The sequence below is a fragment of the Streptomyces sp. NPDC048643 genome, from assembly GCF_040650615.1.
Classification (GTDB): Bacteria; Actinomycetota; Actinomycetes; order Streptomycetales; family Streptomycetaceae; genus Streptomyces.
Genome location: NZ_JBEZHO010000065.1, coordinates 1 through 47,739 on the forward strand (window position 1 = coordinate 1; position 47,739 = coordinate 47,739).

Annotated in this window: 35 protein-coding genes, 1 tRNA gene and 1 pseudogene; 18 read left to right on the top strand and 19 right to left on the bottom strand. The window is 71.2% G+C overall.

Annotated features, from left to right (window positions below; all coding sequences use genetic code 11):
- Positions 1 to 72 precede the first annotated feature (72 nt).
- The gene (rpsA, locus tag AB0C62_RS37860; protein WP_362981194.1) at positions 73 to 1,581 is read right to left on the bottom strand and encodes a 30S ribosomal protein S1; all 1,509 of its coding nucleotides are present in this window, start codon (positions 1,579 to 1,581) and stop codon (positions 73 to 75) included.
- 321 nt (positions 1,582 to 1,902) lie between these two features.
- On the opposite strand from rpsA, the gene AB0C62_RS37865 reads away from it, so the two are divergent.
- Both AB0C62_RS37865 and hrpB read left to right on the top strand, forming a co-directional pair.
- The gene (locus tag AB0C62_RS37865; RefSeq protein WP_362981196.1) at positions 1,903 to 2,763 is read left to right on the top strand and encodes a class I SAM-dependent methyltransferase; all 861 of its coding nucleotides are present in this window, start codon (positions 1,903 to 1,905) and stop codon (positions 2,761 to 2,763) included.
- Between the two features lie 143 nt (positions 2,764 to 2,906).
- Entirely contained in the window at positions 2,907 to 5,498 is a 2,592-nt protein-coding gene (gene hrpB, locus AB0C62_RS37870) for an ATP-dependent helicase HrpB (protein ID WP_362981198.1), read from the top strand.
- Here the strand turns inward: hrpB and AB0C62_RS37875 are convergent.
- The 3 genes from AB0C62_RS37875 to AB0C62_RS37885 all read right to left on the bottom strand — a co-directional run bounded on the left by AB0C62_RS37875 (position 5,488) and on the right by AB0C62_RS37885 (position 8,535).
- Positions 5,488 to 6,480, bottom strand: coding sequence for a DUF3068 domain-containing protein (locus tag AB0C62_RS37875; RefSeq protein ID WP_362981200.1), 993 nt, complete (start codon positions 6,478 to 6,480; stop codon positions 5,488 to 5,490). The two genes, hrpB and AB0C62_RS37875, sit on opposite strands and share 11 nt — an antisense overlap.
- 25 nt (positions 6,481 to 6,505) lie before the next feature.
- Positions 6,506 to 6,640 (bottom strand): SPW_0924 family protein, encoded by a 135-nt coding sequence (locus AB0C62_RS37880; protein WP_355869885.1) that lies wholly within the window; start codon positions 6,638 to 6,640, stop codon positions 6,506 to 6,508.
- A 170-nt stretch (positions 6,641 to 6,810) separates the two neighbouring features.
- A complete protein-coding gene (locus AB0C62_RS37885) occupies positions 6,811 to 8,535 on the bottom strand; it encodes a lytic transglycosylase (RefSeq protein ID WP_362981202.1) in 1,725 nt (574 codons plus the stop codon).
- A gap of 280 nt (positions 8,536 to 8,815) precedes the next feature.
- On the opposite strand from AB0C62_RS37885, the gene AB0C62_RS37890 reads away from it, so the two are divergent.
- Positions 8,816 to 9,670, top strand: a complete 855-nt coding sequence (locus tag AB0C62_RS37890) for a DUF4184 family protein (RefSeq protein WP_362981204.1) — start codon at positions 8,816 to 8,818, stop codon at positions 9,668 to 9,670.
- Here AB0C62_RS37890 and AB0C62_RS37895 read toward each other — a convergent pair.
- Positions 9,591 to 10,586 (bottom strand): serine hydrolase, encoded by a 996-nt coding sequence (locus AB0C62_RS37895; RefSeq protein ID WP_362981206.1) that lies wholly within the window; start codon positions 10,584 to 10,586, stop codon positions 9,591 to 9,593. The two genes, AB0C62_RS37890 and AB0C62_RS37895, sit on opposite strands and share 80 nt — an antisense overlap.
- A 390-nt stretch (positions 10,587 to 10,976) precedes the next feature.
- Complete coding sequence (polA, locus tag AB0C62_RS37900; protein WP_362981208.1) at positions 10,977 to 13,703, bottom strand: DNA polymerase I; 2,727 nt, start codon at positions 13,701 to 13,703, stop codon at positions 10,977 to 10,979.
- Positions 13,704 to 13,871: 168 nt separating this feature from the next.
- Between polA and AB0C62_RS37905 the strand changes: the two genes are divergently transcribed.
- From AB0C62_RS37905 to AB0C62_RS37940, 8 genes are all read left to right on the top strand, one after another.
- Positions 13,872 to 16,151, top strand: a complete 2,280-nt coding sequence (locus AB0C62_RS37905) for an FdhF/YdeP family oxidoreductase (RefSeq protein WP_362981210.1) — start codon at positions 13,872 to 13,874, stop codon at positions 16,149 to 16,151.
- A gap of 60 nt (positions 16,152 to 16,211) precedes the next feature.
- The gene (locus AB0C62_RS37910) at positions 16,212 to 16,673 is read left to right on the top strand and encodes a hotdog fold thioesterase (RefSeq protein WP_266612847.1); all 462 of its coding nucleotides are present in this window, start codon (positions 16,212 to 16,214) and stop codon (positions 16,671 to 16,673) included.
- 564 nt (positions 16,674 to 17,237) lie between these two features.
- Positions 17,238 to 17,534, top strand: coding sequence for a hypothetical protein (locus tag AB0C62_RS37915; protein ID WP_362981212.1), 297 nt, complete (start codon positions 17,238 to 17,240; stop codon positions 17,532 to 17,534).
- Positions 17,535 to 17,947: 413 nt separating this feature from the next.
- Complete coding sequence (locus AB0C62_RS37920; protein ID WP_362981250.1) at positions 17,948 to 19,156, top strand: branched-chain amino acid ABC transporter substrate-binding protein; 1,209 nt, start codon at positions 17,948 to 17,950, stop codon at positions 19,154 to 19,156.
- 189 nt (positions 19,157 to 19,345) lie between these two features.
- Positions 19,346 to 20,278: a branched-chain amino acid ABC transporter permease gene (locus tag AB0C62_RS37925; protein ID WP_362981214.1), complete on the top strand. Its 933-nt coding sequence runs from the start codon at positions 19,346 to 19,348 to the stop codon at positions 20,276 to 20,278.
- Between the two features lie 5 nt (positions 20,279 to 20,283).
- Complete coding sequence (locus AB0C62_RS37930) at positions 20,284 to 22,056, top strand: branched-chain amino acid ABC transporter permease (protein WP_362981216.1); 1,773 nt, start codon at positions 20,284 to 20,286, stop codon at positions 22,054 to 22,056.
- A gap of 5 nt (positions 22,057 to 22,061) precedes the next feature.
- Entirely contained in the window at positions 22,062 to 23,168 is a 1,107-nt protein-coding gene (locus AB0C62_RS37935) for an ABC transporter ATP-binding protein (RefSeq protein WP_362981217.1), read from the top strand.
- Positions 23,165 to 23,881, top strand: coding sequence for an ABC transporter ATP-binding protein (locus tag AB0C62_RS37940; RefSeq protein ID WP_164371610.1), 717 nt, complete (start codon positions 23,165 to 23,167; stop codon positions 23,879 to 23,881). Before AB0C62_RS37935 ends, AB0C62_RS37940 begins: the two co-directional genes overlap by 4 nt.
- Positions 23,882 to 23,974: 93 nt before the next feature.
- Here the strand turns inward: AB0C62_RS37940 and AB0C62_RS37945 are convergent, their stop codons facing one another.
- Positions 23,975 to 24,631: a response regulator gene (locus tag AB0C62_RS37945; RefSeq protein ID WP_351424782.1), complete on the bottom strand. Its 657-nt coding sequence runs from the start codon at positions 24,629 to 24,631 to the stop codon at positions 23,975 to 23,977.
- 106 nt (positions 24,632 to 24,737) lie between these two features.
- Here AB0C62_RS37945 and AB0C62_RS37950 point away from each other — a divergent pair.
- Positions 24,738 to 24,821: transfer RNA gene (locus AB0C62_RS37950), tRNA-Leu, on the top strand.
- 86 nt (positions 24,822 to 24,907) lie between these two features.
- Positions 24,908 to 25,482 (top strand): annotated as a pseudogene (locus tag AB0C62_RS37955) (helix-turn-helix domain-containing protein); the annotation flags it as partial.
- An 80-nt stretch (positions 25,483 to 25,562) separates the two neighbouring features.
- Here AB0C62_RS37955 and pyk read toward each other — a convergent pair.
- Together pyk and AB0C62_RS37965 are read right to left on the bottom strand one after the other, a co-directional pair.
- Positions 25,563 to 26,999, bottom strand: a complete 1,437-nt coding sequence (gene pyk / locus AB0C62_RS37960) for a pyruvate kinase (RefSeq protein WP_362981219.1) — start codon at positions 26,997 to 26,999, stop codon at positions 25,563 to 25,565.
- Between the two features lie 265 nt (positions 27,000 to 27,264).
- On the bottom strand, positions 27,265 to 27,969 hold the full coding sequence (locus AB0C62_RS37965) for an SIMPL domain-containing protein (protein WP_362981221.1): 705 nt from the start codon (positions 27,967 to 27,969) through the stop codon (positions 27,265 to 27,267).
- A gap of 139 nt (positions 27,970 to 28,108) precedes the next feature.
- On the opposite strand from AB0C62_RS37965, the gene AB0C62_RS37970 reads away from it, so the two are divergent.
- Positions 28,109 to 29,914 carry a 5'-nucleotidase C-terminal domain-containing protein gene (locus tag AB0C62_RS37970; RefSeq protein WP_362981223.1) on the top strand — a complete coding sequence of 602 codons (1,806 nt, stop codon included), beginning with the start codon at positions 28,109 to 28,111 and terminating at the stop codon, positions 29,912 to 29,914.
- Between the two features lie 101 nt (positions 29,915 to 30,015).
- Here AB0C62_RS37970 and AB0C62_RS37975 read toward each other — a convergent pair whose 3' ends face one another.
- The 6 genes from AB0C62_RS37975 to AB0C62_RS38000 all read right to left on the bottom strand — a co-directional run bounded on the left by AB0C62_RS37975 (position 30,016) and on the right by AB0C62_RS38000 (position 37,641).
- Complete coding sequence (locus AB0C62_RS37975; RefSeq protein WP_362981225.1) at positions 30,016 to 31,437, bottom strand: SidA/IucD/PvdA family monooxygenase; 1,422 nt, start codon at positions 31,435 to 31,437, stop codon at positions 30,016 to 30,018.
- Positions 31,434 to 32,798 carry an aminotransferase class V-fold PLP-dependent enzyme gene (locus AB0C62_RS37980; RefSeq protein ID WP_362981227.1) on the bottom strand — a complete coding sequence of 455 codons (1,365 nt, stop codon included), beginning with the start codon at positions 32,796 to 32,798 and terminating at the stop codon, positions 31,434 to 31,436. The genes AB0C62_RS37975 and AB0C62_RS37980 overlap by 4 nt, the downstream gene beginning before the upstream one ends.
- Positions 32,799 to 33,067: 269 nt before the next feature.
- A complete protein-coding gene (gene pepN / locus AB0C62_RS37985; RefSeq protein ID WP_362981229.1) occupies positions 33,068 to 35,560 on the bottom strand; it encodes an aminopeptidase N in 2,493 nt (830 codons plus the stop codon).
- A gap of 84 nt (positions 35,561 to 35,644) precedes the next feature.
- Entirely contained in the window at positions 35,645 to 36,187 is a 543-nt protein-coding gene (locus AB0C62_RS37990; RefSeq protein WP_362981231.1) for a response regulator, read from the bottom strand.
- A 213-nt stretch (positions 36,188 to 36,400) separates the two neighbouring features.
- A complete protein-coding gene (locus AB0C62_RS37995) occupies positions 36,401 to 36,745 on the bottom strand; it encodes a chorismate mutase (protein ID WP_362981233.1) in 345 nt (114 codons plus the stop codon).
- 11 nt (positions 36,746 to 36,756) lie between these two features.
- On the bottom strand, positions 36,757 to 37,641 hold the full coding sequence (locus tag AB0C62_RS38000) for an AraC family transcriptional regulator (protein WP_362981235.1): 885 nt from the start codon (positions 37,639 to 37,641) through the stop codon (positions 36,757 to 36,759).
- 98 nt (positions 37,642 to 37,739) lie between these two features.
- Here AB0C62_RS38000 and AB0C62_RS38005 point away from each other — a divergent pair, with 98 nt between their 5' ends.
- Positions 37,740 to 39,560: a beta-galactosidase family protein gene (locus tag AB0C62_RS38005; RefSeq protein WP_362981237.1), complete on the top strand. Its 1,821-nt coding sequence runs from the start codon at positions 37,740 to 37,742 to the stop codon at positions 39,558 to 39,560.
- Here AB0C62_RS38005 and AB0C62_RS38010 read toward each other — a convergent pair.
- On the bottom strand, positions 39,446 to 42,577 hold the full coding sequence (locus tag AB0C62_RS38010) for an endo-alpha-N-acetylgalactosaminidase family protein (protein WP_362981239.1): 3,132 nt from the start codon (positions 42,575 to 42,577) through the stop codon (positions 39,446 to 39,448). The genes AB0C62_RS38005 and AB0C62_RS38010 overlap by 115 nt on opposite strands.
- Positions 42,578 to 42,676: 99 nt before the next feature.
- Between AB0C62_RS38010 and AB0C62_RS38015 the strand changes: the two genes are divergently transcribed.
- Positions 42,677 to 43,123 carry a GNAT family N-acetyltransferase gene (locus AB0C62_RS38015; protein ID WP_362981241.1) on the top strand — a complete coding sequence of 149 codons (447 nt, stop codon included), beginning with the start codon at positions 42,677 to 42,679 and terminating at the stop codon, positions 43,121 to 43,123.
- Between the two features lie 133 nt (positions 43,124 to 43,256).
- On the opposite strand, the gene AB0C62_RS38020 is transcribed toward AB0C62_RS38015, so the two are convergent.
- A complete protein-coding gene (locus tag AB0C62_RS38020; RefSeq protein WP_362981242.1) occupies positions 43,257 to 44,039 on the bottom strand; it encodes a serine protease in 783 nt (260 codons plus the stop codon).
- Between the two features lie 218 nt (positions 44,040 to 44,257).
- Here AB0C62_RS38020 and AB0C62_RS38025 point away from each other — a divergent pair, with 218 nt between their 5' ends.
- Both AB0C62_RS38025 and AB0C62_RS38030 read left to right on the top strand, forming a co-directional pair.
- On the top strand, positions 44,258 to 45,151 hold the full coding sequence (locus AB0C62_RS38025) for a hypothetical protein (protein WP_362981244.1): 894 nt from the start codon (positions 44,258 to 44,260) through the stop codon (positions 45,149 to 45,151).
- A gap of 105 nt (positions 45,152 to 45,256) precedes the next feature.
- A complete protein-coding gene (locus AB0C62_RS38030) occupies positions 45,257 to 46,003 on the top strand; it encodes an ankyrin repeat domain-containing protein (protein ID WP_362981246.1) in 747 nt (248 codons plus the stop codon).
- A gap of 93 nt (positions 46,004 to 46,096) precedes the next feature.
- On the opposite strand, the gene AB0C62_RS38035 is transcribed toward AB0C62_RS38030, so the two are convergent.
- Positions 46,097 to 47,011 carry an SDR family oxidoreductase gene (locus AB0C62_RS38035; RefSeq protein WP_362981248.1) on the bottom strand — a complete coding sequence of 305 codons (915 nt, stop codon included), beginning with the start codon at positions 47,009 to 47,011 and terminating at the stop codon, positions 46,097 to 46,099.
- Positions 47,008 to 47,724 (bottom strand): SDR family oxidoreductase, encoded by a 717-nt coding sequence (locus AB0C62_RS38040; RefSeq protein ID WP_362981252.1) that lies wholly within the window; start codon positions 47,722 to 47,724, stop codon positions 47,008 to 47,010. The genes AB0C62_RS38035 and AB0C62_RS38040 overlap by 4 nt, the downstream gene beginning before the upstream one ends.
- Positions 47,725 to 47,739: the final 15 nt, after the last annotated feature.

Sequence of the window (47,739 nt, forward strand, 5' to 3'; positions counted from 1 at the left end):
CCCCTCGCCCGGGGCCCCGAGCGTGCCGGCGCCCCCCCCACTTCTTTCAGCTACTGCCTAGCGGGGAGCCTTTCAGCTCTGGCCGCCGGCGAGCTTCTCGCGCAGAGCCGCCAGGGCCTCGTCCGACGCCAGGGCGCCGGAGTTGTCGTCCGACTCCGAGGAGTACGAACCGCCGCCGCTGCCACCGGACGCGGCCGGAGCCGCGGTGGAGGTGCTGGCGCCCTCGGCCTCGGCCTGAGCGTCGGCCTCGCGGGACTTGATGACCTGGGCCTGGTGCTGCTCGAAGCGCGTCTGCGCCTCGGCGTACTGCGTCTCCCACACCTCACGCTGGGACTCGAAGCCCTCGAGCCAGTCGTTGGTCTCCGGGTCGAAGCCCTCGGGGTAGATGTAGTTGCCCTGGTCGTCGTACGACGCGGCCATGCCGTACAGGGTCGGGTCGAAGTCGACCGACGCCGGGTCGGCACCGAAGGCCTCGTTGGCCTGCTTCAGCGAGAGGCTGATGCGGCGGCGCTCGAGGTCGATGTCGATGACCTTGACGAAGATCTCGTCGTTGACCTGGACGACCTGCTCCGGGATCTCCACGTGGCGCTCGGCCAGCTCGGAGATGTGGACCAGACCCTCGATGCCCTCGTCCACGCGGACGAACGCACCGAACGGAACGAGCTTCGTGACCTTACCCGGGACGACCTGACCGATCTGGTGCGTCCGGGCGAACTGCTGCCACGGGTCTTCCTGCGTCGCCTTGAGCGACAGGGAGACACGCTCGCGGTCCATGTCGACGTCGAGGACCTCGACGGTGACTTCCTGGCCGACCTCGACAACCTCGGAGGGGTGGTCGATGTGCTTCCAGGAGAGCTCGGAGACGTGCACCAGACCGTCGACGCCACCCAGGTCCACGAAGGCACCGAAGTTGACGATCGAGGAGACGACGCCGGAGCGGACCTGACCCTTCTGCAGGGTCGTGAGGAACGTCTGGCGAACCTCGGACTGGGTCTGCTCCAGCCAGGCACGGCGGGACAGGACCACGTTGTTGCGGTTCTTGTCCAGCTCGATGATCTTGGCCTCGAGCTCCTTGCCCACGTAGGGCTGGAGGTCGCGGACACGGCGCATCTCGACGAGGGAAGCCGGCAGGAAGCCACGGAGGCCGATGTCAAGGATGAGTCCACCCTTGACGACCTCGATGACGGTGCCGGTGACGATGCCGTCCTCTTCCTTGATCTTCTCGATGGTGCCCCAGGCGCGTTCGTACTGGGCGCGCTTCTTCGAGAGGATCAGGCGGCCTTCCTTGTCCTCCTTCTGGAGAACAAGGGCTTCGATCTCGTCGCCGACCTTGACGACCTCGTTCGGGTCGACGTCGTGCTTGATCGAGAGCTCGCGGCTCGGGATGACACCTTCGGTCTTGTAACCGATGTCGAGCAGGACCTCGTCCCGGTCGACCTTCACGATGACGCCGTCGACGATGTCGCCGTCGTTGAAGTACTTGATCGTCTCGTCGATCGCGGCGAGGAAAGCTTCCTCGTTACCGATGTCGTTGACCGCTACCTGCGGCGTGGTAGAGGTGGTCTCGGTGCTGCTCGTCATGTGGGAAAGGGCTCCGGTACGGACAGTGAGTCGTAGGTACTGCTTACGCCGGGAGCCCGTTTCGCCCTGTAGAAGCCGGACAGCCAAAGAAACGCCGAACCCGGAAAAACACCGGTGGCGCCTCGAGAACCGAGGGGACATACATACAGATGCGAGCGTTACCTGCTACGTCTGAGGAGCGCAGGCCCGCAGCGCAACTTGTAGCATACGGGGGCAGCCGGGCAGGGTCAATGCGCGAAGGCGCACACCCGGGGCGGATCGCCGCAATCCCGGCACAAGACCTGTCTCACGAGGCCACGCGGGCAGCCGAACACCTCTGCCGTGACACGCCCGAGACGGGTTGGACGGAAGAGTACGACGAGGGAGCCGATCATCCAAGAGCCCGAACCGTTCGAACCGGAAGCCACCCGACGCGCCGCCGATCTCACCGAGAGTTCGCGGGCGAACCGGGGCTGGTGGGACCGGAACGCGGACGAGTACCAGATCGAACACGGCACGTTCCTCGGTGACGACCGGTTCGTGTGGAGCCCCGAGGGCCTCGACGAGGTGGAGGCCGAGCTGCTCGGCCCACCGGAGGATCTCAAGGACAAGGACATCCTGGAGATCGGCGCCGGTGCGGCGCAGTGCTCCCGCTGGCTGGCCGGCCAGGGCGCGCGCCCGGTCGCCCTGGACCTCTCGCACCGCCAGCTCCAGCACGCGCTGCGGATCGGCGGCGGGGTACCGCTCGTGCAGGCGGACGCCTGCGCGCTGCCCTTCGCGGACGCCTCCTTCGACCTCGCGTGCTCGGCGTACGGAGCGCTGCCGTTCATCGCCGACCAGGTGCTGGTGCTGAGCGAGGTGCGCCGGGTGCTGCGCCCGGGCGGCCGTTTCGTCTTCTCCGTCACCCACCCGATCCGCTGGGCGTTCCCCGACGAGCCCGGTCCCGAGGGTCTGTCGGTGTCCGCGTCCTACTTCGACCGCACCCCGTATGTGGAGCAGGACGACGAGGGCCGCGCGGTCTACGTCGAACACCACAGGACGGTGGGCGACAGGGTACGGGACGTGGTGGCGGGCGGTTTCCGTCTGGTCGACCTCGTCGAGCCGGAGTGGCCCGCCTGGAACACCCAGGAGTGGGGCGGCTGGTCCCCGCTGCGCGGCAACCTCATCCCGGGCACGGCGATCTTCGTGTGCGAACGGGACTGAGCCGGGCGGGACGAGGACAGCGGCGTACGGAGACAGCGGCGATAGAGGGGCGATAGAGGAGAGAACGCGCACGCGCGCGTGGGTGCTCACGCGCCGCACGCGCGCGTGAGCACCCGGTTTGACGCGCGTACGAGACTGGGGGCGTGATCCGTTACGACGCCCTGGACGTCCTGCCCGTACGCGGTGCCCTGCCCGGTCTCGACGACGCCCTGGAGGGGCACGGCGGGGCGGTGCTGGTGGCGCCGCCCGGCACCGGCAAGACGACGCTGGTGCCGCTGGCGCTGGCCGGGCTGCTGGACGACGGGCGCCCGCCGCGCCGGGTGGTGGTGGCCGAGCCGCGGCGGATCGCGGCCCGGGCGGCGGCGCGGCGGATGGCGTGGCTGCTGGGCGAGCAGGTCGGTGAGAGCGTCGGCTTCACCGTGCGCGGGGAGCGGGTGGTCGGTCGCCACGCGCGCGTGGAGGTCGTCACGACGGGTGTCCTGCTCCAGCGGCTCCAGCGGGACCAGGAGCTGTCGGACGTCGACGTCGTCGTGCTGGACGAGTGTCACGAGCGCCATCTGGACGCCGACACGGTGGCCGCGTTCCTTCTCGACGTGCGGGCGGCGCTCCGTCCCGAGCTGCGGCTGGTCGCCGCGTCCGCGACGACGGACGCGGGAGGCTGGGCCCGGCTGCTCGGGGACGCCCCGGTCGTCGAGGCGCAGGGTGTCTCCTATCCGGTCGAGGTGGTGTGGGCCCCGACCGCTCGTCCGGTCCGGCCGCCGCACGGGATGCGGGTGGACCCGGCGCTCCTGACGCATGTGGCGTCGACGGTGCGGCGGGCGCTGGCCGAACGGACGGGTGACGTCCTGTGCTTCCTTCCCGGCGTCGGGGAGATCGCGCGGGTCGCGGGACAGTTGGGCGGCCTCGGCGACGTCGACGTCCTCCAGGTCCACGGGCGCGCGCCGGCCGCCGTGCAGGACGCGGTGCTCACGGCGGCCGCGCGGCGCCGGGTGGTCCTCGCGACGTCGGTGGCCGAGTCGTCGCTGACGGTTCCCGGGGTGCGCGTGGTGGTGGACTCCGGGCTGGCGCGCGAGCCACGGGTGGATCACGCGCGCGGCCTGAGCGCGCTGACGACCGTACGGGCCTCGCAGGCCGCCGGACGGCAGCGGGCGGGGCGGGCCGGGCGGGAGGCGCCGGGCGCGGTGTACCGGTGCTGGGCGGAGGCGGAGGACGGCCGGCTGGCGCGCTTCCCCGCGCCCGAGATCAAGGTGGCCGATCTGACGGCGTTCGCGCTCCAGGCGGCCTGCTGGGGCGACCCGGAGGCGACGGGGCTGGCCCTGCTGGATCCGCCGCCGGGCGGGGCGATGGCGGCGGCCCGGTCCGTCCTGTCCGCGGTGGGTGCGGTCGACGCCTCCGGGCGGGCCACCGAGCGCGGTGTCCGCATGTCCCGGCTGGGCCTGCATCCCCGGCTCGCGCGGGCGCTGCTGGACGCGGCACCGGAGGTGGGCGCGGCGCGGGCCGCCGACGTGGTCGCGCTGCTGAGCGAGGAGCCGCCGCGCGAGTACGGCGACGACCTGGCCGCGGCCTGGCGCGCCGCTCGGCGCGGCGGTGACGCCTACGCGTCCCGCTGGCGCACCGAGTCCCGCAGGCTGAGGTCGGCCGCGGCCGACGCGGGCTCCGGGGCGAGCCGCGGGCTGTCGTCCGCCGCCGCGCCCTCCCGGAAGGCCGCCGACACCGGCGACGGAGAGCGTGGCGACGGGACGGGGCACGGGTCGGCGCCCGGGGACGACCGCGTGGTCGGGCTCGTCGCGGCGCTGGCGTTCCCCGAGCGCCTCGCGCGCGTGCAGGGCGCCTCGCATCTCATGGTCAACGGCACCCGTGCCGACGTCGGGGAGGGTTCGGCGCTGCGGGGTGCTCCCTGGCTGGCGGTGGCCGTCGCCGACCGTCCCGTCGGGAGCGGACACGCGCGCGTGCGGCTCGCCGCGGTCACCGACGAGGGCACGGCACGGCGGGCCGCCGCCGGACTGCGCTCCGAGGGCGACGAGGTCCACTGGGCGCAGGGTGATGTCGTCGCGCGGCGGGTGGAGCGGCTGGACGCGGTGGAGCTGGCGGTGCGGCCGTTGCGCAACGCCGACTCCGGGCTCGTACGGGAGGCCTTGCTGGAGGGGCTGCGGGAGGAGGGGTTCGGGCTGCTCCGGTGGTCGGCGGACGCCGAAGTGCTGCGGCAGCGGCTGGCGTTCGTGCACCGACGGCTCGGCGCCCCGTGGCCGGACGTCTCCGACGAGGCGCTGCACGCGCGCGTGGAGGAGTGGCTGGAGCCGGAGCTGAGCCGGGCCCGGCGGCGGGCGGACCTGGCGCGGATCGACGCCGGGCAGGCGCTGAACCGGCTGCTGCCGTGGTCCACGGGAGAGGCGGGCCGGCTCGACGAGCTGGCGCCCGAGCGGATCGGGGTGCCGAGCGGTTCACGGATCCGCGTCGACTACGGCGATCCCGAACAGCCGGTGCTCGCCGTGAAGTTGCAGGAGATGTTCGGTCTGCAGGCGTCGCCCGCCGTCGCCGGGGTCCCGGTGCTGGTGCACCTGCTCTCCCCCGCCGGGCGGCCCGCCGCGGTGACGGCCGACCTGGCCTCCTTCTGGAAGGACGGCTACAAGGGCGTGCGGGCGGAACTGCGGGGCCGGTATCCGAAGCATCCGTGGCCCGAGGACCCGGCGACCGCGGAGCCGACGCGGTACACGAACGCGCGGCTCAGGCGCTGACGGGTTCGGGGTCGGTGGCCGGGGCCGGTGCGGTGTCGTCGGGCCTGCGGCCGCGGGCCTCCAGGTAGAGGGACAGGGCCAGCAGGGCGACGCCGAGGGCGAGGAAGCCCCAGGGGAGGTACGAGGTCAGCAGCAGGATGAGGGTGCGGTTGGACTTGACCAGGTCGACGGTGTGCTCGATGTAGTCCTCGCGCATCTTCACGTGCCCGGAGAAGGCGGTCACCTTGTCCCGGCCGCCGAGAAGGGTGCCGCCGCGCAGCTCCTCCTTGTGGATCTCCTCGCCGTAGACGGGTGCTCCGGTGAGCGGTTCGACCCAGAACCTGCGGACGGTGGTGTACCAGCGGGTGGTGCCGGTCTTGGCGACGGACTCCGGGGTGATGCCCTGGACGGGCATGATCTTGGGGAACGTCACCTTCGTCCAGGGGATGGTCTGCTCGAAGTAGTAGACCTTGACGCCCCGGAAGGTCCGGGTGTTCTCGTAGTGGATCGGCGCCGAGGTGCGGGTCTGCGCGTCGAAGTACTCGTAGTCCCGTTTCTCCGTCCGGAAGGGCCACTTGAACTCGATGCCCTCGCGGGTGACGGGGTCGCCGTCGACGGACTCGCCGGTGGCGTGGACGGGGTCCTGGCTGTGGGCGTCGAAGATGTAGCGCTCGGGGAGCTTGGAGACCATCTTCCCGTCGGGGCCCTGGACGTAGGAGAGGGAGTCCCAGACGACGACGTCGCGGCCCGCGGTGCGTTCGATCCGTTCGGAGGCGTCGACGTTGCCCTTGAGGGTCTGCACGATGGTGACCTTGGGGACCTTCTTCGCCTGCATGGTGCCGTAGTCGAGGAGGGTCGCGTCCTTCGCCTCCAGGACCATGTCCTGGTACTGGTCGGCGGGGACCTTGGCCAGCCGCGGGAACGCGTACCAGCGCAGCAGCGGGGACAGCGCCGTGAAGAACACGGCGAGCGCGAGCAGGATCAGGCTTGCCTTGCGGCGCATCTCGACGGCCCTCCCGGTGCGTGGGTCAGGGGTGCTTGGGGACGGTGGTGAGCATCGGCTTCGGCGAGGTCTGGCCGGCCGGCGAGCCCATGGCCGTGATGGTCAGGACCAGCGCGAGCGCCACGGCGAAGCCGGTCGCGGCGGCGATGAGGGCACGCATGCGGGCCTCCCGAGGGCCAGGAGCTGATACATCGTCAGGTCCGGCACCGTAGCAACGGGCGCGTGAGATGAGAACACGTCGCACAGCACCTCACGCGCACAACGCGGCAGGGCGCCCCTCCGCCGGTGACGGAGGGGCGCCCTGAACGCGTGAGCGGGCCGTGCTCGCCGTCAGGCGGCGGGCGTCTGCGACGCCTCGGGTGCGGCGGCGACGGTGAGTTCGACGGTCAGTGTCGCGCCGCCCGTCGTGGTGATGCGGAGCAGGAAGGTGCCGGTGGTGTCGTCGGCGTACAGCTTCGGCAGCTTGAGGAGGCCGTCGGCGTCCGTGGTGAGGTCCTTCAGGGTGCGGACGGTCTTGCCGTCGGCGTCCTTGAAGGAGGGGCCCTTGTCGTTCTCGGTGGCGTCGTCGGCGGACTTCACGAGGGTCGCGGTGGCGGCGACCTTGCCGGCGACGGCGCCCTTGTAGGTGGCCTTCACCTCGACCTGGTCGGCGAACTCGCCGCCGGGCACGCAGGTCAGCGCGGTGTCACCGGTGCGGGCCAGGGTGTCTGCCTGACGTGCGGTGACGGTCGCCTTGTGGTCGAGGCCGGCCAGGGTGCGGCCCACGACGGTGGCGCGGACGGTGAAGTCGCCGGTCTTCTCGCCCGCGACGAGCCCGGGGGCGGTGGCCGTGCCCAGCCCGTTCGTCATCACCACGGCGACGTTCTCGCCGCCGGTGAAGGTGGCGTCCGTGTCGCCGACGATGGTGAAGCGGACCCGGACCCGCGCCACGGCCTTGTCGGACTTGTCCTCGGTCCGCACCACGATCTTCTGCGCGAAGGCGCCCCCCGCCGTCGCGGTGAGCTTCCCGCTGCCCCCGTCCGCCAGGTGGTCCACCGTCTCGGTGGGCGTCGGCGGGGTGGTGGGAGGCGGCGTGGTGGGGGGCGTGGTCGGCGGGTTGGTGGGCGGCGTCGTCGGGGGCGGCGTGGGCTTGGACGGCTTCGACGGGTGGCCGGGGTGCGAGGACGCGGGCGGCGTGGTGCCGGGGCCGGCCCCAGGGCTCGGCGTGGTCGCGTCGTCGCTGTGGTGCGAGGGCAGCGTGCCGGTGCCGTCCGGCACCTCGTGCGTGCCCCTGCGGTAGAACTCCAGCCACGACAGGACGGTGTTGAGGTACGCCGTCGAGTTGTTGTAGCTGAGGATCGACTGGTTCATCTGCGCCTGGACCGACATGTCGTGGTCGAAGCGGCACAGGTAGTGCCCGGCGGCGAGGGCCGCGTCGTAGATGTTGTTGGGGTCCTTCTTGCCGTCGTCGTTGCCGTCGCGGCCCGCCCAGTCCCAGGTGGAGGGGATGAACTGCATGGGGCCCACCGCGCGGTCGTACGTGCTGTCCCCGTCGTACGCGCCATGGTCGGTGTCGCTGATGCTGGCGAAGCCGTTGCCGTTCAGGACGGGCCCGAGGATCGGCGACAGGGTCGTGCCGCTCGCGTCGACGCGGCCGCCGCGGGCCTGCCCGGACTCGACCTTGCCGATGGCGGCGAGCAGCTGCCAGGGCAGGTTGCAGCCGGGCTTGGACGCGCGCAGCGACTCCTCGGCCCTCTTGTAGGCGTCGAGGACGCTCGCGGGAATGCCCGCCTCCGCGGCGCCCGTGGCGGCCGGCGTCCCGCTACCGGCGGTCGGCGAGGGCTTCGGGCTGTCGAGCGGCGGCAGGTCCGTGTAGTACCGCGAGTTGCCGGTCGCGCTGCCGTCGTCACCCGTGGCGCTCGCGTCCTGGCCGACGTCGGCTCCGGTGGTCTGTCTTCCGTGGTCGTCGGCGGTCACTCCGGGCGCCTGCGACGCGGACAGAGCAGCGACCGCGACCGCGGCCACAGCGGTGGTAGCCGCGCCTGTGCGCAGCCTCCTGCCGAATTGCGCCGCCATTGAGTGAACCCCTCCCACCGACGGCCGGGCGAGCCTGCCGTCTCTCCGATGTCAGTGCGCTCCCGGTCCCGGTGCGCGTCCCGCCGCTCTCGTGTTCTCCCGCTGTTCGACCGTGCTCCCCGGCACGGTGACCCAGGCGACCCTACGACAACTTCCGTCGCGCGGGGACCCGTTCGCGCCCGATATTCACCACTTGGCCATGTCCCGCCGTCCTCCATAATGGCCGTCAGTGATCAACCGGCCGGACATACCGGGCCAACAGTCGCCACAGGGGGACGACTTGCCTTTCACGCTCAGTCACGCGGCGGCGGTCCTCCCTGCGCTGCGCGGGGACGGGAGCGGGCGCGGCCGGCTGGTTCCCGCCGTCCTCGTGGCCGGCTCCTTCTCCCCCGACCTGACCTACTACGCGGCGAGTGTGCTGCCCGGTGCGATGGAGTTCGGCTCCTTCACCCACGCGTTCACCGGGGTGTTCACCGTCGACGTACTCATCGCGTGGGCCCTGGTCGGCGCGTGGCTGGGCGTGCGGGAGCCGCTCGTCGCGCTGCTTCCGGCGGCCCTGCAGGGGCGGCCTGCCCGGCTGGTGCGCTGCGGGGCACCGCGGAGCCGGCCGCGTCCGGAGCCGGCCCTGTGGTGGTACGTCTCGGCCACGCTCGGCGCGCTGACGCATGTGGTGTGGGACGCGTTCACGCATCACGACCGGTGGGGCGTGCGGCTCTTCCCCGTCCTCGGCCGGGACCTGGCGGGCGCGCCGCTCTACTGGTACCTCCAGTACGGCAGTTCGGCGGTGGCGGCCGTCGTGATCGTGGGCTTCACGGTGGCCGCGCTGCGCCGCACCCCGGCCGGCCCGGCCCTCGGGGTGCCCGTGCTGTCCACCGCCGACCGGTGGCCGGCCTGCGCGGTCGTCGGGGGCTGTGCGCTGGCGGGCGCGGTGCAGCGGGCGGTGCGCTGGTGGGCGTACCGGGGGCCCGGTGCGAAGCCGTGGGAGCTGATCCCGACCCTGTGCTTCGGCGGCGGCGCGGGACTGGTCCTCGGTCTCGGCCTGTACGCCGTGGGGGTCAGGGTGTGGCGCCCTGCTCCGGCTCGTCCCAGCCCGGCAGCGGCCCGTACGGAGCCGAGCCGTCCGACCGCTCGCTGACCGCCGCCTCGGGGGCGGGAGTCGGGGGCAGGCCGCGTCCGCGGGCGAGGCCGCGGTGCACGGCCTGCGCGATGCGTTCGATGGTGCGGACCCCGTACGCCATCGTCGGGTTGTCGTGTGTCAGGACGACGATGCGGTAGGTGCGGGCGGGGCCCGTGAAGGCGCCGACGCTGTGGACGCGCCAGCCGTGGGTGGCGCGGGGCAGCCAGCCGTTCTTGAGGTGGGCGGTCAGACCGCGCGGCATCCCGGAGGGCACCCCCCAGCGCTGGTCGCCGCGGACCTCGGTGAGCAGCCGCAGGCCGTAGCCGCGGGTCTTCAGGAACGAGCGGGCGTCGGTGAGCACGTCCAGCAGGCGCATCTGGTCATCGGCCGTGGTGCGGGTCAGACCGAAGTAGCCCTTCGGACCCAGGACCGTCCGGCTCGTCCCGGCCCGGCTCAGGAAGCGCGACAGACAACCGCGGCCGAGGTCGGTCCACAGACGCACGGCGGACGCGTTGTCGGACCGGGTGATCATCGGGCGGACGTTGGCCACCTCCCAGCGGGTGAGCCGGCGCCGCAGACTCTCGGCCCGCCGCAGCGCACCCTCCATGATCATCACCTTGGCGATGCTCGCCGCGTCGTACTGCCGGTCACTGGCGACCGCGCAGCTGAGCCCGGAGCTGTCGTCGTGCACCGCGACGGACACCGCGCCCCGGCGGGCCGACAGCGCCGCCTGGAGGTCGCGGGACATCCGGGCCGCGAGGTCGGGGTCCCGCGGGGCACGGCAGACGGCCGGCACCTGGGCGGTACCGGCGTTCGCGGCGACCGCGGGCACCGGCGCGAGCAGCACCGGGACGACGGCCGCGGTCACCGTCACGGTCGCGACCACGACGGTCGCGGACATGGCCGTACGGCGGTGGAGCGTGCGTATACCCATGCCCGCATCCTTACGGGCCCCCCGCACGGTGGGCCCGCTGCGAGAGCCACGCGAGTGACACCACAGCCGACGACTGTGGGCAACGCGGGTGACGGGCGGCACGGGGCGGCCAGCTCGCCGGGGGCCTGTGGGGTGCCGGGCGACGTGGGCACCCCGCGCCGGGCGTCAGTCGGAGCAGGGAGAGACGTGGACGGGCGGGCGCCCGGAACGTGGATCGCCCGCACCCCGCCTGTCGGGGCGCGGAGATCCTGTCCGGCTGCTCGTCCCCCGCGCGTCCTGTCCCTGACGGACGGGCGCGGGGGCGCGCCCTCCCGGCAGGCGGAGACGACCGACGGGAGCGGCCCCGGCACCCGAGAGGTGTCGGGCCCGCGGCCGTCGGTCGCGAGGCGGTCAGTGTGCCGCGGACTCCCAGTCGGGGCCCGAGCCGACCGAGACGTCGAGCGGAGCACGGAGCCGGACCGCGGACGCCATCTCGCGGCGCAGCAGCTCCTCCGTCCGCTCGCGCTCCCCGGGGGCGATCTCCAGGACGATTTCGTCGTGCACCTGAAGGAGCATCCGGGACTTGAGGTCCGCCTCGCGCAGCGCCCGGTCCACGTTCAGCATCGCGATCTTGACGATGTCGGCGGCCGTGCCCTGGATGGGGGCGTTGAGCGCCATGCGCTCGGCGGCCTCACGGCGCTGCCGGTTGTCGCTGTTGAGGTCGGGCAGATAGCGGCGGCGCCCGAAGAGCGTCGCCGTGTAACCCGTGGCACGGGCCTCGTCGACCGCCCGGCGCAGATAGTCCCGCACTCCGCCGAACCGCTCGAAGTACGTGTCCATCAGCGCACGGGCCTCGCCCGCCTCGATGTTCAGCTGCTGGGAGAGACCGAACGCCGACAGCCCGTACGCCAGGCCGTACGACATCGCCTTGATCTTGCGGCGCATCTCCGCGTCGACACCGGACCGCTCCACCGAGAACACCTGCGAGGCCACCGTGGTGTGCAGGTCCTCGCCGGAGGTGAACGCCTCCAACAGGCCCTCGTCCTCGGACAGATGGGCCATCACCCGCAGCTCGATCTGGCTGTAGTCCGCGGTCATCAGGGACTCGAAGCCCTCGCCCACCACGAACCCCCGGCGGATCGCGCGGCCCTCGTCGGTGCGCACCGGGATGTTCTGCAGGTTCGGATCGGTCGACGACAGGCGGCCGGTCGCCGCCACCGTCTGGTTGTACGTCGTGTGGATCCGGCCGTCCGCGGCGATCGACTTGATCAGGCCCTCGACCGTGACGCGCAGCTTCGCCTGCTCACGGTGCCGGAGCATGATCACGGGCAGTTCGTTGTCGGTCTGCGCGGCCAGCCAGGCCAGCGCGTCCGCGTCCGTCGTGTAGCCCGTCTTCGTCTTCTTCGTCTTCGGCAGGGCCAGCTCGCCGAAGAGGACCTCCTGGAGCTGCTTGGGCGAGCCGAGGTTGAACTCGTGCCCGGCCGCCGCGTGCGCCTCCTTCACCGCCTGCTGCACGGCGCCCGCGAACATCTGCTCCATGGCCTCCAGATGGGCCCTGTCCGCCGCGATGCCGTGCCGCTCCAGACGGGCGAGCAGGCTGGAGGTGGGCAGCTCCACGTCCCGCAGCAGGTCGGCCGAGCCGACCTCCTGGAGCTTCCCCTCGAACGCCTCGCCCAGGTCGAGGATCGTGCGGGCCTGCGCCATCAGCGCGTCGGCCTCGGCCCGCTCGTCCGTGCCGAAGGCGAGCTGTCCGTCGACCGCCGCGGCCGGTCCCAGCTCACGCCCCAGGTACTCCAGGGACAGCGCGTCCAGCGCGAAGGAACGACGGCCCGGCTTGACCAGGTAGGCGGCGAGCGCGGTGTCCATCGTCACGCCCTCGATGGTCCAGCCGTGCTCGGCGAAGACCCGCATCGCGCCCTTGGCGTTGTGCAGGACCTTGTGGTGCGCCGGGTCGGCGAGCCATCCCGCGAACGCGTTCTCGTCGGCCGCGTCGAGCTGCGCGGGGTCGAACCAGACGGCCGGCCCCGCGCCCGCGGCCAGCGCCACCTCGGCGACGGAGCCCGTACCCAGCCCCCAGGTGTCGACCGTGGACATGCCGAGGACGGCCGAGCCGTGCTCGGCGAGCCACGGCTTCAGCTCGCCGGCGCCCAGCACCGCGCCGTCGACCTCGACGCCCGGGGCGGCCGGCTGCTTCTCCTCGGCCTCCTCGGCGCCCGGATCGACCGCGAGGAGCCGCTCACGCAGCGACGGGTTCCGGATCTCCAGGGTGTCCAGGACCATCGCGAGGGCCGTGCGGTCGTACGCGACGCGCTCCAGGTCGGTGACCGTCCGGGGCAGCTCGACGTCCTTGACCATCTCGGTGAGCCGGCGGTTGAGCTTCACCGCCTCCAGGTGGTCGCGCAGGTTCTGGCCGGCCTTGCCCTTGACCTCGTCCACCCGCTCGACGAGGTCCGCGAACGAACCGAACTGGTTGATCCACTTCGCGGCCGTCTTCTCACCGACACCGGGGATGCCCGGCAGGTTGTCCGACGGGTCACCGCGCAGCGCCGCGAAGTCCGGGTACTGCGCGGGCGTCAGCCCGTACTTCTCGAAGACCTTCTCCGGAGTGAACCGGGTCAGCTCCGAGACCCCCTTCGTCGGGTACAGCACCGTCGTGTGCTCGGACACCAGCTGGAAGGAGTCACGGTCGCCGGTGACGATCAGCACCTCGAAGCCCTCGGCCTCGGCCTGCGTCGCCAGCGTCGCGATGATGTCGTCGGCCTCGAAGCCGTCGACCGCGAACCGCTGCGCGTGCATCGCGTCCAGCACCTCACCGATCAGCTCGACCTGCCCCTTGAACTCGTCCGGGGTCTTCGACCTGTTCGCCTTGTACTCGGTGAACTCCTCGGAGCGCCACGTCTTGCGCGACACGTCGAACGCCACCGCGAAGTGCGTGGGCGCCTCGTCGCGCAGCGTGTTCGCCAGCATCGACGCGAAACCATAGATGGCGTTCGTCGGCTGGCCGGTCGCGGTCGTGAAGTTCTCCGCGGGCAGCGCGAAGAACGCGCGGTAGGCCAGCGAGTGCCCGTCCATGAGCATCAGGCGCGGGCGGCCCGTACCTGCGGTCTTCTCGGTCTTCTTCGATGCTGTCTCTGCCACACCCCGATCCTGCCACGGTCCACTGACATCGAGAGCCGCCCCGGCCCGCCCCGCTCTCCCGGGCCGGAAATCCCGCGGCCCGCCACCGGCGCTTCCGGCCACGCGTGCGAGGATCGAAGAGCTACCAGGAGACGCACACCGATGTGCGCACGCGAAGGGGGTCCAGCGATGGCCAGCAAGCCGCCGGCCGGCGATCCGGTCCAGGACGCGCCGCAGGTCGCAGCGCCGAAGCACGCCGCGGCCGGGCTGCCCGCCATCGGACACACCCTGCGTATCGCCCAGCAGCAGATGGGCGTCCGCCGCACCGCGCTCACCCTGCTCCGCGTCAACCAGAAGGACGGCTTCGACTGCCCCGGCTGCGCCTGGCCCGAGCCGGAGCACCGGCACACGGCGGAGTTCTGCGAGAACGGCGCGAAGGCGGTCGCCGAGGAGGCCACGCTGCGCCGGGTCACCCCGGACTTCTTCGCCGCGCACCCCGTCTCCGACCTCGCCGGCCGCAGCGGCTACTGGCTCGGCCAGCAGGGCCGCCTCACCCATCCCATGTACCTGCCCGAGGGCGGCGACCACTACGAGCCGGTCGACTGGCAGCGCGCCTTCGACATCGTCGCCGGGGAGCTGAAGGACCTGGCCTCCCCCGACGAGGCCGTCTTCTACACCTCGGGGCGCACCAGCAACGAGGCCGCGTTCCTCTACCAGCTCTTCGCCCGCGAGCTCGGCACCAACAACCTGCCCGACTGCTCGAACATGTGCCACGAGTCGTCGGGCTCCGCCCTCTCCGAGACGATAGGCATCGGCAAGGGCAGCGTCCTCCTCGACGACCTCTACCAGGCGGACCTGATCATCGTCGCCGGGCAGAACCCCGGGACGAACCACCCGCGCATGCTCTCCGCCCTGGAGAAGGCCAAGGGCAACGGCGCGAAGATCATCACCGTCAACCCGCTGCCCGAAGCGGGCATGGAACGCTTCAAGAACCCGCAGACCCCCCAGGGCATGCTCAAGGGCGCCGCGCTCACCGACCTCTTCCTGCAGATCCGCCTCGGCGGCGACCAGGCCCTCTTCCGCCTGCTCAACAAGCTGATCCTCGCCACCGAGGGCGCCGTCGACGAGACGTTCGTCGCCGAACACACCCACGGATTCGAGGAGTTCGCCGAGGCTGCGCGGGCCGCCGACTGGGACGAGACGCTCACCGCGACCGGCCTCACCCGCGACAGCATCGACGAGGCCCTGAAGATGGTCCTCGCCTCGAAGCGCACCATCGTCTGCTGGGCGATGGGCCTCACCCAGCACAAGCACTCCGTTCCGACCATCCGCGAGGTCGTCAACTTCCTCCTGCTCCGCGGCAACATCGGGCGCCCCGGCGCCGGCGTCTGCCCGGTGCGCGGCCACTCGAACGTGCAGGGCGACCGCACGATGGGCATCTTCGAACGCCCCGCGCCCGCCTTCCTCGACGCCCTGGAGAAGGAGTTCGGCTTCGCGCCGCCCCGCGAACACGGCTACGACGTCGTCCGCGCCATCCGGGCCCTGCGCGACGGCGAGGCCAAGGTCTTCTTCGCCATGGGCGGCAACTTCGTCTCCGCCTCCCCCGACACCGACGTCACCGAGGCGGCCATGCGGCGCGCCCGGCTGACCGTCCACGTCTCCACCAAGCTGAACCGCTCGCACGTCGTCACCGGCGCGCGCGCCCTCATCCTGCCGACCCTCGGGCGCACCGAACGCGACCTCCAGGGCAGCGGCGAGCAGTTCGTGACCGTCGAGGACTCGATGGGCATGGTGCACGCCTCCCGGGGCCGTCTGGAGCCCGCCAGTGCGCACCTGCTGTCCGAGCCGGCCATCGTGGCCCGCCTCGCCCGCCAGGTCCTCGGCGAGGCCAGCGCCACCCCCTGGGAGGAGTTCGAGAAGGACTACGCGAGCATCCGCGACCGCATCGCGCGCGTGATCCCCGGCTTCGAGGACTTCAACGCGCGCGTGGCCGACCCCGCGGGCTTCGCGCTCCCCCACGCCCCGCGCGACGAGCGCCGCTTCACCACGGCCACCGGCAAGGCGAACTTCACGGCCGCGCCCGTCGAGTACCCCGCGCTTCCCGCGGGCCGCCTGCTGCTGCAGACCCTGCGCTCGCACGACCAGTACAACACCACCATCTACGGCCTCGACGACCGATACCGGGGCATAAAGAACGGCCGCCGTGTCGTCCTCGTCAACCCCGACGACGCCCGCGAACTGAAGATCGCCGACGGCTCGTACGTCGACCTCGTCGGCGAGTGGAAGGACGGCGTGGAACGGCGCGCGCCCGGCTTCCGCGTCGTGCACTACCCGACCGCCCGGGGCTGCGCGGCCGCCTACTACCCGGAGACCAACGTGCTGGTCCCCCTGGACGCCACCGCCGACACCAGCAACACCCCTGCCAGCAAGTCCGTGGTCGTCCGTCTGGAACAATCGACAGCCGACTGAGCGTTCGCTCAGTGAGGGCGGCCACGACGCGGTGGTCCACGACGAACGGAGCAGGACCCGATGGGCGAACAGCACACCCCGACGTTCCCGCAAGAGGTCATCGACGAGTACGCGGCACTCGGCGTCGACCTGCCCGCCCTCTTCTCCGCGGGCCACCTCGGCAACCGCATGGGCGTCCAGATCGTCGAGGCCTCCGCGGACCGTGTCGTCGGCACCATGCCCGTCGAAGGCAACACCCAGCCCTACGGCCTGCTCCACGGCGGCGCCTCCGCGGTCCTCGCCGAGACCATCGGCTCCGTCGGCGCCATGCTCCACGGCGGCATCACCAAGATCGCCGTCGGCGTCGACCTGAACTGCACCCACCACCGCGGCGTCCGCTCCGGCCTCGTCACCGGCGTCGCCACCCCCGTCCACCGCGGACGCACCTCGGCGACGTACGAGATCGTCATCACCGACGAGGACGGCAAGCGCGTGTGCAGCGCCCGCCTGACCTGCATCCTCAAGGACGCACCCCAGAGCTGACACCCCCGACCCCGCCGGGTCCCGGACCAGGGCTCGGCGGGCGGGCACCGACACGGAACGGCCGCGGCGCGAAGCCGCGGCTCCCCACGGTCAGGCACGTCCGCGGACCCGCCTGACCGTGAGCCCCTGAGCCTCCTCCAACTGCGGCCTTCCCGCGGCCCATTGGCGGAGCCCCCCGCCCCGGCCCCGACGTGAGACGTGACCGGCATCGGGCCCGTCGAGCGGTCCCCCTCGGACGCGGCCGACAGCCCCCACCAGGACACGTCCGACGACCCGCCGACGTCGAACCCCACACGTCTCGGCGCACGTTGGGCCGAACTCCCGCGCGCACACCGGCGGCCTCGCCCGTGCCCCGGCCGTCGTCGCGACCGCAACCATCGGCTGCCTCACCCCGTGGCCCTCCCCGGCCCCGCCCGCGCCGAACCCCTCCCCGTGGTCCGCCGACGTCACCGCCCCGTACTGCAAGGGCCGCGGCCCCCGGCCCACTTCCTACCGATTCGAAGTCGACGCCGCCCGCGCGGCACCCCTGTCGCCATCCGCCAAATCGGTTCCGGACACCCCGAGTTGGCCGCCGCCACCCCACCCCGGCTGCCACTGACAGTAAGGGCCGGAGCGCCCCGAACGATCACCGTCCGTCTCTCCGTATACGAGCGCGCCGCCCTCCCGCCGGCCCTCGACCTCCCCCACCTCGACCGGCTCCCCAGCAACAGGACCGCACAGCAGCAGCAAAGTTTTCTCTTCGGCGGCGCCTACCCCCGCGCCCCGTGGAGCGACCTGCACGCCCTCCACCACCCCAACCCGCCCTCGCTCGCCTCCACTTCACCCGGACGAGGAGCCCCGAACGAACTCACACGGCAGTAACACTCGGTTACCTCTGCCGTAACGAAGCAATGCGCGCGCCGGGAGCCGCCGCACCGCGCACCCCCGACAGGACTCCGCCCCGACACCTCCCCCACACCCGCCGCACCCCGCCACGAACCCGGATCAGGGCGTTCTCACCATGCGAACACGCAGTCACCACCGACCCGCACACCGAAATGCTCCGATCGTCCGCCCCACACCCGCGAGAGCAGCCCCCGCATAACAAGAGCGTCACAGCCTTCCCCACGCTCCTGCCCACTCCCCCTACCTGCGCTTATAGTCACGGCCAGTCACCGCGCCGCCGGGCGCGTCTACTGCACGGCCCTGCTACATCCAGTACGGCCCGGCGAGACACACGGCCCCCACCCTGGGGTGCCGCGCCAGGGAGAGGATTCAACGTGCGACAGCGTTCCATGGTCATACTCACCGCCGTGCTCACTACGGGAGCACTCACGCTGACCGCCTGCGGCTCGCGCGACGACGACGGCGACAGCAAGGGCAGCGACAAGAAGACCGAGATCATCATCGGCGTCGACGCGCCGCTGACCGGCCAGAACTCGGCCACCGGCCTCGGCATCCAGGGTGGCGTCCAGATCGCCGTCAACGATGCCAACAAGAACAACACCGTGCCCGGCGTGACCTTCAAGGTCCAGGCCCTCGACGACAAGGCCATCCCGGCCCAGGGTCAGTCGAACGCCACCCAGCTCGTCCAGAACGACAAGGTTCTCGGCGTCGTCGGCCCGCTCAACTCCGGTGTCGCGACCCAGATGCAGCAGGTCTTCGCCACCGCCAACCTGGTCGAGATCTCGCCGTCCAACACGGCCCCCGAGCTGACCCAGGGCAAGAACTGGCAGACCGCCAAGTCCCGCCCGTTCAAGACCTACTTCCGCACCGCCACCACCGACGCCCTCCAGGGCGGCTTCGCGGCCGACTACGCGTACAACACCCTGAAGAAGCGCAAGGTGTTCGTGGTCGACGACAAGCAGACCTACGGTGCCGGCCTGGCCAAGCTCTTCAAGGCCGGCTTCACCAAGTCCGGCGGCAAGGTCGCGGGCGAGGACCACGTCAACACCGGCGACACGGACTTCTCGGCCCTCGTCACCAAGATCAAGAACTCCAAGGCCGACCTCGTCTACTACGGCGGCCAGTACGACGAGTCCGAGAAGCTCACCAAGCAGCTCAAGGACGGCGGCGCCAAGGTCCCGCTGTTCGGCGGCGACGGCATGTTCAGCGACACCTACATCCAGACCGCCGGCAAGACCTCCGACGGTGACCTCGTCACCTCGGTCGGCCAGCCCGTCGACTCCCTGCCCTCGGCCGCCGACTTCATCAAGAAGTACAAGGCCTCCGGCCTCAAGGGCGACTACGGCACGTACGGCGGCTACTCCTACGACGCCGCCACCGCCATCATCAAGGCGATCGGCGCCGTCGTGAAGGACGGAAAGGTCCCGGACGACGCCCGCTCCAAGATCGTCGCCGAGGTCCAGAAGACCAAGTTCGACGGCATCGCCGGCCCCGTCTCCTTCGACGAGTACGGCGACACCACCAACAAGCAGCTCACCGTCTACCAGGTCGTCGACGGCAAGTGGAAGGCCGTGAAGAGCGGTACCTTCAGCGGCTGATCAGCACCACCCCGGGCCACCAGGCGGTTCGGTCACCGAGGGCCACGGCCCGACCGAACCGCCGACCCGGTCCACACCACCGGGACAGGCCCTCAGCACCACCCCGGGCCGCGCGGCCATGACCACACGTCACCGCGCGGCCCGATCCATACGCCCTGCTCACACTCCCCACCACATGGAGGCCATGCGGTGAACACCCTGCCGCAGCAGCTGGCCAACGGGCTGTTCCTCGGCTCGATGTACGGGCTGATCGCCATCGGCTACACGATGGTGTACGGCATCGTCCAGCTCATCAACTTCGCCCATGGCGAGATCTTCATGACCGGCGGCTTCGGCGCACTCACGGTCTACCTCTACGTTCTGCCCAACGGCACATCCATGTGGATAGCCCTGCCGGCGATGCTCATAGGCGGCGGAATCGTCTCCGTCCTGATCGCCGTCGGGGCCGAACGCTTCGCCTACCGACCACTGCGCGGAGCGCCACGCCTCGCCCCGCTCATCACGGCCATCGGTCTGTCGCTCGCGCTCCAGCAGCTCGTCTTCAACTGGTACCCGGAGGCGAAGAACGACATCAAGTTCCCGCAACTCCCCTTCGGGCCCGTGCACATCGGCTCCATCAGCATCCAGAGCGGCTCCGTCTTCGTCATCATCGCGGCCCCCCTCTGCATGGCGGCCCTCGCCCTCTTCGTCAGCCTCTCCCGCACCGGCCGCGCCATGCAGGCCACCGCGCAGGACCCTGACACCGCGCAGCTCATGGGCATCGACACCAACCGCATCATCGTCATCGCCTTCGCCATCGGCGGCTTCTTCGCCGCCGTCGCGGCCGTCTCCTACGGCCTGCGCTACGGCACCGTCAAGTACGACATGGGCTTCCAGATGGGCCTCAAGGCCTTCACCGCGGCCGTCCTCGGCGGCATCGGCAACATCTACGGCGCCATGATCGGCGGCCTCGTCCTCGGCCTCGCCGAGACCATGGCCACCAGCTACATCGACGGCATCCCCGGCATGCAGCAGCTCGGCGGCGGCGGCTGGTCCTCCGTCTGGGCGTTCGTACTCCTCATCCTCGTACTGCTGTTCAGGCCACAAGGCCTCATCGGCGAACGCGTCGCGGACAGGGCGTGAGCACCATGGCAACCACAGACACCACCACCCCCGTCCGCGGCCTCGTCGCGCTCCCCCAGACCGCGGCCCGCGCCCTCATCGCCGTCGGCGCCGTCGCCACCATCGCCAGCACGTTCATGTCCTGGACCTACACGTCCGACTTCCCCGGGGACCTCACCTACTACGGCTCCCCCGCCGGACTCCAGATCCTCGACCTCGTCGCCGGCGTCCTCACCCTCCTGTTCGCCCTGACCCTCTTCGACGTCCGCGGCCTCGGCTGGCTCAACCCGGCACGCGCCACCCAGCCCGTGCTCCTCGCCACCACCGCCGCGTTCGCCGTCAGCTGGTTCAGCGCCATCGCCATCGCCGTCGACCTCAAGGGTCTCGTCGCACTCGACCCCGGCGCCTACGTCGCCGCAGTCGGCTCCGCCATCGCCCTGGTCGGCGCCCTCGCGCTCCCCAAGCCCGGTGACACCTTCAAGGACTTCGTCACCAAGCCCGGGCGCATCCCCCCGGCGGCCAAGCTCCCCGCCTGGGGCGAACGCCTCGTCATCACCGCGGCCACCGCCCTCGCGCTGATCGTCTTCGCCTATGGCGTCGGCGTCGACCCCGACGCGAGCGAAACGTTCCTGGGCTACATCCTCCTGGTCGTCTTCGGCACCTGGTCCCTGTTCGCCGCAGGACTCTTCGACCGCTTCGCCCAGCTCAACGCCGGCCACAAGGGATTCGCCACCTCCATGGCCTTCCTCGCCGCCGCGCTCTTCCCGTTCGTCGAGAACAACGAGCACAACTCCAACCTCGGCGTGAACATCCTCGTCGTCGCCACCGTCGCCCTCGGCCTCAACATCGTCGTCGGCCTCACCGGCCTCCTCGACCTCGGATACGTCGCCTTCCTCGGCGTCGGCGCCTACGCCGCCGCCCTCGTCTCCGGCTCCGAGTTCTCCCGCTTCACCGGCGTCCAGTTCCCCTTCTGGGCCGCCATGCTCACCGGCATGCTCGCGTCGCTCGTCTTCGGCGTCCTCATCGGCGCCCCCACCCTGCGACTGCGCGGCGACTACCTCGCCATCGTGACCCTGGGCTTCGGAGAGATCTTCCGCATCACCGTCAACAACCTCGACGGCACCTCCGGCCCCAACCTCACCAACGGCCCCAACGGCATCTCCATGATCCCGGACCTCACCATCTTCGGGTTCAACTTCGGAAGCGCCCACGACATCGGCGGATTCTCCCTCGGCCGATTCGCGAACTACTTCCTGCTGATGCTGCTCATCACCGCGATCGTCGTCCTCGTCTTCAACCGCGCCGCCGACTCCCGGATCGGCCGCTCCTGGATCGCCATCCGCGAGGACGAGACCGCCGCCACCGCCATGGGCATCAACGGCTTCCGCGTCAAGCTCATCGCCTTCGCCCTCGGCGCCTCGCTCGCCGGCCTCGCCGGCACGGTCAGCGCCCACGTCGGCTACAGCGTCAACCCGGCCCCGTACCAGTTCGCCGGCTCCGTGCCCCCGAACTCCGCGTTCCTCCTCGCCGCCGTCGTCCTCGGCGGCATGGGCACCGTCAACGGACCGATCCTCGGCGCCACCCTGCTCTACATGCTCCCCGAGAAGCTCAGCTTCCTGAAGGAGTACCAGCTCCTCGCCTTCGGCATCGCGCTCGTCCTCCTCATGCGCTTCCGCCCCGAAGGCATCATCGCCAACCGCCGCCGCCAACTCGAGTTCCACGAGAGCGACGACACCATCCACATCCCCGAACAAGGCCTGCCCGACTCCACCGTCGGCGTCACCAAGGCAGGGGCGTAACCACCATGACCACCACCACAGCCCCCAGCCCCGTCCTCGAAGCCACCGGCGTCACCATGCGCTTCGGCGGCCTCACCGCCGTCCGCAACGTCGACCTCACCGTCAACGCCGGAGAGATCGTCGGCCTCATCGGCCCCAACGGCGCGGGCAAGACGACCTTCTTCAACTGCCTCACCGGCCTCTACGTCCCCACCGAGGGCAAAGTCGCCTACAAGGGCACCGTCCTGCCCCCCAAGCCCCACCTCGTCACCAGCGCCGGCATCGCCCGCACCTTCCAGAACATCCGGCTCTTCGCCAACATGACCGTCCTGGAAAACGTCCTCGTCGGCCGCCACACCCGCACCAAGGAAGGCCTCTGGTCCGCCCTCCTGCGCGGCCCCGGCTTCCGCAAGGCCGAAGCGGTCTCCCGCGAACGCGCCATGGAACTGCTGGAGTTCATCGGCCTCGAACACAAGGCCGACCACCTCTCCCGCAACCTCCCCTACGGCGAACAGCGCAAGCTCGAGATCGCCCGCGCCATGGCCAGCGAACCCGGACTCCTCCTCCTCGACGAGCCCACCGCCGGCATGAACCCGCAGGAGACCCGCGCCACCGAAGACCTCGTCTTCGCCATCCGCGACCGCGGCATCGCCGTCCTCGTCATCGAGCACGACATGCGCTTCATCTTCAACCTCAGCGACCGCGTCGCCTGCCTCGTCCAGGGCGAAAAGCTCGTCGAAGGCACCTCCGAGGTCGTCCAGGGCGACGAACGCGTCATCGCCGCCTACCTCGGAACCCCCTTCGAAGGCGCCCCCGGCGACGAAGAACTCGCCGAGGTCGAAGCAGCCGAAGCCGCCGGAGCCGCCCCCGCCACGACGACCACCCCGGTCACCGAGGCAGCGGACACCGCCCCGACCACGGAGCCGACGGAAGCAGCAACGGAGACCGAGATCCCGGCTACCACCGAGGCCACGGAAACCCCCGCGGCGGACGACGACACCGACGCCACCGCCGAAGCCGCCCCGGCCGAAGGAACGCCCGCCGCTCCCGAAGCCCCCGCCGTCACCCCGGCCGACGCCGACGAGCCCGACGCGCACGGCAGCAGCACCAGCAAGGAAGGAAACGCCCAGTGACCGCACTGCTCGAGGTCGAAGACCTCAAGGTCGCCTACGGCAAGATCGAAGCCGTCAAGGGCATCTCCTTCACCGTCGAAGCAGGCCAGATCGTCACCCTCATCGGCACCAACGGCGCCGGCAAGACGACCACCCTGCGCACCCTCTCCGGGCTCCTCAAGCCCAGCGGAGGCCGCATCACCTTCGACGGCAAACCCCTCGCCAGCGTCCCCGCCCACAAGATCGTCGCCCTCGGACTCGCCCACTCCCCCGAGGGACGCCACATCTTCCCCCGCCTCACCATCGCGGAGAACCTCCAGCTCGGAGCCTTCCTCCGCACCGACAAGGCCGGCATCGAGAAGGACATCCAGCGCGCCTACGACCTCTTCCCCATCCTCGGGGAACGCCGCAAGCAGGCCGCCGGAACCCTCTCCGGCGGCGAACAGCAGATGCTCGCCATGGGCCGCGCCCTCATGTCCCAGCCCAAACTGCTCATGCTCGACGAACCCTCCATGGGCCTCTCGCCGATCATGATGCAGAAGATCCTCGCCACCATCGCCGAGCTCAAGGCATCCGGCACGACCATCCTCCTCGTCGAGCAGAACGCCCAGGCCGCGCTCTCCCTCGCCGACCAGGGACACGTCATGGAGGTCGGCAACATCGTCCTCTCCGGCACCGGACAGGACCTCCTCCACGACGAGTCCGTCCGCAAGGCCTACCTCGGCGAGGACTGACCCACGCGGCCCCGCCGCACACACGGAAGAGGCCCGCACCCTCGGGGGGTGCGGGCCTCTCCGTACGCTCTGCGAAAGCCTCGAAACCGAGGACTAACCCTTCGACGCCTTCTTCTCGTCGGCGTCCTGAATAACCGCCTCGGCAACCTGCTGCATCGACATACGACGGTCCATCGACGTCTTCTGGATCCACCGGAACGCCGCCGGCTCCGTCAGCCCGTACTCCGTCTGCAGCACCGACTTCGCACGGTCCACCAGCTTCCGCGTCTCCAGCCGCTGCGTCAGATCCGCGATCTCCTGCTCCAGCGCCTTCAGCTCCGTGAACCGCGACACCGCCATCTCGATGGCCGGCACCACGTCACTCTTGCTGAACGGCTTCACCAGGTACGCCATCGCGCCCGCGTCCCGCGCACGCTCCACCAGGTCGCGCTGCGAGAACGCCGTCAGCATCAGCACCGGAGCGATCGACTCCTCGGCGATCTTCTCCGCCGCCGAGATGCCGTCGAGCTTCGGCATCTTCACGTCGAGGATCACCAGGTCCGGCTTGTGCTCACGGGCCAGCTCGACGGCCTGCTCACCGTCACCCGCCTCACCGACGACGGTGTAGCCCTCCTCCTCGAGCATCTCCTTGAGGTCGAGACGGATCAGCGCCTCGTCCTCGGCGATGACGACACGGGTCGTCAGCGGAGGCACGTGCGACTTGTCGTCGTCGGGCGCGTCTACGGGCTGGGGCGACTCGGGGGCGGTCACGGGGGCTCCTCGTTGCGGGCCGGGCAGGTATTGCTGCTGCACAAGAGCCTACCTAGCTGCAACGGGCTGTGGTGACCCGGTATGCTTCCCGACAGCTTCCCAGCCCGCCCGGTTGGAGGAACTGGTCAGACTCGCGGCACTCAAAATGCCGTGCCCTTTGGGCATGTGGGTTCGAATCCCACACCGGGCACCTCTCCAAGAAAGCGGAGGTTCACATTCTCGTGAACCTCCTTTTTTGCTTGCACGCCGCGAGGATCATTCACGCAGAGTGAAAGCATGATCTTCCACGGAACTGAGGTTCGACAGCGAGCCCTCACCCTCCTCCGAGATGGCGCCAGAAACGCAGATGTGGCACGACGGTTCGGAATCCCGCCGGGGACGATCAGCTACTGAAGCATCGGGATCGCTCGCTCCGGGGCGAGTGCTCGGGGAAGCACTCGCCGAAATGTCCGCGCTGCGACAACCGAGAGCTGGATGGGGCTGCGTATAGCTACCTGCTCGGCCTGTAACTGGGTGACGGCCACATCAGCCGGTACTCCGAGCACCGAGCGCCGAATCTCATGATCACCTGCTGCGACGCCTGGCCCGGCCTCATGGACGAGTGTGAACAAGCCATGCGCGCGGTCTTCCCGGACAATGCCGTCTGCCGCGTGCAGAGGACCGGCTGCCACCACGTGAAGGTCTACTCGAAGCACCTGCCCTGCCTGTTTCCCCAGCACGGACCGGGCAAGAAGCACGAGCGCCCGATCGTCCTCGAACCCTGGCAGCAGCGCATCGTCGATGCCCGCCCCTGGGACTTCGTCCGAGGTCTCATCCATTCCGACGGTTGCCGGATCACCAACTGCTCGACGCCCACGTCGGCCCCAAATACTGACCCCGTACCGGAAAGGGCCCCTCTGGCGGCTCGGAGGGGCCCGGCGTGGGTGGGGTGCTACTTGGGGCTGTCGTCCTCGCCGATGTGGTGGACGCGGACGAGGTTCGTGGAGCCGGAGACTCCGGGCGGGGAGCCGGCGGTGATCACGACGATGTCGCCCTTGGCGCAGCGGCCGTATTTGAGGAGGAGTTCGTCGACCTGGTCGACCATGGCGTCGGTGGAGTCGACGTGGGGGCCGAGGAAGGTTTCGACGCCCCAGGTGAGGTTGAGCTGGGAGCGGGTGGCGGGGGTGGGGGTGAAGGCGAGGAGGGGGATGGGTGAGCGGTAGCGGGAGAGGCGGCGGACGGTGTCGCCGGACTGGGTGAAGGCGACGAGGAACTTGGCGCCGAGGAAGTCGCCCATTTCTGCTGCGGCGCGGGCGACGGCTCCGCCTTGGGTCCGGGGTTTGTTGCGGTCGGTGAGGGGTGGGAGGCCTTTGGCGAGGATGTCCTCTTCGGCTGCTTCGACGATGCGGCCCATGGTCTTGACGGTTTCGATGGGGTATTTGCCGACGCTGGTCTCGCCGGAGAGCATGACGGCGTCGGTGCCGTCGATGACGGCGTTGGCGACGTCGGAGGCTTCGGCGCGGGTGGGTCGGGAGTTGTCGATCATCGAGTCGAGCATCTGGGTGGCGACGATGACGGGTTTGGCGTTGCGCTTGGCGAGTTTGATGGCGCGCTTTTGGACGATGGGGACTTGTTCGAGGGGCATTTCGACGCCGAGGTCTCCGCGGGCGACCATGATGCCGTCGAAGGCGGCGACGATGTTGTCGATGTTGTCGACGGCCTGGGGTTTTTCGATCTTCGCGATGACGGGGAGGCGGCGGCCTTCCTCGTCCATGATGCGGTGGACGTCTTCGATGTCGCGGCCGCTGCGGACGAAGGAGAGGGCGATGACGTCGCAGCCGGAGCGGAGGGCCCAGCGGAGGTCTGCTTCGTCCTTGTCGGAGAGGGCGGGGACGGAGACGGCGACGCCGGGGAGGTTGAGGCCTTTGTGGTCGGAGACCATGCCGCCTTCGATGACGGTGGTGTGGACGCGGGGGCCGTCGACGGAGGTGACTTCGAGGGAGACTTTGCCGTCGTCGACGAGGATGCGTTCACCGGGTGTGACGTCGGCGGCGAGTCCGTCGTAGGTGGTGCCGCAGGACTGGCGGTCGCCTTCGGCGCCTTCTTCGACGGTGATGGTGAAGGTGTCTCCGCGTTCAAGGAGTACGGGGCCTTCGGTGAAGCGGCCGAGTCGGATCTTCGGGCCTTGAAGGTCGGCGAGGATGCCGACGCTGTGGCCGGTCTCGTCGGAGGCCTTTCGGACGCGCCGGTAGCGCTCCTCGTGTTCGGCGTGGGTGCCGTGGCTGAGGTTGAGGCGGGCTACGTCCATTCCGGCTTCGACCAGGGCTTTGATCTGGTCGTACGAGTCGGTGGCGGGGCCCAATGTACAGACGATCTTTGCTCGGCGCATGGTTTGAGCCTAGGCCTTACCGGTGGGTAGGGAATTGGTCGCGCATGACTACTCAACAACCTTTGCGTGACGGGCTATTGACAACTGTTGAATTGTGCGTGGGGGTGCTCCGATGAGCAGGAGGGGGTCCGGCTCGGGCGGGGTGGGGGTTCGTACGGTCGTTCGGTGGCGGCGGGGTGGATGCGGTTGGTGACGGTGTGTGGCGTGCCCTGGGGGGCGCCGTGGCCGGGTCGGGGCCGGCGCCGCGGTGGTGGCCGGGCTCGGGTCAGAGCTGGGGTGGGGCCATGGTGAAGCGGGCGTTGACCTGGGCGTGGATGTGCTGGCGTTGGGGTTCGAGGTCGAGGGGGGCGGGTTCGTCGTCGGCGGGGGCGGCGCCGAAGGCCGCGCGTCGGAAGCGGGCGCCGCCGGGTGCGGGGAGGGGGGTGGGTTCGGCGCCGATGTCGGCGAGTTCGAGGAGGGCGGTGAGGGTGGTGCCGAGGGCTTCGGCGTATTCGCGGGCGCGTTGGACTGCTTCGCGGACGGCTTGTTGGCGGGCGGCGCGGTGGGTGGGTGAGTCGGGGCGGAGGTCCCACCAGGGTCCGTCGACGCGGGTGAGGTCGAGGTCGGCGAGGGCGGTGGTGAGGTCGCCGAGGGCGGTGAAGTCGTTGAGTTCGGCGGTGATGTGGACGTGGCCGTGGTAGGTGCGGACGCGTTCGCCGCGGCCGTGTCGGCCGAGTTCGGGGGTGATGGAGAAGTGGCCGGTTTCGAGGTGTTCGACGGCGTCGCCGTGGGTTTTGACGAGGTCGAGGGCGAGGGTGTTGCGGCGGGTGAGGTCGGCGAGGGCTTCTCGGCGGTCCTTGCCGCGGGCGGCGACGGTGATGCCGATGCGGGCGATCTCGGGGTCGACCTCGAGGTGGGCTTCGCCTCGGACGGCGAGGCGGGGGGCGTCGGGGGTGCCGTAGGGGGCGGCGGTTTCGGTGGTGGGGGTCATGTGTCCCACTCTGTCACCGGGGTGGGGGGTGTGTGATGGGTGTGGGTCATCGGATGGAAACCTTCTGGGTCTGTTGCGGGGCCGGTTGTTGGGCCAGAATCTACGCGCGTCGTTGACCCTTTCTCGAGGAGTTCCGGACATGCCGTTGAACCGTCGTAAGTTCCTGAAGAAGTCCGCCGTGACGGGTGCGGGGGTGGCGCTCGCGGGTGCGGTCGGCGCGCCCGCGGCGCAGGCTGTGGAGGCGAGGAAGGGGCATCGGCCGGTGAAGCGGTACGCGCTGACGGTGATGGGCACGACGGATCTGCACGGGCACGTGTTCAACTGGGACTACTTCAAGGACGCGGAGTACACGGACGCGGCGGGGAACGCGCAGGGTCTGGCGCGGATCTCGACGCTGGTGAACGCGATCCGCAAGGAGAAGGGCCGCGCCAACACCTTGCTGCTGGACGCGGGTGACACGATCCAGGGCACGCCGTTGACGTACTACTACGCGAAGGTGGATCCGATCACCGCCAAGGGTGGTCCGGTGCATCCGATGGCGCAGGCGATGAACGCGATCGGCTATGACGCGGTGGCGCTCGGGAACCACGAGTTCAACTACGGGATCGAGACGCTGCGGAAGTTCGAGTCGCAGTGCGACTTCCCGCTGCTCGGTGCGAACGCGCTGGACGCGAAGACGCTGAAGCCGGCGTTCCCTCCGTACTTCATGAAGAAGTTCCACGTCCATGGGGCGCCGCCGGTGAAGGTGGCGGTGCTGGGGTTGACGAACCCGGGGATCGCGATCTGGGACAAGGCGTATGTGCAGGGGAAGTTGACGTTCCCGGGTCTTGAGGAGCAGGCGGCGAAGTGGGTGCCGAAGCTGCGGTCGATGGGTGCGGACGTGGTCGTGGTGTCGGCGCACTCGGGGGCGTCGGGGACGTCGTCGTACGGCGACCAGGTGCCGTATGTGGAGAACTCGGCGGCGCTGGTGGCGCAGCAGGTGCCGGGGATCGACGCGATTCTGGTGGGTCACGCGCATCTGGAGATCCCGGAGCTGAAGGTGACGAACACGGCGTCGGGCAGGACGGTGGTGTTGTCGGAGCCGTTGGCGTTCGCGGAGCGGATGTCGGTGTTCGACTTCGAGTTGGTCTTCGAGCGGGGTTGCTGGCGGGTGGAGTCCGTGGCGGCGTCGGTGCGGAACACGAACGCGGTGGCGGACGATCCGAGGATCACGCGGCTGTTGAAGGACGAGCACGATGTGGTCGTGGCGTATGTGAACCAGGTGGTGGGGACGGCGACGGAGACGTTGACGACGGTGGAGGCGCGGTACAAGGACGCGCCGATCATCGATCTGATCACCAAGGTCCAGGAGGACGTGGTGAAGGCGGCGTTGGTGGGGACGCAGTACGCGTCGCTGCCGGTGATCGCGCAGGCGTCGCCGTTCTCGCGGACGTCGGAGATCCCGGCGGGTGAGGTGACGATCCGGGATCTGTCGAGTCTGTACGTGTACGACAACACGCTGGTGGCGAAGGTGTTGACGGGTGCTCAGGTGCGGGCGTACCTGGAGTATTCGGCGAACTACTTCGTGCGGACGCCGGCGGGTGCGGTGGTCGACACGGAGAAGCTGACGAACGCGAACAACCGGCCGGACTACAACTACGACTACGTGTCGGGGCTGCGGTACGACATCGACATCGCGCAGGCGGAGGGTTCGCGGATCAGGAACCTGACGTACGACGGTGCGGCGCTGGACGATGCTCAGCAGTTCGTGTTCGCGGTGAACAACTACCGTGCCAATGGCGGCGGTGCGTTCCCGCATGTGGCGTCGGCGACGGAGGTGTGGTCGGAGTCGACGGAGATCCGGACGCGGATCGCGGAGTGGGTGACGGCTAAGGGGTCGTTGGACCCGAAGGAGTTCGCCTCGGTGGACTGGAAGCTGACGCGTGAGGGCACGCCGGTGTTCTAGTTCGGCGGGTGGGGGTGTGCGGCGTCGGCGCGGTGTTTCGCGTCGGCGCCGCCTCTTTTTTCATCTGTCGAGGAGGAGGGTCGTGCGGGGTCGACGAGGGGTCATCTGCCGTCGACGAGGGGGGTGAGGGTGCGGGTTTCCTTGCGGGCGGCGGGGACGCGGGGGGTGGGTTCGAGGCCGAAGGTGGTGAAGGACGTACGGGCGGGGAGGGGGTAGGGGTCCTTGCCGGTGAGGGTGTTGAGGATGGTGGCGCTGCGCCAGGCGGCGAGGCCGAGGTCGGGGGTGCCGACGCCGTGGGTGTGGAGTTCGGCGTTCTGGACGTAGACGTGTCCGGTGACGGCGGGGTCGAGGACGAGGCGGAACTGGTCGTCGATGGTGGGGCGTTCGGCCTTGTCGCGGCGGAGGTAGGGGTCGAGCCCGGCGAGGAGGGGGCCGATGGGGCGTTCGCGGTAGCCGGTGGCGAGGACGACGGCGTCGGTGGTGAGGCGGGACCGGGCGCCTTGTTGGACGTGTTCGAGGTGGAGTTCGACTTTGGTGGTGGCGACGCGTCCCGCGGTGCGGACGGTGACGGCAGGGGTGAGGACGGCGTCGGGCCAGCCGCCGTGGAGGGTGCGGCGGTAGAGCTCGTCGTGGATGGCGGCGATGGTGTCGGCGTCGATGCCTTTGTGGAGTTGCCATTGGGCGGCGACGAGCCGGTCGCGGACGGGTTCGGTGAGGGCGTGGAAGTAGCGGGTGTAGTCGGGGGTGAAGTGTTCGAGGCCGAGTTTGGAGTACTCCATGGGGGCGAACGCCTCGGTGCGGGCGAGCCAGTGGATCTTCTCGTGTCCGGCGGGGCGGTTGCGGAGGAGGTCGAGGAAGATCTCGGCGCCCGACTGGCCGGCGCCGATGACGGTGATGTGGTCGGCGGTGAGGAACTGTTCGCGGTGTTTGAGGTAGTCGGCGGCGTGGATGACGGGCACGCCGGGGGCGTCGACGAGGGGTTTGAGGGGTTCGGGGATGTGGGGGGCGGTGCCGACGCCGAGGACGATGTTGCGGGTGTAGGAGCGGCCTAGGGCTTCGGCTTCGCCGTCGGGGTCGAGTTGGGTGAAGTCGACTTCGAAGACGTCGCGTTCGGGGTTCCAGCGGACGGCGTCGACCTGGTGGGCGAAGCGGAGGCCGGGGAGGCTGTCGGCGACCCAGCGGCAGTAGGCGTCGTATTCGGCGCGCTGGATGTGGAAGCGCTCGGCGAAGTAGAAGGGGAAGAGGCGTTCGCGGGCTTTGAGGTAGTTGAGGAAGGACCAGGGGTTCGCCGGGTCGGCGAGGGTGACCAGGTCGGCGAGGAAGGGGACTTGGAGGGTGGCGCCGTCGATGAGCATGCCGGGGTGCCAGTCGAAGCCGGGGCGTTGTTCGTAGAAGACGGTGTCGAGTTCGGTCAGGGGGTGGGCGAGGGCGGCGAGGGAGAGGTTGAAGGGGCCGATGCCGATGCCGACCAGGTCGCGGGGTGCTTCGGCGGCGGGGCGCGCGGGGTGGGGCGTCGGGCTCATCGGGGGGTGTGTCCTTCCACCAGTTTCAGGAGCGTGGCCAGGTCGCCGGGCCGGGTGTGGGGGTTGAGGAGGGTGGCTTTGAGCCAGCGGCGGCCGTCGAGGGTGGCGCGGCCGAGGACGGCGAGGCCTTCGTCGAGGAGGGTGCGGCGGACGGCGGCGACGGTGTCGTCGGTGGCGCCGGTGGGCCGGAACAGGACGGTGCTGACGGCGGGCCGGTCGTAGAGCTCGAAGCCGGGGTGGGCGGTTATGAGGTCGGCGAGTTCGTGGGCGTGGGCGCAGACCTGGTCGACGAGGGTGCCGATGCCGTCGCGGCCGAGGGTTTTGAGGGTGACGGCGATCTTGAAGATGTCGGGGCGTCGGGTGGTGCGCAGGGAGCGGCCGAGGAGGTCGGGGTGGCCGGCTTCGGTGTCGTCGTCGGCGTTGAGGTAGTCGGCGCGGTGGGCGAGGGGGGTGAGGTCGGCGGGGTCGCGGACGGCGAGGAGTCCGGCGGCGACGGGCTGCCAGCCGAGTTTGTGCAGGTCGAGGGTGACGGTGTGGGCGTGGGTGAGTCCGTCGAGTTTGTGGCGGTGCCGGTCGCTGAGGAGGAGGCCTCCGCCGTAGGCGGCGTCGATGTGGAGGCGGGCGCCGTGGGTGGCGCAGAGGTCGGCGATGTCGGGCAGGGGGTCGATGAGTCCGGCGTCGGTGGTGCCTGCGGTGGCGGCGACGAGGAGGGGGCCGTGGAGTGCGGTGAGGGCGTTGTCGAGGGCGGCGGGGTCGAGGGTGCCGGCGGGTGCGGGGACGACGACGGGTTCGGGGAGGCCGAGGAGCCAGGCGGCGCGGTGGAGGGAGTGGTGGGCGCCCGCGCCGCAGACGAGTTGGATGCCGCCGTGGGCTTCGCGGGCGAGGAGGAGGGCGAGTTGGTTGGACTCGGTGCCGCCGGTGGTGACGAGGGCGTCGCTGTGGGGGGTGCCGTAGACCTCGTGCGCGAGGGTGCGGGTGAGGAGCGCTTCGAGTTCGGAGGCGGCGGGTGCCTGGTCCCAGGAGTCGAGGGAGGGGTTGAGGGCGGAGGCGGCGAGGTCGGCCGCGACGGCGACGGCGAGGGGTGGGCAGTGCAGGTGGGCGGCGCAGAGGGGGTCGGCGGGGTCGGCGGCTCCTTCGGCGAGGGCTCGGACGAGGTCGTGGAGGGCGTTGTCGTCGCCGTGGCGGGGCAGGAGGTCGCCGGCTCGGTCGCGGAGGGTGCGGGCGACGTGTTCGGGTCCGCCGGCGGGGAGGGGTCCGCCGCGTGCGGCGGCGCCTTCGGTGAGGGCGTCGAGGACGGTGTGGAGCAACGGCCGCAGTGCGTCGGGGCCTTCGGGGCCTGAGGCGAGGGGCGGCGTGCTCATGGATGTCCTCCGGTGGACGCGCGGCGGGGTACGTCCCAGCGTGTACGCGTTTCGGGCAGGTGCGCCCGCCAAGGACAACGATTCGACCCAAAAGGGGGTACTGCCGTGCGGAGGAAATGTGCGGGACGGACGGGGGTGCTAGGGGGTGGTGCGGGGCGGGTTGATACGCCCCGCGGCCTCCTGGCGCCTCTTCCCGCGGGCCGTCCGGGGCCCCGGTTCTCCGCCGGTGGAGGGCGGGGAACCGGGGCCTTGCGTGGGGCTGTTGGAGGTCAGGCCTGGCGGACGCGCAGGGCGCGGGCGAGGTCGTCGAGCTGGTCGGTGAGCTTGCGGCGCAGGGCCGGGATGGGGTCGGCGTCGCGCAGGCAGGTCTCGCCGAGGGTGAGGGTGTCGGTGGTGACGGCTGAGGCGGGGAAGGCCCAGCGGCCGGCGGCGTCGGCGATGGCGGGGCCGCGGCGTTCGGCGACGGCGACGGCGTCGGCCCAGTAGCGCTCGACGTACGCGCGGACGAGTTCGGTCTGTTCGGGCTGCCAGAAGCCCTGGGCGGTGGCGGTGAACAGGTAGTTGGAGAGGTCGTCGGTGGCGAACATGGCGTCCCAGGCGGCGCGTTTGGCCTCGGGGTCGGGCAGTGCGGCGCGGCAGCGGGCGGCGCCTTCCTGGCCGGTGGCGCTGGGGTCCTGGTGGAGTTCGGCTTCGATGACGGCGTCGTCGACGGCGCCGAGGACGGCGAGCCGGCTGAGGATGCGCCAGCGCAGCTCGGGGTCGAGTTCGGGGCCGCCGGGGACGGTGCCTTCGGAGAACCAGGCGCTGATGGTGTCGGGGTGGGCGGCGACGTCGATGTGGTGGCGTACGGCGATGAGGCGCAGGCCGGGGTGGGAGCCGTCCTCGGTGCGGCGGATGAGGTCGCGGCACAGGTCGGTGAGGGTGGCGAGGGCGGTGGGGCGCTGCTCGGGGCCGAGGAAGCGGTTGGCGACGTGGGTGGCGGCGAAGGTGAGGACGCCCTGGACGAGGGCGAGGTCGGTCTCGTGCGGGAGGTGGGCGCGGGCGGCGTCGATGTAGGCCATGGGGGGCAGTTCGCCGTCGCGTACGGCGTCGCGCAGGGCGTTCCAGACGACGGCGCGGGTGAGGGCGTCGGGGATGCCGGAGAGGGCGGCTTCGACGGTGGTGAAGGACTCGGTGTCGAAGCGGACCTTGGCGTAGGTGAGGTCGGAGTCGTTGAGGAGGAGGAGTGCGGGGCGGCGGCCGGGGGCGGAGTGGGTGGAGTCGCCCTGGGGGACGTCGAGTTCGAAGCGGTCGCGCAGGGTGAGGCGGCGGTCGTCGCCGGGGACGGTGTCGTAGGCGCCGACGGCGATGCGGTGGGGGCGGCTGCCGGCGCGGTCGACGGTGAGGTGCCACGCTCCGTCCGCTTCGCGGAGGGTGGGGGTGAGGGTGTCGACGCCGGTGGTGCGCAGCCAGTCGTCGGCCCAGGCGTGGACGTCGCGTTCGGTGGCGGAGGCGAGGTTGTCGATGAAGTCGGCGAGGGTGGCGTTGCCGAACTTGTGGCGGGCGAAGTGGGTGTTGATGCCCGCGAGGAAGTCCTTCTCGCCGAGCCAGGCGACGAGTTGGCGCAGGGCGGAGGCGCCCTTGGCGTAGGAGATGCCGTCGAAGTTGAGCATGGCGGACGCGGTGTCGGGGACGGCGTCCGGGTCGGGGGCGACGGGGTGGGTGGAGGGGCGCTGGTCGGCGTCGTAGCCCCAGGACTTGCGGGCGACGCCGAAGTCGACCCAGGTGTCGGTGAAGCGGGTGGCTTCGGTGAGGGTCTGGTAGCCCATGTACTCGGCGAAGGACTCGTTGAGCCAGATGTCGTCCCACCAGCGCAGGGTGACGAGGTCGCCGAACCACATGTGGGCCATCTCGTGGGCGATGACCATGGCGCGGGTCTGGCGTTCGGTGTCGGTGACGGCGGAGCGGTAGATGAACTCGTCGCGGAAGGTGACGAGTCCGGGGTTCTCCATGGCGCCGGCGTTGAACTCGGGGACGAACGCCTGGTCGTAGGAGTCGAAGGGGTAGGGCTCGTCGAACTTCTCGTGGTAGCGGTCGTAGCAGGCGCGGGTGACGTCGAGAATCTCGTCGGCGTCGGCGTCGAGGTGGGGGGCGAGGGAGCGGCGGCAGTGCAGGCCGAAGGGCAGGCCGGCGTGTTCGGTGCGTACGGAGTGCCAGGGGCCCGCGGCGACGGCGACGAGGTAGGTGGAGATCAGCGGGGTGGGGGCGGCCTTCCAGTGGCCGTCTCCGAGGTGTTCGGTGACGCCGTTGGCGAGGACGGTCCAGCCTTCGGGGGCGGTGACGGTCAGCTCGAAGACGGACTTGAGGTCGGGCTGGTCGAAGGCGGCGAAGACGCGCTGGACGTCTTCCATGAAGAGCTGGGTGTAGAGGTAGGTCTCACCGTCGGTGGGGTCGGTGAAGCGGTGCATGCCCTCGCCGGTGCGGGAGTAGCGCATGGCGGCGTCGACGCGCAGTTCGTGCTCGCCCGCGGTGAGGCCCTTGAGGGGCAGCCGGTTCTCCTCGAGGGTCTCGGGGTCGAGGGGCCGGCCGTCGAGGGTGACGGAGCGCAGTTCGGCGGGCTTCAGCTCGACGAAGGTGTCCGCGTCGGCGCGGGCGGTGAACCGGATGACGGTCAGGGAGTCGAAGGTCTCGTCCCCTCGGGTCACGTCGAGTTCGATCCCGTAGTGGTGGACGTCGAGGAGCTGGGCACGGGTCTGCGCTTCGTCGCGCGTCAGTACGGACATGGGGACATGCTGCCCGATGGCGTCGCCGGGTCACAGGGGTGGTCCCCTTCGTACGCTTTGTCGTCGCCCGGTCACGAGCCGCTGTTACGGCGTACGGCCCTGTTCCAGCCGTTCGCCGTCGCGGGTGGAGGGGCGCCGGGGCTGTTCGGGGATGCGGGTGGCGGGGTCGGCGGGGGCCGTGTCGGGGAGGTGTTCCTTGACGAGGGCGCGCAGGTCGCGCAGTTCCCGTTCGAGGTTCTGGTGGCGCTGCTGGGCCTCGTAGAGGTAGCGGACCTTGGTGCGCAGGGCCCAGGGGTCGACGGGTTTCATGAGGAGGTCCGCGACGCCGAGCGCGAAGGCGGTGGCGGTGAGTTCGGTGTCGGGGCCGAATCCGGTGAGGAGGATGACGGGGATGTGCTGGGTCTGTTCGACGCGTCGCATGTAGCGGACGACGTCGAGGCCGCTGACGCCGGGCATGCGGACGTCGAGGAGGAGCAGGGCGACCTGGCCCCGCAGGACTTCCTTGAGTGCTTCGTCGCCGCCGGTGGCACGGCCCACTGGGTAGCCGAGCGGGGCCAGTGCGCTTTCCAGGGCGTACAGGGTGTCCTCGTGGTCGTCGACGATGAGGATCTTGGCATCCGACGGCATGGCCCGGCGTCCCCTCGTTTGGACGTACCAGCATATGCCCGGGAGGGCGCGGTGCGCCGGGCTGTTTTCGTGCGGGAGTGCGCGGCGTGCGCGGCGCGTTCCGGGAGAGTGGTTCTCACTCCGGCGTGGAACGCGCGCTTTCGGGGGGCCGACTCCGCTCCGGCGCGGGGTGCGCGCCGGGGGGTGTGGTTTCTCGCTCCGGTCCCTCCGGTCTCACTCCCCCGGTTCGGGGGCGGTGGTGCCGGCGTCGTCCGCGATCCGTTCGTGGTGGCGGATGACCTCGGCGATGATGAAGTTGAGGAGCTTCTCGGCGAAGGCCGGGTCCAGTTTGGCGTTCTCCGCGAGGCGGCGCAGCCGGGCGATCTGGTGGGCCTCGCGGGAGGGGTCGGCGGGCGGCAGCTGGTGGGCCGCCTTGAGGTGGCCGACCTGCTGGGTGCACTTGAAGCGTTCGGCGAGCATGTGGACGACGGCGGCGTCGATGTTGTCGATGCTGTCGCGCAGCCGGGCGAGTTCCGCACGGACGGCGGGGTCGGTTTCCTGGGGATTGCTGGTGGTCATGTGGGCCAACCCTACGTGGCGTGCGGGGGTTCGATCATGGGTGGATCGTCGGGGTCGGGGACGCGGTTGCTCCAGCCGCCGGGGACGGTGCGGCCCTGTTGTTCGCGGAAGCGGACGGGCGGGATGCCGGCGCGGCGGGTGAAGAGGCGGGAGAAGTAGGCGGGGTCGTCGTAGCCGACGCGGCGGGCGACGACGGCGACGGGCAGGTCGGTGGCGGCGAGGAGTTCCTTGGCGCGGCCGAGGCGGATGCCGAGGAGGTAGTCCTTGGGGCTGCAGCCGGCGGCGCGGCGGACGGCGGTGCGCAGTGCGGCGGAGGTCATGCCGTGGCGGGCGGCGTGGTCGGCGACGGACATCGCTTTGAAGGCGTCGCGGGCGAGGGCCTGGAGGACCTCGTCGCCGTCGGGGGCGAGGTCGGCGCGGGCGCGGCGCAGGGTGACGAGGAGTTCGTGGACGGCGGCGCCGGTCTCGACCTCCAGGAGGGGGTTGCCGCGGCGGGCGGCGCGGGCGATGCGGGCGACGACGGCGCGGGCTGCGGCCGCGTCGGAGAGGGGGACGACGGGGCGGCCGGGTTCGATGTAGCCGAGTTCGGTGTACGTGGTGGTGGCGGGGCCGGTGAAGTCGACGAAGCACTCGTCCCAGCCGGGGTCGGGGCCGTAGTGGTGGGGGGTGCCGGGGGTGAGCCAGATGAGGGCGGGGGCGGTGACGGTCTGCCGGCGGCCGTCGGGGGTGCGGTACCAGCCGCTGCCGGCGCTGACGACGACGGCGACGTGGTGGTCGAGGGTGCGGGGGCCGACGGGAGGCAGCTCGCCGTGCTGGAGGCCGACGCCGAGGCAGGCGAGGCCGAGCCGGAGGTGGGCGGGCCCGGGGGTGAAATAGCGCATCCAGGTGTGGTACATCCGTTTTCGTCCCGCCCGGTCGTTCCTTTGCGTTGCGTCCAATCAGTGCCGATCTTTGTCCATGGACGCGGTTCGCCGCCAGGGGTGATCGTGTGGCCATGAGCGAGTTCACGGTGGGGGACACCGATTTTCTGCTGGACGGGCGCCCGGTGCGGCTGCTGTCGGGCGCGCTGCACTACTTCCGGGTGCACGAGGCGCAGTGGGCGCACCGGCTGGGGATGCTGCGGGCGCTCGGGCTGAACTGCGTGGAGACGTACGTGCCGTGGAACCTGCACGAGCCGCGTCCCGGTGAGGTCCGTGACGTGGAGCGGTTGGGCCGTTTCCTGGACGCGGCCCGGGCGGCGGGGCTGTGGGCGATCGTGCGGCCGGGCCCGTACATCTGCGCCGAGTGGGAGAACGGCGGGCTGCCGCACTGGCTGACGGGGCGGGCGCGGACGCGGGATCCGGAGTATCTGCGCCAGGTGGAGCGCTGGTTCGGGGTGCTGCTGCCGGAGATCGTGTCGCGGCAGGTCGACCGCGGCGGGCCGGTGCTGATGGTGCAGGTGGAGAACGAGTACGGCAGTTACGGCTCGGACCAGGTGTATCTGGGGTGGCTGGCGGATCTGCTGCGCGCGCGGGGCGTCCGGGTGCCGCTGTTCACGTCGGACGGGCCCGAGGACCACATGCTGACGGGCGGGTCGGTACCGGGGGTGCTGGCGACGGCGAACTTCGGGTCGGGGGCGCGGGAGGCGTTCGCGACGCTGCGCCGGCACCGGCCGTCGGGTCCGCTGATGTGCATGGAGTTCTGGTGCGGCTGGTTCGACCACTGGGGTGCGGAGCACGTCGTGCGTGATCCGCGGGACGCGGCGGACGCGTTGCGGGAGATCCTGGAGTGCGGGGCGTCGGTCAATCTGTACATGGCGCACGGGGGGACGAGTTTCGGGGGCTGGGCGGGCGCCAATCGGGGCGGTGAGCTGCACGAGGGGCCGTTGGAGCCCGACGTGACGTCGTACGACTACGACGCGCCGATCGACGAACTGGGCCGCCCCACCGAGAAGTTCTGGCTCTTCCGGGAGATCCTCGCCGCGTACGCGGAGGGCCCGCTGCCCGAGGTGCCGCCCGCTCCCGAGGTGCTGGGCGCGGACGTGGAGGCCGGGCTCGGCGGCTGGGCGTCGTTGGACACGGTGCTGGACGCGGTGGGGGGCGAGGAGGCCGAGTATCCGGTGCCGCCCACGTTCGAGGAACTGGGCGTGGACCGGGGTCTGGTGAAGTACGAGGTGGATGTGCCGGGGCCGCGGCAGCCGTATCCGCTGACGGTGAGCGGGCTGCGGGATCTGGCGGTGGTGTCCGTGGACGGGGTGCGGGCCGGGGTGCTCACCGAGGACGAGCCCCGGCTGAAGGAGCCGGTCGCGGGTCCGGCGCGGGTGGAGCTGTGGGTGGAGTCGCTGGGGCGGGTCAACTACGGTCCGCGCACCGGCGAGGCGAAGGGCGTCACCGGGGGTGTGCTGCACGAGCGGCAGTATCTGCACGGGGTGCGGGCGCGGGCGCTGCGGCTGGACGCGCTGGACGGGGAGGTGGGGCGGGTGCCGTTCGGGGAGGTGCCCGCGGACGGCTCCCCCGGCCTGTACCGCGGCACCGTGGAGGTGTCCGGGGCCGGGGACGCCTTCCTCGAACTCCCTGGCTGGACGCGGGGTTTCGTGTGGGTCAACGGGTTCGGGCTGGGCCGGTACTGGTCCGCGGGACCGCAGCGGGCGCTGTACGTGCCCGGTGCGGTCCTGCGGGAGGGCGTGAACGACGTGTGGGTGCTGGAGTTGGAGGCGGCGGGTCAGCCGGTCTCGGTCACCTCGAAGGAGTCGAGGGTGAACTCGGCGGTGCCGTCGTCGCCGGTCTTGCGCAGGCCGACCCAGGCCTCACCGGTGGCGGGTGCGGTGAACTCGTAGGAGTGTGCGGCGGGTTGGGTGGCGACGGGGAGGTCGGTGCGGCTCAGTTCACGGGTTCGCGCGCCCTCGTCGACGGCGGTGATCCAGGCGTACTGCCCGGGCTTCTCGTTCTCGTGGCGGAAGGTGACCCGGTAGCGCCTGCCCGGCTGGAACCGGACCGTGTGGGGCACGGTCCGGTAGACCAGACCGTCGTTCTCGCCCCGTGACTTGAGGGACTGGGTGCCGTCGACGACGTCGTCGATCGCCTTGCCGTTCCAGCCGCGTCCGGTGAACGGCGCGTGCCGCTGGGCGATGTGGGTGCGCGGGTCGGTGACGCCGCCCGCGTCGCCCTTCACGAAGGGGCCCCAGCCCTGCGGGACGTGCTCGAAGTCCTCGTGGACGAGGGTGCCGGGCGCGGTGGCCGCGTGGACGGCGGGCACGACGCGGACGTCGGCGAACCGCACGCGTGCCTGTCCGGCCGCCGCGCCGAGGGTGAGTCGGACGGGGCCGCCGCCCTGGGGGACGGTGAAGTACGTGAACATCCGCTGGAACCGGGTGTCGTGCTTGCGGTCGGCGGCGACGTAGTTGCCCGCGGTGGACGTGCCGGTGGTGTTGGCGGCGGTGACCCCGTCGGCCGTTCGGACCCGGAGCGAGGCCTCGCGGCGGTCGTCCGCGCTCGCGCCGACCTCGACCTGGACGGAGGCGGCGTACGTTCCCGGCTTGAGGCGGGTCAGCCGCTGGGAGACGGTGGCGGCGGCGCCGGCGGTGATGACCAGTTCGTGGTCGCCGAGGGAGTTGAGCTCGACGGAGGCGGGTCCGGCGACCGTCCAGCCCTTCAGGGAGCCGGAGTTGAAGCCGGGGTCGTGGAGCGGGGTGGCCTCGCCCCAGTCGGGGTCGGCCGCGTCGGCGACCCGGGTGCGGTAGAGGACGTACGGCTGTCCGGCGTCCGCGTCGAGGGTGATCCGGCCGGCGCGCACCGGGACGTACGCCTGGAAGGCCCGCCCCTGGTCGGAGAGCCGGTAGACAGCGACCCGCGACAGGCTCTCCCAGCTCTTGGGGAGGCGCCAGCTGCTGCTGCCCCCGTCGGGGTTGTAGTGGTAGAGCTTGGTCGCCTTCCTGGGGTCCCAGGGCAGCAGGTAGGTGCCGCCGTCGTAGACGAGGCGTCCGTCGGTGCTGATGCGGCGGGTGCCGTCGGTGTCGGTCACGGAGGTCACGGCGGTCGTCGTGCCGAAGGTGATCTCGTGCTCGCCCCAGGTGCGGATCGGGTACGCCTGGAGGTACTTGGCGGGCAGGGAGTGGGTCCAGATCAGCTCGTGGAAGGCGGACCAGTCGGTCTTGCCGGTCCAGCCCTCGAAGTTGCCCATGCGGGGAACGCCCAGCAGGGTGGGCCACTTGTCGGCGAAGACGTCCTTCTGGTGGTTGCGGACGAAGCGGATGAGCCGCGAGTTGATGCCGCGGGACGTGTCGGGGCCGTAGTCCGTCTCGGTCGCCCAGTGCGACCACAGGGTGGAGCGCTCCAGCCCGTGGCCCCACTCGGAGGTGACGTGCCAGCCCTGGTCGCGCAGGGCGCGTTGGAGACGGTCGGAGTTCCATCCGGACTCGCGGAAGACGTCGATGTAGAGCGAGTTGAGGGCGGGGTCGGCGTCGCGGCGCAGGTCGGCGAAGCGGCGGACGATGTCGCCGGAGACGAGGTCGCGGCGGGCGTCGATGCGGTAGCTCTGGTCGAGCCAGTCCCACTGCGGGTCGTCCTTGTCGACGAGCGTCTCGGAGAAGGCGTGGGCGACGGGGTAGGACTCGGTGGCGTTGACGTGGACGGCGAAGTCGCTGTTCCACCTCTTTCCCGCCCGGACCAGGGTGTTGAGGTCGTCGAGACCGCCGGCGCGCTCGTTGTAGTTGCCCGCGTAGTCGGGGTGGGCGGAGTCGTGGCCCTCCGACTGGTAGCCCTTGAGGATCGTGAACTGCCGTAGTCCGTCGGTCGCGAGGGAGATCCGCTTGACGTTGTCGAGGGTCGCGAGGAACGGGTTGGTGGCCTGCGAGGCGAAGTTGAAGGGGATGTGCGGCACGACGCGCCGGTAGGTGTCCTCGGCGCCGAGCGGGGTGACCATGATGTCGCGGAAGGCGATCGCCGCGTCCTGCCAGTCGATCACTCCGTCGCCGTTGCGGTCGCCGGTGACGACGACGGTGGCGTACGGGAGCGGCTCGGTGTCGGTCGCGGCGGCGGCGCGGTGGGTCCACTGTCCGGGGGCGAGGCGGGCCTCGGTGTAGCCCTCCTTGCGGACGGTCCGGCGCCAGAGTCGGCCGTTCTCCCAGGACGTGGTGGCGTCGGGCTTGTCGTAGACGGTGTTGGTCTCCAGCGCGCCGGCGAGCGCGTGGTGGGCGACGACGGCGTAGGCGCATCCGGTGGCCGCCTCCGCCGGGCTGTCCGCGGTCGGCGTGACCAGCGTGTCCCCGCTCTTGGCCTGGTCGAGCTGGACGCGTGCGGCGAGGAGTTGGGCGCCGGGCTGGTCGCTGCGGACGGCGAGCAGGGCGAGGTCGGGGATCTCCAGGGTTCCGACGGGAAGGGCGTCCGTGTCGTCGACGGCGGTGACCCGCCAGGTCACGCGGCGGTCCGTCACGGCGATCTCGACGTCGACGGTGGTGCCGCCGGTGAAGGCCAGGCGGTAGGCCGCGGAGGTCGCGCCGGGGGTGGCGGTGACCGTCGGGGTGTGCGCGGTGCCGTCCACGAGGACGGAGGTGACCGGGTCGGACTGGCCGTGCAGCACGGCGCCGGTGGCGCGGTCGGTGTAGGTGACGATCCGCGGGAAGGCGGTGGCGACGCGGACGTCGAGGTGCGCCGAGCGGAGGGTGACGGTGTCGTCGCCGGGGGCGGCCGAGGCCGCGCTGGGCAGGCCGAGCACGGCGCCGATCCCGGCGGCGGCTCCGGCCGCGACGACGGTGCGACGAGTGGGGGTGAACGTGTCTGAGGGCTGCAAGGCTCTCCTCCTGGGGGGCGACGTTCCGGGGCGCCAGACTGCGTCGCGCGGGGCCGGTGTGCCCATGGACAAAGGAGGAGGAGCAGTTGGACTAACGGCCGCCGGTGCCGCCCGTCGGGGACATCGGTTCGGCGTCCCGCCAGGGGCGTTGGCATACTCCCCGCCATGACCAGTCCTCACCAGCAGCCCGTGAGCGCGTCGTTGCGGATCGGCGCCAAGGACGCCGATCTGGAACAGCGGCTCGACGACGAACTCACCGCCTTCAACGCGGCGGCGACCGGAGCCGGCGCGCCGGAGCCGCTCTCGGTCCGGGTGACCGACGCCGACGGGGAACTCGTCGGCGGGCTCACCGCCTGGGTGTGGGGCAGTTGCTGCGCCGTCGACATGCTGTGGGTGCGGGCGGACCAGCGGCACGCGGGCTGGGGCGGCAAGCTGCTCCGAGCCGTCGAGGAGGAGGGTGCCCGGCGCGGCTGCACCGAGGTGATCGTCTCCTCCTTCACCTTCCAGGCCCCCGACTTCTACCGCGGGCACGGCTACCGGGAGACAGGCCGCACGGAGGGCATCCCGGGCGGGCACCAGGACGTTCACTTCCACAAGGTGCTCGCCGGCTGACACCCTGCGGGTGCCCCTGTCCCCGTCCCCGTTCGGGGAACGCGCGACGGCGCCCACGACCGGGGTCGCGGGCGCCGCGGGCTCAGACGCACCGATGCACCGATGGTCAGCCGGGGTCGGCGTGGGCGAGGTGTTACAGCCCGGCCGCCGCCCTGGCTATGTCGGCGGCGAAGGTCGAGACCTCGCTGTACACGCCGGGGTAGCCGGGTTCTGCGCAGCCCTGGCCCCAGCTGACGATGCCGACCTGGAGGTAGGCGCCCGTGTCGTCCTTGCGGAACATGGGGCCGCCGGAGTCGCCCTGACAGGTGTCGACACCGCCCTGCGCGACGAATCCGGCGCAGATCTCGTCACCGGGGACGAGGTCGCTGCCGTACGCCTGCTTGCAGGTGGCGTCGTCGACGAAGGGGACGGTGGCCTTGAGGAGGTAGCGCTGTTGCGCGCCTCCCTCGCGGGCCGCGCCCCAGCCGGCGACGGTGAAGTTGCCGTTGTTGAACGCGGTGGTGGTGGCGATCTTCAGCGTGGGCAGTTCGATCGGCTTGGCGAGCTTGATGAGCGCCCAGTCCTTGCCCTTGCCGTTGTAGCCGGGGGCCTGGAGGACCTTCGTCGACTTGACCTTGACGGCGCTGCCGCTCTGCAGGTCGACGACGCCGGCGGTGGCGGTGATGGAGGTGTTGTTGCCCGAGCCGTTCACACAGTGCGCGGCGGTCAGGACGATGCTCTTGGTGTAGAGGGCGCCGCCGCAGCCCATGGAGAGCCGGACCATGAACGGGAACTCGCCCTGAGCGGCGCGGGTGCCGCCGACGACGGGGGCGGGGGCCGCCTGCGCGGTCAGCGGCTGGAGCGACGCCGCGGCGAGGACGACCGCGGCGACGGCGAGCAGTCTTCGGACGAGAGCGGACTTCTTCGGAGACTTCAACGCGTTTCCTTTCGTGGGGGGTTGTCCGCCGGGCAGGGACACGAAGACGTTGCTGGCATGCTCCTGCCAAGCTGGTGGGGATTATGAGGACCGCCGCCGGGTGCGGGCAAGAGCCGCAATCCGGCCAGACACGCCCGCGGCCGCGCCGCGTCCCAGGCCGCCGGGAGGAAGCCCGCTTAGAGTGGAGGGGAGTTCCGGCGTCTTCAGGGGGTGCTGACGTGGCGAACGGCGGACCCGTCGAGCACGGCTTCCCTCACCTCGACACGGTGCGGGCGTCGATCACCGCGCTCTGGAAACGGCTCTCCTACGACACCGTCCACACCTTCTCGGCCAGCGTGGCCCCCGCCGACGTGGCCTTCGCCGACCTCGACGACCTGCATCTGGGCGCCCAGCGCGTGGCCCGCGAGATGGTGCGGCACTACCGGCTTCCGGACGCCCGGATGATCGTCGGCTTCCGCGAGATGACGCACGCGGCGAACGTCGAACTCGCCGCCGGACCCGAGTACTTCATCGAGCTGAACGACCGCTTCCGCACCCACCGCAGGGACATCGGCGCCGCCCTCGCCCACGAGGTCATGCACGTCTATCTGCACCGCCTCGACCTCGCCTTCCCCGGCACCCGCGACACCGAGATCCTCACCGACACCGCCGCGGCCTACCTCGGCGCCGGCTGGCTGCTCCTCGACGCCTACCGCGAGGACGCCGATTCCTCGCAGAAACTCGGCTACCTGACGCCGGAGGAGTTCGGGTACGTCCTCGCCAAGCGGGCCCTGGTGTTCGGCGAGGACCCCTCCGTGTGGTTCACCAGCCCGCAGGCGTACACCGCGTACACCAAGGGCATGGCGCAGGCCCGCCGCGACGAGCAGCAGCCCCCGCTGACCGCGGCCGGCTGGACGGGCCGCCGCCGCTACGCCAAGGACCGCCGGCAGGCCCAGGAGCACCACTCCCCCGACCCCGTGGGCGTTCCCTACGCGTTCGCCCCCGACGCCACCGGCCCACTGCGCGTGTCCTTTCCCTGCCCGACCTGCCACCAGCGGATCAGGGTGCCGGTACGCGGCCGGGTCCGCGCACGGTGCGCGCTGTGCCGCACGGTGCTGGAGTGCGACACCTGACGCACGCGCCCGCCGCGCCGGGACGGGCAGATCCCGGTAGGGGCGTGAGGCAGGACACCCCAAAAGGCTTTGCCTCGCGTGTCCTTGGCGAGCGAGGGTCGGAGGATGAGCACCGACGACCCCGCCGCCACCCTCTTCCCCGCCCTGTACGAGGGGGACGAGGACTCGGTCGTACGGCTGCTGCGCGCCGGGGTGAGCGCCGAGAGCGTGGACGAGGACGGCCAGAGCGCGTTGTACGCGGCGGCGGTGAGCGACCGGGCCGGGATCGTCCGACTGCTGCTGGCCGGCGGCGCCGACCCCGACCGGCTCAGCCTGGGCACGGACGCTCCCCTGTGCGGCGCGGCCTGCGGCGGGCACGTCGAGGTGGTGCGGGCCCTGCTCGGCGCCGGGGCGGGGCCCGACACCGTCGAGGCGTTCGGTTTCACCGCGCTGACCTGGGCGCTGCGGTGCGGCCACGCCGCGGTCGCGGAGCTGCTCCTTGGGGCGGGCGCGGACCCGGACAGGCCGGGCCCCTCGGGCGAGGCGCCGCTGGTGACGGCGGCCCGCCGGGGCTCCGTCGGCTGCGTGCGGGCCCTGCTCGCGCGCGGGGCGGGCGCGCGGGCCGAGGCGCTCGCGGAGGCGCGCCGTCTGCTCACCGTCGGTGTCGAGGCCGAGCTGCGCGCCGGTCTGGCCCGCACGCACGGACCGGGGCACCGCTCGGTCACCCGCCGCCACGGATCGTCCGAGGGCACCACCATCGAGGTGGAACTCCTGGACGCCCAGGGCAGTCCCTTCGCGGGAGACGACCTCCAGACGGGGCACGCCGAGATCATCGCCCTGCTGACGGCGGCCGGGAAACGACCCGGGCGCTGAACGCGGCTCCCGACCCGCTCCGCGCCCGCACTCCCCCGCTCTCCAGCATCCGCCGTGCCTGCCCCGCCCCGTCCGGGCTCCGCCCCTCCCGCTCTACTCGGCGCCGTACACCGCCCCCGGCGTCTCCGCCTCCGTCAGGAGTTTCCGGGCCGCGTCGCCCGCCTCGGCCGGGGTCCAGCGGGCCCCCTTGTCCGCGCTCGGGCCGGGCCGCCAGCCCTCCATCACGGTGATCCGGCCGCCCTCGGTCTCGAACACGCGGCCGGTGACCCCGGCGCTCGCGGCCGATCCCAGCCAGACCACCAGCGGCGAGACGTTCTCGGGAGCCATGGCGTCGAAACCGTCGCCCGGCGCCGTCATCGTCTCCGCGAAGGTCCGCTCGGTCATCCGGGTGCGGGCGGCCGGGGCGATGGCGTTGACCTGCACGCCGTAGCGGCCCATCTCGGCGGCCGCGACCAGGGTCAGGCCGACGATGGCCGCCTTGGCCGCGCTGTAGTTGCCCTGCCCGACCGACCCCAACAGGCCCGCCCCGCTGCTCGTGTTGACGACCCTGGCCTCGGGCGTACGGCCTGCCTTCGCCTCGGACCGCCAGTGCGCGGCCGCGTGCCGCAGCGGCAGGAAGTGCCCTTTCAGATGGACCCGCATGACGGCGTCCCAGTCCTCCTCGTCGAGGTTGACGAGCATCCGGTCGCGCAGGAAGCCGGCGTTGTTGACGAGGGTGTCGAGTCGGCCGTACGTGTCCAGGGCGGTGCGGACGAGGGAGGCGGCGCCGTCGGCGGTCGCGATGTCGCCCCCGTGGGCCACCGCCTCGCCGCCGGCCGCGCGGATCTCCTCGACGACCCGGCGGGCCGGGCTGTCCGGACCGGGGGCGCCGTCGAGGCCGACGCCGAGGTCGTTCACGACGAGCCGGGCGCCCTCGGCGGCGTAGGCGAGGGCGTGTGCCCTGCCGAGCCCGCGGCCCCCGCCCGTGACGACCACGACGCGTCCCTCGCACAGCGGCGGTGCGCTCATGACGGTTCTCCCTGCTGGTCCTTGTTGACGGTCGCGGCGTCGAGGAAGGCGGGCCGCTCGCCGCCTCCATGGACGAGGACCGAGGCTCCGCTGATGTAGGCGGCGGCGTCCGAGGCGAGGAAGACGGCGGCTGCGCCGACGTCGGACGGCCGGGCGAGACGGCCCAGCGGGACGGTCCGGGCGACGGCCTCGACCCCGTCCTCGCCGCCGTAGTGCAGCTGGGCCAGTTCGGTGCGGACCATGCCGACGACCAGGGTGTTGACCCTGATCTCCGGTGCCCACTCGACGGCCATGGAACGGGCCAGGTTCTCCAGCCCCGCCTTCGCCGCCCCGTAGGCCGCCGAGCCGGGCGAGGGCCGGGACCCGCTCACACTCCCGATCATCACGATCGATCCCCGGGCCCGCCTGAGGTGTTCGTACGCGGCGAGCGACACGGTGAGCGGAACGGTGAGGTTGAGCTCGATGACCCGGGCGTGCCGTTCGGCGTCCGCCGCGGCGAGCGGCCGGTAGGGGGCGCCACCCGCGTTGTTCACGAGGACGTCGAGCCGAGGCAGGGCGGCGAAGAAGTCCCGCACGGCGGCCGGGTCCCGCAGGTCGACCGGCACGAAGTCGGCTCTTTCCAGGGGAACTTCGGGGGGTCCATCGCGGTCGTGGTCGAGGAGATGCTGCCGCGCGAGGACCGGCCCGCCGACCGGCCGCTCCTGGACATCCACGCCTTCGTCTACATC

Coding starts and splice junctions, on each gene's coding strand:
- rpsA (WP_362981194.1), bottom strand. CDS start 1,581: ATGACGAGCAGCACCGAGACCACCTCTACCACGCCGCAGGTAGCGGTC.
- AB0C62_RS37875 (WP_362981200.1), bottom strand. CDS start 6,480: ATGCGCCGCAAGGCAAGCCTGATCCTGCTCGCGCTCGCCGTGTTCTTC.
- AB0C62_RS37880 (WP_355869885.1), bottom strand. CDS start 6,640: ATGCGTGCCCTCATCGCCGCCGCGACCGGCTTCGCCGTGGCGCTCGCG.
- AB0C62_RS37885 (WP_362981202.1), bottom strand. CDS start 8,535: ATGGCGGCGCAATTCGGCAGGAGGCTGCGCACAGGCGCGGCTACCACC.
- AB0C62_RS37895 (WP_362981206.1), bottom strand. CDS start 10,586: ATGGGTATACGCACGCTCCACCGCCGTACGGCCATGTCCGCGACCGTC.
- AB0C62_RS37905 (WP_362981210.1), top strand. CDS start 13,872: ATGGCCAGCAAGCCGCCGGCCGGCGATCCGGTCCAGGACGCGCCGCAG.
- AB0C62_RS37910 (WP_266612847.1), top strand. CDS start 16,212: ATGGGCGAACAGCACACCCCGACGTTCCCGCAAGAGGTCATCGACGAG.
- AB0C62_RS37920 (WP_362981250.1), top strand. CDS start 17,948: ATGGTCATACTCACCGCCGTGCTCACTACGGGAGCACTCACGCTGACC.
- AB0C62_RS37930 (WP_362981216.1), top strand. CDS start 20,284: ATGGCAACCACAGACACCACCACCCCCGTCCGCGGCCTCGTCGCGCTC.
- AB0C62_RS37935 (WP_362981217.1), top strand. CDS start 22,062: ATGACCACCACCACAGCCCCCAGCCCCGTCCTCGAAGCCACCGGCGTC.
- pyk (WP_362981219.1), bottom strand. CDS start 26,999: ATGCGCCGAGCAAAGATCGTCTGTACATTGGGCCCCGCCACCGACTCG.
- AB0C62_RS37965 (WP_362981221.1), bottom strand. CDS start 27,969: ATGACCCCCACCACCGAAACCGCCGCCCCCTACGGCACCCCCGACGCC.
- AB0C62_RS37970 (WP_362981223.1), top strand. CDS start 28,109: ATGCCGTTGAACCGTCGTAAGTTCCTGAAGAAGTCCGCCGTGACGGGT.
- AB0C62_RS37975 (WP_362981225.1), bottom strand. CDS start 31,437: ATGAGCCCGACGCCCCACCCCGCGCGCCCCGCCGCCGAAGCACCCCGC.
- AB0C62_RS37980 (WP_362981227.1), bottom strand. CDS start 32,798: ATGAGCACGCCGCCCCTCGCCTCAGGCCCCGAAGGCCCCGACGCACTG.
- pepN (WP_362981229.1), bottom strand. CDS start 35,560: ATGTCCGTACTGACGCGCGACGAAGCGCAGACCCGTGCCCAGCTCCTC.
- AB0C62_RS37990 (WP_362981231.1), bottom strand. CDS start 36,187: ATGCCGTCGGATGCCAAGATCCTCATCGTCGACGACCACGAGGACACC.
- AB0C62_RS37995 (WP_362981233.1), bottom strand. CDS start 36,745: ATGACCACCAGCAATCCCCAGGAAACCGACCCCGCCGTCCGTGCGGAA.
- AB0C62_RS38000 (WP_362981235.1), bottom strand. CDS start 37,641: ATGTACCACACCTGGATGCGCTATTTCACCCCCGGGCCCGCCCACCTC.
- AB0C62_RS38005 (WP_362981237.1), top strand. CDS start 37,740: ATGAGCGAGTTCACGGTGGGGGACACCGATTTTCTGCTGGACGGGCGC.
- AB0C62_RS38010 (WP_362981239.1), bottom strand. CDS start 42,577: ATGGGCACACCGGCCCCGCGCGACGCAGTCTGGCGCCCCGGAACGTCG.
- AB0C62_RS38015 (WP_362981241.1), top strand. CDS start 42,677: ATGACCAGTCCTCACCAGCAGCCCGTGAGCGCGTCGTTGCGGATCGGC.
- AB0C62_RS38030 (WP_362981246.1), top strand. CDS start 45,257: ATGAGCACCGACGACCCCGCCGCCACCCTCTTCCCCGCCCTGTACGAG.
- AB0C62_RS38035 (WP_362981248.1), bottom strand. CDS start 47,011: ATGAGCGCACCGCCGCTGTGCGAGGGACGCGTCGTGGTCGTCACGGGC.